This is a genomic window from Brachybacterium timonense (assembly GCF_900258505.1).
In the GTDB taxonomy this organism is placed as follows: Bacteria; Actinomycetota; Actinomycetes; order Actinomycetales; family Dermabacteraceae; genus Brachybacterium; species Brachybacterium timonense.
On sequence record NZ_LT984895.1, the window covers coordinates 2,353,648 to 2,411,318 of the forward strand.

The window sequence follows — 57,671 nt, forward strand, 5'->3', positions numbered from 1 at the left end:
GGCGAGCTCGGGATGCTGGGCGTCGGCTTTCGCGGTGAGATGCAGTTCGAGGGTGTCGCCTGAGCGCTCGGTGAGCAGGGAGCGGACCGCCTGCGGGCCTTCCACGCGGATGCGCCCCTGCTTGCGACGTGCCGAACGCCCGGCCAGTGCCGCGATCCGACGCACCCGCTCGGAGCGGGGCGAGGTGATCGGGGACTGGTCCGGGCGTTCGGGGAGCGTGTTCATCGCGTCAGCGGCGCGATGATCAGGCTGCGGGCGCGTTGACGTCCTTGGGCAGGGCGTTCTTCGCGACCTCGACGAGCGCGGCAAAAGCCGGGGCGTCGTTGACGGCGAGTTCGGCGAGCATGCGACGGTCGACCTCGACACCCGCCAGGCCGAGGCCCTGAATGAAGCGGTTGTAGGTCATGCCGTTGGCGCGGGCCGCGGCGTTGATGCGCTGGATCCAGAGACGACGGAAGTCGCTCTTGCGGACCTTGCGGTCGCGGTAGTTGTAGGTGGCCGAGTGGAGCACCTGCTCCTTGGCTTTGCGGTACAGGCGCGAGCGCTGGCCGCGGTAGCCGCTGGCCTGCTCGAGGATCTCCCGACGCTTCTTCTGGGCGTTGACCGCCCGCTTCACGCGTGCCACGTGATTCTCCTTCGCTGGTTCGAGTTCAGAGGTGCGGGAACTCCGATCCCGCGGGAGGGGCTCAGCGGCCCAGGAGTCGCTTCATCCGCTTGACGTCGGCCTTCGCAACGTCCGTGTCGCTGCCCAGGCGGCGCTTGCGGGTGGAGGACTTGTGCTCCAGGAGGTGGCGAGCGTTCGCCTTCTCCCGCATGAGCTTGCCCGAACCGGTCACGCGGACGCGCTTCTTCGTGCCCGAGTGGGTCTTGTTCTTCGGCATTGCCTGTTCTCCTTCGTGCAGTATCAGGACGCGTCGTCGCTGTTCGCGGCGGCGTCCTTGCCGCGCTGGGCGGCTTTCTCGGCATCGGACTTGCGCTTGCGCGCTTCGGCCTTGGCCTGGGCCTTCTTCTTGTGAGGACCGAGCACCATCACCATGGTGCGCCCGTCCTGACGGGGGTGGGACTCCACGAAACCGAGCTCGGCGACGTCCTCCGCCATGCGGCCCAGCAGTCGGGTGCCCAGCTCGGGGCGGGACTGCTCGCGACCGCGGAAACGCACCATGACCTTGACCTTGTCGCCGCCGGCAAGGAACTTCTCCACGTTGCGGCGCTTGGTCTCGTAGTCGTGCTTGTCGATCTTCAGGCCCATCCGGATCTCCTTCTGAACCGTATTGGCCTGGTTCTTCCGGGACTCGCGGGCCTTGAGGTTGGCCTCGTACTTGTACTTGCCGTAGTCCATGAGACGCGCGACGGGAGGGTTCGCACCGGGGGCGACCTCGACCAGGTCGAGATCCGCTTCCTGGGCGAGCCGAAGGGCGTCCTCGACACGGACCACGCCGACCTGTTCGCCGGCGGGCCCGACCAGAAGGACCTTCGGCACCCTGATCTGTCCGTTGATGCGCTGTTCGCTGATGGTGGCTCCTCACCTCGTTCGTGGTGAACATGACGAAGGCCTCCGCTCATGCGGAGGCCCTTGATACACGCGCGGGGCGCGAATGCGCCCGGGGCGAGACGCTGCTCGCCCGTCGGCGGTACTGACCCGGCAACTCATCGGCGCTCTCTGTGCTGGGAATCTCCGCAGAGATTCTGCAGGGCGAAGGCCGCGTCACAAGGTGGGAGAGGGGCTCCACTTCACGAAGGAACGACATGTTCCGGTCGATTATCCTACCAGGAGCAAGCAGGCCCAGCGCGTGATGTGTGTCGCTCATCGACAGTGCGCGCGGGCGGTGCAAACACGGCAGTGCGAACTGATGGCGCGTACGGACAGTTGGAACCAGCTATACGACGGACATGCCGACCGTGATCCGGTGGAGTCGAGGAGCAGACGGTCATGAACCAAGTCGATCCCCGCGCGAACATGGGCACACGCGCCGCCGAGCAGGGCCCCAGCGTGGACGGGCACGCCGACGACACCGGTGAACGCGCTGAGCGGAGCACCATCGCATCTGCGTCCTCGCAGCAGGATGATATGGAGACCAGCACGCACAATGCGAAGACCGGTTCACACGAGGCCGAAACGAGCCTCAAGCCCACTGGGCTCCACACGGCGATGCGTGGCGGGACCGCGCCCCGTGCGGTGCTGCGCCCGCTGCCGCCCGGTTACCCGCAGCCGCCCCGACCGACGAAGCCGAACCGCGCCCCGGCACGGCCGGATGCGTCACCTCCCGCGCCGAGGCCTCGGATTCGCGGGAGTGTGTTGCTCGTGCTCGTGCTCGCCGGTGCCCTCGTGGTGGCGGCGACAATCGTCGGCGGCGTGTACGGCATCCAGGCGTTGCGTGGCCCGAGTGGCGGTCCCGCCCCATCGGGCTCGCCCTCAAGCGCGGCGCCATCCGATCCGACCCCGTCGGGAGCTGCAGCCCGTGGCGTCGAGATCGGCAAGGTCCATGTCGCCGAGGTCTCCGTGGAGACCGGTATCGATAATCTCGCAGGCCACTCCCCCACAGGCCAGTTTGTCGTGGTGACGATGGAGATCACGAACAGCTCGCTGGGGGCGATCATCGTCAACGACCCATTCACGCTGGTCACAAGCGACGGGGAACGCATAAGCCCCGACGCACAGGCGACCAAGGCAAAGACCAGCGGGAAGCTGCCCCCGTCCCTCATGGAGAAGGGGCAATCAGCACAACACGTCCTGGTGTTCGACATTCCAGCCAATGCCTCCGCAGTGGCCATGAACGTGGATCTCAGCCAGAACGGCTCTGACTGGACCGGCACGGTGAGTCTGTCCTGAGCGTGCGACATGCCATCGGCGGTAGCCTGCCGTGGCCGGTTCCACCGCACGACCGCCGTGACTGACAGATCCGGTGCACGACCACCGGCAGTGCATGACGACACAGACTGCATGACCAACCGCGCAAGGAGCATCGTGACCCCCGACCTCTCCCCTCACCCGTCGTCCCCTGATGGCGAGTTCTCCGCGTCCGACAGCGAATCCCCCGCGGCTCAGAGCACGTCCCCCGCGCCTGAGGGGGACGCCTTCGCAGCAGATGCCTCCCGCGATATCGCCGACGTCTCCGCCGTCGAGATCATCACCACCGCCACGGTGCACCTCATGAGCGCTGCCGCGGTGAAGATCGGGCTGGCCGAAGACGAGGACACCGGCCACTATCAGGATCTGGCTGAGGCGCGGAAGCTCATTACCGCGCTCGCGGGCCTGGTCACGGCGGCGTCGCCCGAGATCGGCGGCGACCACGCGCGGTCTCTGCGGGACGGGCTGCGCACCCTGCAGCTCGCTTTCGCGGAAGCGCTGCCGTTCCCCGACGAGCCCGGTGAGGGCCCCGGGGAGAAATGGACCGGGCGGGTCAGCTGATCGGCAGCTCAGGCGAAGCGCAGCCGCAGCTCGCGCAGTCGGCGCTGACGACGGATCTGCCGCGCTATCAGGCCGATGAGCGCCACGACGATCGCCGCGATGGCCGCAAGCGCCACACCCCACGTGGCGCCACGCGCGTCGATCACCGCCCCGAACAGCGGCGACCCGATTGCGGCTCCCACCGTCATCGCGCTGCCGTGCCACCCCATGGCTTCCCCGCGCACCTCCTCAGGCACGCGCTGCGAGATCGCCTCGCCGGTGGATGTGATCAGTGGCGCGAGCCCGAGCCCTGCAAGAAACACCGCCACGAGCAGCAGCGGCAGGGTGGAGGCGAAGGCCACCGGCATGGTGAGCACACCGAGCCCAAGAAGCACCCACAGCGGGCCTATCGTGCGGCTCGCGGCGCCATAGGCGAACCCTCCCACCAGCGACCCGAAGCACCACACGCTCATCGCGACGGCGATCGCGGCGCCCGTGCCAGCACTCTCGAGGATCGCCACGATCGACATGTCGGTGGCCATGATGGTGCCGTTGCCCACTGCTGTGGCAAGCAGCAGGGTCAGTCCGCCAGCGGTGAGCAGTGCGCCTCGGGCAGACGGAGCGCGGCCGGTGAGCATCTCCTCGGTCACCACCGGGATCTGGCCGGTGGTGAGGTCTTCAGCGACCTTCGCCTCAAGAATCACTTTCTTCTGTGCGAGCGCAGCGTTCTCACTGGCCTCGAGAGGCGCAGGCAGGCGCGTGGGCAGCATGACCTGGGAGGAGCGTGTCGGCGGGTTAGCGATCATGAGGCCGACGCCCGCGGCCACGACAAGCGCCGCGACAATCAGCAGCGTCTCCTGGGTACCGATTCGCATCGCCACGATCGTCGCGGCTGCGGGGCCAGCCATGAACACGACCTCGGTGAACACCGCGTCGAGGCTGAAGGCACTGCGGCGCAGGGTGGCCGGGACGATCACCGACAGGCTCGTGCGCACGATCGTCCACACCGGGATGGAGAACAATCCGCCCAGGAACGCTAAAGCCACCAGCAGTTCGTAGCCAGCGAAGGCGGCGCCGACCAGGGCGAGCGGTTCGATGATGAGAGACGGCACCAGCGCGCGTCGCAGACCGTGCCGGTCCACGAGGCGTCCACGCCACGGGGAGGAGATCGCGGTGCCGAGCGTGGAGGCAGTGACGATGAGCCCGGCTTCGAGGTAGCTCCGGCCCAGACCGAACACACAGTGCAGAGTCAGCAACAGGCCGAGTGTCGAGAACGGGATGCGAGCCAGGAGACCCAGGATGAGCACTCCGAGCGCTCCGGGGGCTGCGAGCACCTGACGGTAGACCTTCACCGCTGACCTGCGACCTTCTTCTCACACTCCTGACCTGGCATGACCGGTGCGAAGCGGGGACGTCAGCTACCGAGCACCAGCCTCAGCGAGGATACCCGCTCGGCGACGATCTGCTCGGCGGCGAGGCGGGCGGAGACGTCGCGGATCACGCGTTGCAGCTGTTCATGGGTGAGGCCAGCCGGAAGTGTGAGATGCAGGTCAACTTCGGTGCGCTCTCCTGCGGCGGCACGCAAGCCGAGCACCGGCTCGACAGCGTCGGCGATCGCATCGAGCGTTCGCGCAAGCTCAGGATCCTCATGGGGAGGAATCCAGTCGCGCCCCTGTGCGAGCGCCCACAGTACAGAGCGCGGCAGCAGCATCCCGGAATCCGGTCCGGGGTTCAGCAGCAGGGCGGTGCAGCCCTCCTGCACGGCAGCCTGCGCAGCTTGTGGGGCGATGACGGGAACGGGGCGTGCTTCAGCGCGCCAGGCTGTCAGAGCCGTGATGCTGCTGAACACCGGTAGGGTGCGCGACCCGTCGGGGGTGGTCAGGGAGACCATCGCCATGTCGGCACCGTTGTCGCCAGTCAGGCCGTGGGCAGTGGTACCAGTCTCGGTGGCGACTGCCATGATCGGCACCAGCACGCGGGATGCAGACAGTGCGGCGACGACGCCTTGCCGGTGCGGATCGTGGCCATCGTGGTACGCCTGCAGAGCGGCGGCGAGCCGCGGTGGCGTCTCACCGTGGTCCTCCGGGAAGGGGCTTGGGGCGTAGTCGCGTCCCGCCCATGGCACGCCGGCGGTGTCGGTCAGCGGTGACTTCTCGCGGAAGTGGGCGGGCAGGGTGCGACGGGCACGGTCCGCGCCGTCGGGCTGCTGCGCCATCACGGGCGGCCGGCGATGTCGAGCGCTTCGGCGAGCGTGAAGTTGCCGGCGTACAGCGCCTTGCCGACGATCGCGCCTTCCACACCGTCGGCCACCAGGCCGCGCAACGCCTCAAGGTCGGCGAGCGAGGAGACGCCGCCGGAAGCGATCACGGGGGCGTCGGTGCGGGCGCAGACCTCACGCAGAAGGTCGAGGTTCGGCCCGCGCAGGGTGCCGTCCTTGGTGACGTCGGTGACGACGTACCGGCTGCAGCCGGCGGCGTCCAGGCGCTCGAGGGTCTCCCACAGGTCGCCGCCCTCGCGGGTCCAGCCGCGCGCGGCAAGAGTGTGGCCGCGAACGTCGAGGCCAACAGCAATGCGGTCGCCGTGCTCGGCGATCACCTCGGCGGTCCATTCAGGGTTCTCGAGCGCCGCGGTGCCCAGGTTCACGCGGCGGCAGCCGGTGGCAAGTGCCGCGGCAAGCGACTCATCATCGCGGATACCACCGGAAAGCTCGACCTGCATGTCCACGGCGGCAACCACCTCGGCGAGCAGATCGGCGTTGGAGCCGCGGCCGAAGGCGGCGTCGAGGTCCACCAGGTGCAGCCAGCGCGCGCCGCCACGCTGGAAGGTGAGCGCGGCCTCGAGAGGCGCGCCATAGGTAGTCTCGGAACCAGCCTCTCCCTGGACGAGGCGCACGGCCTGACCGTCCTGGACGTCGACGGCGGGCAGCAATTCGAGGGTGGGCGCAGAATCGGTCATGGGATCGCTCCAGAGGGGTGAGTGCGAACGGGGAGTGCGTGGATGGTGGGGCCGACGCCGGTGGAGTGACTATCGGTGGCGGGCGCCGTCACCCTCCGTACTGGATCCGCCAGACGGAAACGACCAGGCAGAGCAGGCCTGCGAGCAGCAACGCGATACGGGACCACCACGGCTTATGGCTGCGGTGGAAGGACCAGGCGCCACCGATCAGCATGCCACCGGCGAACAGCATGATGAATGCGAGGATCATGCGGCGAGCTCCGGGAGGGTATCGAGCCAGTTGCGCAGCAGGCGAAGGCCGGCCTGACCGGACTTCTCGGGGTGGAACTGGGTAGCGGTGAGCGCGCCGTTCTCCACGGCTGCGATGAAGCGGTCACCGCCGTGCTTGGACCAGGTGATCAGCGGTTCGGCCAGGGGCGCGAGGGGCTGGAGGTCCCAGCTGCGGGCAGCGTAGGAGTGGACGAAGTAGAAGCGTTCGGCCCCGATCCCGGTGAACAGGCGAGATCCCTCGGGCACATCGACGGTGTTCCACCCCATATGCGGTACCACCTCGGCGTCAAGACGCGTGATCTCCCCGGGCCACTGGCCCAGGCCCTTCACGCGTTGGCCGTGCTCGGTACCGTACTCGAACAGCACCTGGAGGCCGACGCAGATGCCCAGCACAGGGCGGCCGCCCGCGAGGCGTTGCTCGATCAGCCGGTCACCGCCGACGGCGCGGATCTGGTGCATGGTGGCGGCGAAGGCGCCGACGCCGGGAACCACGAGCCCATCGGCGGCGAGTGCAGCGGAATGATCAGCGGTGAGCTCCACCTGGGCGCCGGCAGCCTCGAGGGCGCGCACGGCGGAGCGGACATTCCCGGAGCCGTGGTCGAGGACGACGACGCGGCTCACCACCGTCGTTTCCGTCCCTGTGCGATCCACTGCAGGGCCTGGGTGCGGGTAATGGATGAGGGGTCGATTCCCTCCCCCAGCTCGTCAAGCGAGAGGCCGCCCAGCAGAAGCTGCTCGACAGTGTCCGCGAGCCCACCGAGCACGAGCGCAGGCGAGATCTCCTCGCCACGCTCACCGTTGCGGTAGCGGGTCGCCGTCATCCGGTCGCCGCGGCGCCAGAACAGCACCACGCCATTGCGCTGCAGTGCTGTCGAGACGATGGCGGCGAGGTCATGGGCTTGCGGTTCGCGCAGGTCGCCGACGGCGAGCGCACCCGATTCGGCGTCGACCACGCGGGCTCCGACGGGTATGTCGATGCCGTCGGTGCGGGCTTCGCGACCCAGTCGGATAGCGCCGGCGAGAGCGCGCGACACCGCCACCGAGGTCGCGACCACGGCGATGCACGGTTCGTCGTCCTCCTGGGCGTCAGCCAGGACGTCGTCGACCGTCAGCGGGGTGTCATCGAAGGACAGGCCTTCGGTGAGGCGGGCGAACTCGGCGTCGATCGCGTCGGCATTGCCGGAGCCGGTGGCGTCGGGGCCGCCGCCATGGGGCCGGTCAGCGCCATGGGGGCCGTCCGGGCGCATGGGGTCGGGTTCGTCGCGGGGGTCGATGGTGCTCACAGTGCTCCCTTCGTGGAGGGGACGTCCACAACGCGGTCATCGCGTGCGCAGGCGGCGCGCAGTGCCCGGGCGAGGGCCTTGAATTGGGCCTCGACGATGTGGTGGGGGTCGCGGCCAGCGAGCACACGAATGTGCAGGCAGATCGCGGCATGGTGCGCCAGGGATTCCATCACGTGGCGGGTGAGGGAACCTGTGAAGTGGCCGCCGATCAGGTGGAGAGCCTGGGCGTCGCTCTCTCCGGTGTGCACGCAGTAGGGGCGGCCAGACAGGTCCACGACTGCCTGGGCAAGTGCCTCGTCGAGCGGGACCAGGGCGTCGCCGAAGCGGGCGATGCCACGCTTATCGCCCAGCGCCTCACGCAGGCATTGGCCGAGCACGATCGCGGTGTCCTCCACGGTGTGGTGGACGTCCACGTGCGTGTCGCCCTCGGCGCGGATGGTCAGGTCGAAGCGAGCGTGAGTGCCCAGTGCCGTGAGCATGTGGTCATAGAACGGCACGCCGGTCGAGATGTCGCAGATGCCGGTGCCATCGAGGTTCAGCGCAACCTCGACCCTGGATTCCTTGGTGGCGCGGCTGATCACGGCAGTGCGCGCAGGAGGGGCGACGGGTGTATCGGGGGTGGTCATCGGGGGTCGGCCTCCTCAAGGGCGGTGCGGAATGCGGAGTTGTCCTCGGGTGTGCCGACGCTGACGCGTAGCCAGCCGGCTGGGCCGACTGCACGGATCAGCACGTCGCGGGCCAGGAGAGCCTCGAAGACGTCTTCGCGGTCGGCGAAGGAGCGGAAGAGGACGAAGTTGGCGTCCGAGGGGGCGACCTGGTGGCCGCGCTCGCTGAGATGGGTGGCCAGGGCGTCGCGTTCGCGGCGCAACAGGGCGACGGTGCCCAGCAGTTCCTCGCGGTGGGCAAGAGCGGTGCTGGCCACAGCCTGGGTAATAGCGGAGAGATGGTAGGGCAGGCGGACCACGCGCACGGCGTCGACGATCGCGGGGTGGGCGATGAGGTAGCCGAGCCGGGCTCCGGCCAGGGCGAAGGCTTTGGACATGGTGCGGGTGACCACGACGTTCGGGTGGTCATCGAGCAGCGTGAGGGCGCTGGGCACGCCGTCGCGGCGGAACTCTCCATAGGCCTCATCGACCACGAGCAGCCCGCGGCGGACAGCGAGCGCGGCAGCGGCTGCTCGCACGACAGTGAGATCGAGCGCGGTTCCGGTGGGATTGTTCGGCGATGTGAGGACGACGATCGTGGGCTCGTGCTCCTGGATCGCAGCGGTGACCATCTCTGCTGTGAGAGCGAAGTCGGGAGCCGGCCCCCGCTCGGCGGTCACCCAGGCGGTATACGTGTCGCGCGCGTACTCGGGGTACATCGAATAGTGGGGGCTGAAACCGAGTGCCGTGCGGCCGGGCCCTCCGTAGGCGAGTAGCAGCTGATGCATGACCTCATTGGATCCGTTGGCGGCCCAGACGGCTTCGGCCGGCGGGGCGGGGATCTGAGATTCAACGGCGAGGTACTCCCCCAGTCCGCGGCGCAGCTCCAGCGCCTCACGATCGGGGTAGCGGTTCAGCCCGACCGCTGCGGTCGCGACGGCCTGCCCGATCGCGGCAGCGAGCGCGGATGAGGGCCCGTACGGGTTCTCATTGACGTTCAGCGCATGGGCGACGGGCAGCTGCGGCGCGCCGTAGGGGTGCGTGCCGCGCAGGTCCTCGCGCACCTCCGGGAGGGTCGCGGACAGAGTGTCGGATGCGGCCTCGAGCATGGACCCATCGTAGGAGCACAGCCCGAGGGCCCGCGCGATCGTCCGGCCGGGGTCACACCACCTTCGTGCCAGGGGCGATCTCCCCCGCCGGTGCCAACAGGATCGAGGTGGACTCGTCATCGGTCTCGGCGCACAGCAGCATGCATTCACTACGCTGGCCGCGCATGCGCGCTGGCGCAAGGTTGACCAAGACGACAACGGGTCGGTCCTGAAGCTCTTCTGCGCTGTAGTGCGGCACCAAGGAGGTGACTGTCTGGCGTCGGCCCAGTTCGGGCCCCAGATCGACCTGGACGACGTAGAGGCGGTCAGCATCAGGGTGGACAGTGACCTCAGCGATCCGCCCGACTCGGATGTCGAGAGCAGCGAAATCCTGGTAGCTGATCGTGCCGGTGGATGTCATGGAGTTCTCCTGCAGGTCATGTCTCGGTGGCGGATCGTGGCGTGCGGGCCGTCACCTGGAGGGAGCACGACGGTGTTCAGTCTGCGGTGCTACGAGTCTCGAGGGCAGGCCTCAGCTCCTGCTCAGCGGCCTCCGGGTCACGTGCCCGCAAGTGGCGGATATAGCGGTTGTACCACCCGATCGCGAGCCCCATGAAGATGACGACACCACCGATGTTGTACACCAGCGTCATCCAGATCTCCTGGCCGAACGGCAGCGTTCCTGTGACGAAGACGAAGGCAAAGACCACGAGCATGAATGCGCTCATGATGAGGCCGAAGGTCCTGGAGCCGACCCGGAAGTCTCGCTGGACATGGTCGTACTTCCGACGCAGGACGAAGTAGGCCAGGTAAATGAACAGTGGTGGGAGCAGGGCGGTTGCCGCCGTCATGTTGATGACGATCTGCAGCAGGGAGTTGATATCGCCGGAGCCGAGGGCCGGGATGACGAGAATCGGGACCACGATCGCGTACTGCACCCATGCGGCACGCCACGGAATGCCGTTCGTGTTGAGCTCCACGAGCTTTCCACCGATGATCTCCTTCGGGATCTCGGAAAAGAAGACCTTCACGGGCGCCGCGGTCCACATAAGCAAAGAGCCGAGCGTGGCAGCCAGCATGACAACACCGACGAGCCTGTTCACGATGGCTTCAGCTAGACCGAAGTGGGCTCCGAGCCCGCCCATGGTCTGGAAGACGCCCGAGGAGTAGGTGAGCTCACCTTGCGGAATGAAGACGGTCATGAGGATCGACGAGGCCGAGTAAAGAAGCCCGATTCCGATCCCGGCGACCACGATGGTCCGGACGAAGGACTTCACGCCGCCCTTGAGGTCGTTGATGTAGACGCCGACAGACTCTGCACCGCCGACGCCCTGAATGATCCAGGCGAGCGTTCCGAAGAAGGCCCATGCCGTGGTAAAGGTGGCGAAGTTCGGGGTCATCGCGTCCATGGTGATGGCTGTAGCCGGCTCGAGTCCCCCGATCAGGGCGCCTGTCGTCAGCAGGATGAAGGCGACCGCCATGGCGAGCATGAGCGTGGACCCGATCGAGGTGATCGATCCGATCCAGCCTGCGCCTTGCGTAGACACCCATGTGGCCAGGGCGAAGATGATCAGCGACAGCACGGTGATCGTGGTCTGGGACAGCGTGTACTCGTACCCGAAGAAGGCGTACGAGGCGTAGACCAGGACCAGCGGCAGCAGCGAGGCGAAGTAGAACAGGTTCACGAACCAGTAGCAGAACGCGCCGAGGAAGGCCCACCGTCCACCCATGGATGCCTTGATCCACTGGTAGACGCCAGACTCGGAGTTCTTCGCAACGCCGACGAACTCCGCGATGATCAGCGTGAACGGCACGAAGTACAGCAGGGTGGCGAAGAAGAATGAGGGGACCGAGGCGAGACCGATCGCCACGTTGTTGTTGACGACGTTGCGGAAGTTGAATACCGCGGCGATCGTCATCGCAAGGAGCGCGTAGGTTCCGATCTTCGCGCGGTTGATTCCGGGCGAGGCCGTCGACGCTTCGCCGGAGAGGTCCTGTGTGGACATGGTTGTCTCCTGATGACGGGAAGAGTCTGAACGACTCACTTGTTGTGGAATGTTGCGGCTTCGACGGTCAGCCGTACCAGGCCCAGGACGGGTAGCGTGGACGCGCCGCGAATGGCTTCGTCGATGTCGAGAACGAGCACGTTGCCCGGCTCGAGCCGGATTGGGGTGCCGTCTCCACGAAACGTCTCGCGGTCGGTGAGGTCCGAGTAGTCGTCTCGAGGCTCGAGATCACGCTTCTGGGCGACCTCGAGGATGACGGTCTCCTCCAGAGCGAGGATCACGGAGCGATAGCGGCGATGCCCGGTGAAGTGGCTCGGCGAGGGGAACGGGGTGGCCGTGCGGACGTAGGTGAGGCTGTCCCCCAGAGAGCGACAGACATCCAGCGGGATCCGGGGCAGGCAGCGCAGTGCCTGCTCGCAGCGCTTCCAGCTGGTGCCTCTGGGCCGACGGGAGGCGAAGTCCTCGATATCGGTGTGGTGGTGCATGGGGTCTCCTGACAGCTCGGGCGATTCACGAATCAGCTACGGCGTGCGGGGATGCGGGCTCTCCGGCCTGCAGCGGAACTAGGCGGACGGCGTACTGGTACGGCTCGAACCGGACTCGGTGCGTGTCCAGCACTTCACTCCCCCAGGAGTTGGATCCCAGTCCGAGCACCCGATGATCGATGTTGACCGTGATGGCGTCCCGCTCGCGCGGCAGTTCATCGCGATGCGTGGCGTCGTCGATCTGGCGGGCGGTGTAGGGCCAGGCGCTCATGGTGAGCGGCTGATCGATCGCTTCGATGCGCACCCCGAATCCGTCCGGATCCTGCAGGGCGAACCACCGCACGTTCTCGCGCTTGCCGTAGTCCTGCGGAACCGCGTATGGCGTCTCCATGCCCAAGACCGAGTCTGTGAACTCGGCGAGGATCGTGGCTGCTCGGGAATCGTGGTAGTTCTCGCCCGGCCCGAGCCCCAGGTAGGTGACGTGCTCCAGTGTCGGGTCGAGGGTCATCTCCATCCCCTGCACGGGGATGATGTCTCGATACGGTCCTTCGGGCGTTCCAGTGGTGTCGATGGTGAGCGATCCATCGGAGTGGAACGTCCAGGTCTCCTCGAGAACCAAGCCCATCTCGAGGGTCGGGGGCGCAAGCCGTCTGTGAAGGCGCGCGATCACTGCGTCAGGAGTCTGTTCGATGCTCACCGATCGTTCAGCGAGCTGTGTGAGATGCAACAGGTGCGGGTTCCACAGGGCATCGAACTCCTGCTGATGGTTGTCGATCAGCGGGTGCCAGAGGTGCGGAACCGGGCCGCCGCGCAGAAGCTCGCGTCCTGCGACGCTCCAGCTCGTGAGCGCTCCGGTGACCGCGTCGAGGTGGAAGACAGAGTCGCCAGCGCTGATGGTCACGCAATCGCGTGACCTCTCGATCTGAGGTGCAGCGCCCGATACGGGCGTGGAGACCGGTGGCAGATCCGTGATGAGCCAGGGATCCACGACCGTGCCGGGAGCGAAAAGCTGGAAGAGACCGACGTGATGTCCAGCGCTGCTGAACGGGGTCTCGTCCCGGCGCAGAACACGGATCACGAGGCTGGTCTCAGGTGTCGGGGCGTTCGCGATCGCCGTGCGGATCGTCTCGGGAAATGCCAGGTCCGTACTCTCCTGCGGTGCGAGCACGGGGGCTGCGATCACCTCGCGCGTCTGGGTGCGGCCGTTCGTGAGCACCGCGAACTCAAGGTCGAAGCAGGAGGTGTCCGCGAACCAGAGTGCGGATCGGATCGTGGCGGCCGAGAGGTCGCCCTGGATGCGAACCGGGCTGATCACGTGGGCGTACTGGATGAGTCCGGAGCTCGGCTCCTGCCAGGGGAAGACCAGCCCGTCCATGCAGAAGTTCCCATTGTTGGGCTCGTCGCCGAAATCGCCTCCGTAGGCCCAGCGCTCGCGTCCGTCTGCCCCAGTCTGCTTGATGCCGTGGTCGCACCATTCCCACACGAAGTGGCCCTGGATGTGCTCGTGGGCTTCGAACACCTGCTGATATTCAGCCAGTCCGCCTGGTCCGTTGCCCATCGCATGGCCGTACTCGCAGTTGATGCGCGGTTTGTTGACGGGATGTTCCCCGAAATCGTTCATCTGGGAGACGCGCGAGTACATCGTCGAGATGATGTCGACGACCTCGGCATCACGGTCCTCTTCGTAGTGCACTGGCCGCGTGGGGTCGAGTTCCTTGGCGCGGCGGTACATGGCCGGGATGTTGCAGCCATACCCGGATTCATTGCCCAGCGACCACATGATGATGCTCGCGTGGTTACGTTGGGCCCGGACATGGCGGTCGATGCGATCGACGTACGCCGTCTCCCACTGGGGATCATCGGTCAGGGCTCCGATGCCCTTCTGCGTGGTGAAGAATCCGTGTGACTCCAGGTCGGTCTCCGCGACGACGAAGAGACCCAGCTCGTCGGTCATCTCGTAAAATCGCGGATCGTTCGGGTAGTGCGCGGTGCGCACAGCGTTGATGTTGTGCGCCTTCATCATCTCCAGGTCGCGCCGCACACGATCCATGCGGACGGCTCGGCCATGCACGTCGTCGTGATCGTGCCGGTTCACGCCGTGCATCATGAAGTACCGGCCGTTCAAGCGCAGCGTGCCGTCTTCGACGGTGATCTCGCGCAGTCCGATCCGCGGAGCCCTCACTTCGATGATGTTCCCCTGAGCGTCTCGGGCAGTCATGACCAGCGTGTGCAGCACAGGACTCTCCGGCGTCCAGGCGACGGGGTTCATGACCTCCAGTTCGCCGGCGGCATAGCCACGGGTCGTCTGCAGGGCGGCTGCGGCGATCTCCTGGCCGGCGGGATCCCGAAGTGACAAGTCGATGCAGGCAGCGTCGGATTCGATATCAACGTGGACGCGCGCCAGCTCGTCCGTCCAGCGGATCTGGTGGAACCAGTCCCTGATGCCCGCCTCGGGGCGATGGAACAGGTAGAGGTCACGGAAGATTCCGGAGGCCCACCACATGTCCTGGTCCTCGATGTACGTGGCGTCGCTGTACTGCGTCACCATGATCGAGATCAGATTGGTCCCCACCTGCACGACGTCCGTGACGTCATACTCGGCACGGAGCCGGGATCCTTTGCTCCATCCGACGAGCGAACCGTTGATGTGGACCTGCGCGAAGGATTCGGCTCCATCAAGCGCAAGCACCATACGGTACCCGGCCGGGATCTTGTCGAGGTCGACTGTACGCTGGTAGATCGCCGTGGGATTCAGCGTTGGTGCATGAGGTGGATCGATCGGGAACGGATACCCCTCATCCGTGTACGCCAGCGGGCCGTAGCCGTCGAGCTGCCAGAGGTGCGGCAGGTTCACCGTTGGCGATGTCTCATCATGGTGCTGGTGATCCTCCGGCAGGACGCGTCGCGGGTCATCCACGAGCCGCATGGTCCAGGGGCCGCTGAGCAAGTGGAATCCGAGCGACCTCTCGCGGTCGCCCGCGAGAGCCGCGCTCTCGTCGGCGAATCCAAAACCGTAGGCACGTCCTTGGAGACGGCCTTCACCAGTGCAGGTGTGGTCCTCCCAGGGATGGATGGGAGCAGTCATGTGAGGACTCCTTCGTTACTCGGCGGATGAACGCCGGTTCTCGTCTCGTGTGCCCCCAGACCCGGTGAGACGGACCCGGGCGATCGATGTGGCGGCTCGGACAGAAACTCAGCAGAACGGATGCAACACCCCCGATTGGAACCGGTTTCAGTTAGATCCTACACGCCGGTTACGATCGTGCGCGACCAAGGTCCCGGGTCATCTGCTAGCAGTGACCGCTCAGGCAGGGATGCCGAGCTAATTCACAAACACCATGTACGTTGACGAGTCAGTTGCCCACGCGTTCAGGAGGCCCAGACAGTGACGTCCCCATCGCACTCTTCCGCTCTGGGTGATCGTCGGACCATCGCCGACGTCGCCCGGGCCGCAGGCGTGTCGAAAGCGACGGTCTCGCGGGTGCTCAATGGATCGGACCTCGTCTCTGCGTCGACCCGAGAGCGCGTCGAACGAACAATCCGCGATCTGGGATTCGCGACGTCCTGGCAGGCACGCTCCCTTGCCCGCGGACGTTCGGAGTGCATCGGTGTCATCGTCTCGGAGCCGTTCGAAGACCTGTGGAGTGATCCGACGTTCACCGCGATCCTCCAGGGGATCTGGAAAGAGCTCGACGCCACGCCCTATGTCCCCCTGCTCATCCAGGTCAACGGACCCGCTCAACAGGCGAAAGTCCGGCATCTCATCGACCGCAGCTTCCTGGACGCAGCGATCCATGTCACGCCCTACGTGGACTTCGGGCTGCTCGAGGCGCTCCTGAACTCCGGCGTGCCGGCTGTTCTGTGCGGCCAGCCAGGGAAAACGCCGTGGCCAGCAGAGTTTGCGACCGTGTATGCCGATGACGTCATCGGAGCACGCCTGGCCGCTCAGCTCCTGCGTGATGCCGGGAGGAAGCACCCGGTTGCGATCCTCGGTCCTGAGGACAACCCTGCCTCGCGCGACCGCCTGAGCGGATACGCCGAGGTGTTCCCAGAGCTGACAGACACTCCGCGTCACCGTTTCACCGGATGGGATTTCTTCGCCGGAGCAACTGCAGCCGACGACCTGCTGGACCAGGTCAGCGATGTCGACTGCATCCTGTGCGCATCGGACCGTCAGGCCGTGGGCGCGCTCCAAGCGCTCGCACGGCGCGGACTCCAGGTCCCTGCAGACGTCTCGCTGGTCGGTTTCGATGACCATCCGTTCGCCGCTGAGGCCGCCGTTCCTCTCACCACGGTCGCCCAGCCGATGCAGCTGGAAGGCCGCACCGCAGTGGAGCTCGCCCTGGCGCTGATCAGTGGTAATGCACCGGAGCACCGGGTCTTGGACATGACCCTGATCCAGCGGCAGAGCGTGTGAGTCCGGAGTCCTTCGCGGTCACGTCTCGTCGGCGGCCTCGGCCACAGCGAGGTCGATGAACAAGGCCGCCGACCACCCGAAACAGGTGGTCGCGCGGGGCGGACGCGCCGCGTCGACGCAGGAGAAGTACTCATGCGGCCCGCCGCCAGAGATCACCATGTCTAGGGTGCGTCGGCGCAGCGCCTTGGCTCGGCTCACCTCGCCTTGTATCAGCAGTCCCTGGATCAAGAGCCAGTTGGTGTTCACCCACACCGGGCCGCGCCACATGCGCAGTTCCTCGAAATCAGGGTCGGCGAGCGCGACGGTCGGTACGGGGACGGCGGCAGCGAATCTGTCCGGGTCCTCGAGTGAAGCGATGAGCCCCTGCGTAATCTCGGGATCGACCCCATCGCACAGCAGCGGCATAAGCCCCAGCACCGTATCCTCCCTGATCAGGCCATGTTCTCCGACGGCGTGGAAGCGCCCCTCCTGCGCATGCCACGTCTCCAGCAGGCGCCCCAGCATCTGCTGGCTTCGGCTGCGGTGGTGCTCGGCCTCGTCCCGACGGCCCTGTCGGCGTGCCCAGGTCTCGAGGATCCGATCCTGAAGGATCAGGTACGCCCACAGGTCTGGGGAGCCAACGATCGCGGAACGGTCGAAGACCGGGGAGTCGTCGAGCCCTGAGGAGTAGGGGTGAAGGTAGGCCGGGCCGTCCACCAGATCGGACCAGGACCGCTCGAACCACCATGACTGTGAGGCGGCGATGACATCGGTGAGCTCCTCGGCGAGCGCGGTGTTCCCTGCTGCCCGATCAACCAGGTCGACCGCGAGGGCGGTCAATGGAGGCTTCGTCAGGGGGATGCGCTGATGCGCGAGCGTGGGCGAGCTCATGGCCCGCAGGTTCTCCAGATCAGTCTCGGGCAGGTCGTCGCTCGAGGCGAGGATGCCCTGTTCGTGAAGGACATCGGGCAGTTGCCCATACTCGCTCGGCCGCGACAGCGCCAGCTGGAGCTGCCCTCGTGCGAGGTCGAGATCGCCGTGTCTGAGCCCGATCGCGATGAAGTAGGCGTCCCACTGCCACAGACCCACGTAGCCGCGCTTGCTCGGGACGACGGCGAGGTCGTCCAGCGCACCTCCGAGCGCGAGGGTGTTCACCCCGAGGACCCACCAGCAAAGACGTGCCATCCGCTCACGCTGTGGAAGGACCGCAGGGCACCGCGCCATCCATCGTGATGCCTCAGCTGAGGTCGCGGAGAGGACCTCGTCGATCCGCCGATGCGGTGCCGGTCCAGCGCAGCGGATCATCAGTTCCGCTGCTTCGCTCCGCGCGACCAGCCGGATGACGCCCTGGGCCTCGTCGCTGACTGTCATCTTGTGGGTCCAGAGCCGACGCTGCCCAGTCGGCAGCCCGAGCTCGTGTTCGGCGTCAGGCTCCTGCAGCAGGAATCTCACGCTCCACCCCGCGGGCAGCGGACCGATGTGGACCGTGTCCTGAGCGGTCACGGCCACGGCCACCGGGCCGCACCAGATGGCAACGGGATCCGCGGAGCCCACCTGGACCCGGTCCCCGCGCTCATCGAGGACCTCCAGCTGATCCACCAGGATGCTCTCGTCAAGATCCCGCTCGTAGGTGGCGCGCAGTACCTGCAGCAGGCCAGATTCCTGTGGGCTCCTGCGCACGAGCAGCCGTGAACGCCTCACCGTGTACGGGACCTCATCGAGGTCGATGAGCCCCGCGGGAAGAAGCGATGCTCCGTTCATCAGCGGCCTCCCAGTCCGGAGGTCGCCAGCGAGTTCATGATCTGCTTCTGTCCTACAACAAATGCGGCGAGCATCGGGATCGTCGACAGTGCGGTAGCCGCCATGACGATGCCGTAGTTCATGCCGCCGTACTGCCCTTGGAACTGCGAGAGCAACAGGGGAACCGTGAACAGTTCGGTCGAGTTCAGCAGCACGAGCTGCATGAGGAAGTTGTTCCACGAATCCAGTACGGCGATGATCGCCAGCGCGCCGAGGCCCGGGCGGATCGCCGGCAGAATGATCTGCCAGTAGATGCGCAGACGTGATGCGCCGTCCACAATGGCGGCTTCCTCCAGTTCGAGAGGCACGGACATGATGAACTGCCGAGCCAGGAAGACTCCGAACGGATTCACCATCATGGCCGGGATGATCAGCGCGAGGTGCGAGTCGACCCATCCGATCTTGGCCATGAGGAAGTAGAACGGCACCAAGGTGACTTGTTTCGGCACCATCTGCATCGCGAGGAACAGCCAGAACAGCACTTTCGCGCCCCGGAACTGGATCCGAGCGAAGGCATAGCCGGCCATGGATGAGGTGATGAGGGTGCCGCCGACGCTGAGAACTGCGATGTAGATGCTGTTAGCGTAGGCCCTTCCGAACGGCAGTGCAGACCAGGCATCCGGCCAGTTTTCCCACGCCCAGGGGGTGGGCCACAGGCTCAGCGGCTCCTGGAGCAGCTGTGGCAGGGACTTGAAGCTGGTGAGAACCATCCAGAGAAACGGAGCGGTCATCGTCAGTCCGCCCAGCAGGAGCACGACATGCAGGAGGACGCGCCGGGCTCTGGATCGTGAACGGCCGCGCAACGCAGCACTGTTGATCGTGATGGGTGAACTCTGTGTCGTCATCGGGATCACACCTCGTAGTGCACGAAGCGCTTCTGGAGCGCGAACTGGGCGGCCGTGATCACCAAGGTGATGGCCAGCAGGATCACGGACGCCGCGGATGAGACGCCGAATTCTGCCTTCGCGAATCCGAGGTCATAGATGTGATAAACGATTGTTCTGGTCGCATTGTCCGGACCTGCGTTCTTCACGAGCACAAAGACCAGGTCGAAGGTCTGCAGCGAGCTGATGAAGGCGATCACGGACTGGAAGAAGATGATCGGAGAGAGCATCGGCAGGATGATCGACAGCATCCGTCTGATCGGTCCGGCCCCGTCGATCTGCGCCGCCTCCAGGACAGCGGCAGGGATGTTCTGCAGCCCCGCTAGGAAGATCACCACATTGAGTCCCAGGGACGCCCAGATCGTCACCATGCACACAGCAGCCAGTGCCAGGCGCGGATCTCCCAGCCAATCGGGCGGGTTCGTGCCGAAGACTGCGGCGATCGCGGTGGAGATCCACCCGTCGCGGCGAAGCAGCTGCTGCCAGAGCATCGCCACGGCGACCATGCTGGTCACCACGGGAGCAAAGAACATCACCAGGTAGATTGCGCGGCCACGGATCCCATTGAGCAAGACAGACACAATGATCGCCAGCGCAAGACCGATGGGAACCGTGATCGCCGCGATGAGGAGGGTATTGATGATCGCCCTGCCCAGCAGCGGGTCCGTGAACTGATCGATGAAGTTCGTAAGACCCGCCCATCGCGGCATCCCGAAGCCGTTCCACTCGGTGAAGCCGAGCACGAAGGAACCGATGAAGGGGATGAGCGTGAAGAGCAGAAGACCGATGCCCTGCGGTGCGATGAAAAACCATCCCCACCGCTTGTCACGCTCCTTCCATCCTTTCCGGCGCGGCGGAGCCATCGAGGTCATTTCTCTGCCTTCTCCGCCACGAGCTCAGCGACCTGGGAGAGCGTCGTTCGAGCATCCGACTTGCCCTGGTACAGCGGGAGCATGTGGTCCACGGCGATCGAGTTCGACAGATCAGGAACCGCGGCTTCCGTTGGGAAATTCGAGTACCCAGCATCGCGCATGTCCAGCATCGTCTGTGCATGCTTGGGGTATCCGCCGTCGGTGACGAGGCTGTCTGCTCCCTGGATCGATGGCACGGCATTGCCACTGTCTTCGAGACGCAGCTTCTGCCCGTCGACCGACAGGAACTCGGTGAAGAAGGTGAACGCCGCCTCGGGGTCTGCGACCTTCTTGTTGATGACGAGGTAGGAGGCAGCGACTCCGGTCGAGGCAGCCGAGCCATCGGGCGTCGGCCACGGAACGATGTCGTACAGGTCCTCATCCACCCCTCCGCCCCGGATCGCGCCGATGGTGTAGCGCCCGGCCGCGAAGAACCCGAGCTTGTGCGTGACCAGCATCGTGTCAGCACCGGATCCCTCGGGGAGCAGATCCGCAATGAGGAACTCCTCGTTCTGGAACCTCGTTGCGAACTCCTCCATGGCACGGATCGATGTCTCATCCTCATGGGCGACGTAGGCCCCGTCCTCGTCATAGACGGTTCCGCCCTGGGAGGTCATCCAGCTGTCATGCGTGGCCCAGTAGTTGTAGAAGACAGCCCCGGTGAGGCCGGCCGCCTTCAGCTTGCTCGTCATCTCGAAGAAGGTCTCTGTCGTCCACTGCCCGGCAGCAGCAAGGTCGGCGGGGTCCTCCGTGATGCCAGCGGCTTGCAGTGCTTCCTTGTCGTACCACAGCGTGTCCGGGTTCACGTCATTGGGAATCCCGTAGAGGGCGTCGTCCAGGGTCGCGACGGAAAGCAGGTCGGCGGCGAAGTCTTCCTTCGAGACGGCGCCGTTCTGCCCCAGCCGGTCGTCCAGAGGGAGTAGCACGCCGTTGGGGATGACCGAGGCGATGCGGTCATCCCCGAGGTAGAAGACATCCGGGGCAGTGCCGGATGACAGCTGGGTGAGCAGCTTGGAGTGGTACTCGTCGTAGGAAGGAGTCGGCTGGAAGTTGAGCTCGATATCCGGATGCTTCGTCTTGAACGCTTCCTGGAACTTGTCGAAGCTCTTCAGATCCTCCGGGCTGCCCCAGGTCGACCACGTGACCGACCCTTTCTTTCCGCCTCCCGAGGAGCCGCTGCACGCGGCGAGTCCGAGCACGGCGGCGCTCACCACTGCGAGCGATCCGAATCCACGACGCGAGATGGAAGTGGTCATGATGTTCTCCTGTGAATCTTCGTTGATAGGGAGCTGGCCCGAGGGCCGCAGGACGAGAACAGGCTGTACTCGGTCCCGGAGAGGTCACGAACCGGTCGACCGGTCCAATGAGGGGTGGCCCGCAGGACCAGAGGCTGTGATGGTCCTCGGTGCGGTTATCTTCAGGGGAGGTTCGTGCAGCTCTGGCTCGGCGCTGTAGTGGGGCTTCGCGCTGGCGTCGCGGCTGAGTGCCGGAGCCGTCTGCGGCTGTTCGGACATGGGGGCGGCGCTGTCGCGGTCGGAAAGGATACCGAGCGCCATCGCGCCGAGGATCAGCGAGCCACCCAGCATCAGACGCCAGGTCAGGGATTCGCCTCCCAGTGCGATGGCAAAAGCCGAGGCGAACACGGGCTCGAGAGTCATCAGCAGAGCGACGCGGGTCGGCGAGATCCGTGCCTGCGCCCATGTCTGCAGCGCCATGGTGATCACACCAGCCATGACCGCGGTGTACAGCACGGCGAACCAGACACCGTCTCCGGACGGAGCAGTGATTCCGTCCGGCAGTGCCATCACGGTGCACACGGCAGCGATGCCGACCATCTGCACTGCGGTCAGAGCCAGGGCATCGATCTGCTTCGACGGCTTCTCCAGCAGCACGATATGGACCGCATAGACGGCTGCACCGAGGAAGGTGATGAGTTCGCCGAATCCACCGGAGACGCCGGTGAGCCCCAGAACAGCCAGTCCGCCCAGAGCAAGGACGACCGCGCCCCACACTCCGACGCCCAAGGTCCGGCGCAGGACGAGCCAGAGCAGCAGCGGGGTAATGATCACGTATGTGCCCGTAATGAATCCGGAGACGGAGGCGTCGGTCATGGTCAGTCCCCAGGTCTGCAGCACCTGTGCAATGCCGTAGACCGCGCCGAGTCCAAGCCCAATGAGCCACTCTCGCCGCCCCAGCCGACGCAGCCGCCGATGGAAGACGAGCGCAACGATCACGGCAGCAATGAGGAAGCGCACGGAGAGGAAGTCGAGGGGGTCGTGGCTGGCGACCGCTCCCTTGATCAGAAAGAACGTCGAGCCCCAGATCGCAGTGACGAGGACAAGTCCCGCTGTCGCGGCACGGCGATCGGTTCGGTCCACCACCACTGCCACCTCCTCGTCGTCCACACCCCATGTTGGTACCGGTTTCACACGCAATGTAACCGGTCTCAGTGCGGCTCGCAAGAGCTCTCGCAGGTGCACTCATGATGGTGGCGCGAGCGCAAGCTCATGCCGTGCCGATGAGAACAGTCGTACGCTGGATGGATGTTCCGACCCGTGGCCGCCCTGCTGGGCGACATCGCCTGCGTCCTGATCTTTGTTGCCATCGGCCTCGCCTCGCACGGCGAGCCGCTGAGCGGGGTGAACCTCGCCTGGGTGGCATGGCCGTTCCTGACCGGTCTGCTGCTGGGCCACCTAGCGATCCGTGCCTGGCGGCATCCCTTCGGGATCTGGCCGCAGGGCGTGTTCGTGTGGGCGATCACTGTCAGCGGCGGCATGACGCTGCGCACGCTCGTCGGCGATGGGACCGCGACCGCTTTCATTCTGGTGACGACCGGGGTGACCGCGGTGCTGCTTCTGGGCTGGCGGGCCGTGGCGTCGTACCTGACGCGGCAGGAGCACAGCCCAGCGCCCGCGCTCTCCCCGCGTGCCGAACCGGAGCCTGCCGAGCCGGAGAACACTGAGGCGGCCTCCCGCGACTGATCGCTGACGGTGCCCGCCGCGGTCTACATCAGGTTGTGAAGCGTGTGTCGATCGCACCGCCGTGGGCGGCGAGGTCTTCGGCGCGGGCGAGCGTGGTCGCTGCCTCTCGTGATGCAGCTAGCGCCTCGCGGTCGTAGTGGATCACTTCGATGGCGCGCAGGAAGGTCTGCACGCCGAGTCCGCTGGTGAAGCGGGAGGTTCCGCCGGTGGGCAGCACGTGGTTGGAGCCAGCGGCGTAGTCGCCGAGGCTCACGGGGCTGTAGGGGCCGACGAAGATCGCCCCGGCGTTGGTGACGCGGGCGGCGACGTCAGCGGCGTCAGCGGTGTGGATCTCCAGGTGTTCGGCGCCATAGGCGTTCACGGCCTCCAGGCCCTGGTCGAGATCATCCACGAGCACGGCGCCGCTTTGGGGTCCGCGCAGCGCTTCTTCAATGCGTTCGCGGTGGAGAGCGTGCGGCACCTGGGCGGCGAGCTCGGCCTCGACCGCGTCAATGAGCGTGGCCGAGGGAGTAACCAGGACACTCGCAGCCAGAAGGTCGTGCTCGGCCTGGGAGATGAGGTCGGCGGCGACGAAAGCCGGGTTGGCGGTGTCGTCGGCGAGGATCGCGATCTCGGTGGGGCCGGCTTCGGCGTCGATGCCGACCTGCCCGCGCACGAGACGTTTCGCGGCGGCCACATACACATTGCCCGGACCCGTGACGAGGTCCACGGGGTCAAAGCCGGCGCCATCCCCCAGATCGGAGGCACCGTGAGCAAGCAGGGCGATCGCCTGAGCGCCGCCGGCGGCGAGCACCTCGGTCACGCCGAGCAGAGCGCAGGCGGCCAGGATCGTCGGATGCGGCAGGCCGCCGAACTCCTTCTGCGGCGGGGAGGCGACCACGATCTGCTCGACCCCGGCAACCTGGGCGGGTACCACGTTCATCACCACAGAGCTGGGCAGCACCGCGCGTCCGCCGGGCACGTACAGGCCCACCCGGCGCACGGGCACCCAGCGCTGGCTGACAGTGCCGCCCGGGATCACCTCGACCGTGCTCTCCTCCCGCATGTGCGCTGCATCGACGCGCCGCACTCGGGCAGCGGACTCCTCCAGCGCGGCACGGATCGTCGGATCCGAGGCCTCCAGCGCATCCTCCAACGCGCTGGAGGGCACCCGCAGATGCGCCGGCCGGACCCCGTCGAAATGTTCAGAGGCATCCAACACGGCGGCAGCTCCCCGCACAGCGACATCCTCGACCACGGGACGCACGGCCTCGGCCGCGGAGGCGACGTCGAGCTCGGCACGGGGCAGGGCGGCGGCCAGCTCCGTGACGGTCATCCTGCACGCGCGAAGGTCGGTAACTGCCAGGTACGGGGCGGGAGCAGACATGTCGCCAGTCTAGGAGCGCGGCCGGATCCCCGGGACTGCTTGCTCACCTGATGGCACGGGGTATCCCGGAGATAAGGACGCTGCGTCGCAGACAAGCTGATCGCCTGGGCGTGCTGCGCCTCAGGGTCCCCAGGGGGAGTAGTCGACTTCGCCGGTGATGATCTGCTCGTTCAACGCGCTCAGACGGGCGACGAGCTCGTCCCCGTCCTGCGCGATGGTCACGGGCCAGCCGTACGCCGTTGCCACGGCCTCATCGAGTTCCCGATGACGGTCATGCAGATCCTCGAAGGCACCGTCGTCGTACAGGTTGTACAGGGCCGTCAGGCCGATGCCACGCTCACGGCTGAGAGCAGAGCGACGCTCATGGAGTTCACGCGAGGCTTCCGCGACCCGGTCACGGGCCCGGCTGCTCGGCGCCGTGGGGAACGGGAATGTCTGGAACGTGGACGTAGGCGTGTAGCGCAGATCGCTCTTCATCGTCGAGGACCACCACCATGCCCAGGCGTCGTGCGCCCTGGATGAGAGCACTCCCATCGTGAAGTCGTCATCGGCCGCGATCACGCCGACCGCGTTCGAGGGGCACGTCAGTCCAGTCTGCCACGCGGTGAAGAATCGCTTGCCGGTGAGAGTGCAGACGATATAGCGGTCTAAGTCCGCAATTGCGGTACGCATGGCCGGGCGAGGACGCCATAGCTGCCACCACAGTCTGGCGAGGTCGCCGCCAGCCTGTTCACGTTCGGGGCGCACCCGGAGCCGGACGATGTCCAGCAGCGCCGGCGACGACGCCGCATCCTCCAGCGGCATCGTGCCGAAGTCGATGATCCATCGGGTCGGCGCGCTGTCCACCGAGTTCGCGAGGTCGCGGCTGGTCAGATACGGACGCACCCGTCCGGCGTTGCGTGGGTCCTCCAGCAGCTTCTGCGCCTCGTCGGCTCCCAGGAGGAAACCGTCGCCCGTGGGCTGGCATCCGATGAAGGAGCGTCCCTTGTTCGCGGCAAGACGCTTCGGCTGCCAGCCCGCTCGGCCCTCTCGCAGCTGAGTGGTGATGCCACTGACCGGTTCACCGTCGAGCGTGAACTCGGTCGGCGGGTCCTCCGGGGACATCACCCAGTTGGTGATCGACACGTGCACCTGTGCATCACCGGGCCATTTCTGGCTGGACACGGCGTCCGTGATGACGCCACCCCGCTGCACCACATAGTCCAGCGAGCCTTGTCGATGCTTGTTCTCACGCAGAGTGTTCGTCGAGACCAGGCCGGCGCGTTGGCCGGGCTCCATCTGCTCTGCCGCGCGCCGGAACCAGTAGCCGGAGAGATCGATGACCCCTACTCGGAAAGTCTTCTTGAGCCATTCGACGTAGTCATCGCCCAGCTTGCGGCGGATCGTCCTGTCCCCGATGAACGGAGGATTGCCGATGATCACATCCGTCGCCGGCCACGCGCTGCGCAGCGCATCGGCACGGCGGAGATTCGAGAGCTCCGCGAGCGGCAGCGGATCCTCGGCGGGGCCGTGCGTCTCGATCATCTGACGATGCCCCATCCACAGGGTGATCCGCGCGATCAGCACAGCGACCGGAAGGATGTCCATGCCGTGCAGTCCCGACAGCGGGTAGTACGGCAGCGGGCCGGGTGGGACCGGGAGGCCCTTCTCCTCCGCGAGCGTGACCATGCGCCGCTTGAGCTCGGATTCCAGGTTACGCATCTCCCGGTAGGCGACGTAGAGGAAATTCCCGCATCCGCACGCGGGGTCGCACAACCGGTCACGATGGATACAAGACCCCAGTGCGGAGTGGCGCTATCGGATAGCGTCATTACCGGCTATGAACTGGGAATTCCGGCTGCCGCGGACGTTTGGAGATTAGCCTGCTGTACCGCTGAGTATCTGGCACGTCACTACCCGGCTGGCGTCCGTAGAGGGGGTGAACCAGTCGGGATCTCGCGCGCAAGAATAGACGCGGGGTCTCGACAAATGATGCGGGTAACACCTCTACCTGTAGACGATACCGCTTGCTATTCGTTCTTGCAGGTGGGCCGACGACCATCTGCACTCCTAGTCAACTACAAAGCTTTTAGCAAGTTGGGGGTCAAGTCCCTTGTAGTGGTGTAACGGCGTTTTCCTCTCGTTTGGGGTTTTAGCCTGCGAGTGCGGGCATGTCGGCATCGGTCGTGGTTGTGGGTGTGGTGATCAGGTTGAGGCGGCTCTTGGCGAGGACTTCCAGGCCGAGGTAGCGGCGGCCTTCTGCCCATTCATCGGTTTGCTCGGCCAGGACGGCGCCGACGAGCCGGACAATCGCTTCCCGGTTTGGGAAGATCCCAACCGCATCGGTGCGGCGCCGGATCTCGCGGTTCAGCCGTTCGGTGGGGTTGTTCGACCAGATCTGCTGCCAGACCTCGGTCGGGTAGCTGGTGAACGCGAGAATGTCAGCGCGGGCGGCATCGAGGTGGTCTGCGACGTCGGGGAGTTTCTCGGCGGTGTAGTCCAGTAGCCGGTCGGACTGGGCGTGAACAGCATCGGCGTCAGGCTGGTCATAGACGGAGTGGAGCATGGCCTTGACCGCCGGCCACAAGCTCTTGGGAGTGATGCTCATCAGGTTCGCGGCGTAGTGAGTGCGGCAACGCTGCCAGACGGCACCGGGCAGGTTCGCCGCGATCGCTTCCACGATGCCTTGGTGGGCGTCGGAGGTGACCAGCCGGACCCCGGACAGTCCTCGGGCGACCGGATCGGCGAAAAACTCGTTCCAGGCCGGGCCGGTCTCGCTCGTGGCGACCCGCATCCCTAAGACTTCGCGATGCCCGTCGGCGTTGACCCCGGTCGCGAGCATGACGACCGCGTTGACCACACGACCTCCCTCGCGAACTTTCATCGTCAACGCGTCGGCGGTCACGAACGTGAACGGCCCAGCATCGCCTAGTGGGCGGTGTCGAAACTCGGCGACGTGCTCGTCCAACTCGGCGGCCATGCGAGAGACCTGGGACTTCGACAGCCGGTCGATTCCCAACGTCTTGACCAACTTGTCCATCCGACGAGTACTGACTCCAGCGAGATAGCAGTCGGCAACAACAGTGATCAATGCGGACTCGGCGCGCTTGCGACGCTCCAGCAGCCACTCAGGGAAATAGGTGCCCTGGCGTAGTTTCGGGACCGCGATGTCCAAGGTCTCAACACGGGTATCGAGAGGCCGGTGGCGGTAGCCGTTGCGCTGGGCCCGTCGGTCAGGATCTGGGCGGCCGTACTCGGCACCTGCAACCGCATCAGCATCCGCAGACAGCAACTCGTTGATCACAGTCTGCAACAGGTGACGCCTCGGCAAGCAGTTCGCCAAGCAGCCCGGCAGGGTCGACAATATGGGTAGCGGTCATCGTGTGGCCTTTCGCGAGTGAGTTGTAGCGGACGAAACTCGAGGATCACGCGGTGACCGCCCTGCTGTCCAGCACGACCACCCCGCTACACCACTATGAGGGACTCAACTCCCTTGGTGATTAGCAGCGCCCTCGCTCATCAGCGAGATGCTGTTCGCACATGATCCCACTAGCGCCATGTTCGCGACAGCACCACGTGTGCCAAACGTGTCGAGGTACTCCGATTCGAGCTGTGGGTTTAGGGCTTGGCGCCTGGCACCGGGACCGCGTCCGCTAACCTGAGGTGTGTCTCAGCTGCCAACGAGACGACGCATCGGCGGCAGCCACGAAATCGTGGAACCGTCCGGGCCGACTAGACAATTCCTTAGGCGTGCCGGTTTCGGCGACGATAGCACCGTCCGCTAAGGGTTCGAGGAAGACCACCTGATCGGCGCTATCTATGGTGGATAGTCTGTGCGCTACCACGATCACAGTGCGGCCCTCAGATAGTTGACTGATGACGTCGCTAATCGCCGATTCATTCTCGCCGTCCAGCGCCGAGGTAATCTCGTCGAGCAGCAGTATCGGAGCATCCTTGATGAATGCCCGAGCGATTGCCACTCGTTGGCGCTCACCTCCAGACAGGCTCTGCCCGGCAGGCCCCACTTCGGTATCCCAACCGTGAGGCAGCGCCTCAATCACCCGATCAAGTCTCGCCTTGCGAGCTGCCTCTTCCAACTCGGCGTCCGTCGCATTGGGGCGGGCAATCCGCAGATTCTCCCGGATCGTGGTGTCAAACAGGTAGGTGTCCTGGAACACCATCGAGGTCAGCTCCATGATCCGCGTGGTTGGAATCTCGCGCACGTCCACCCCGCCGATGGTCACGCTACCGGCGTCGACATCCCAAAACCTTGCGGTGAGACGCAAGATCGTCGACTTCCCGGCCCCTGACGGCCCCACTAGTGCGGTGACTGCTCCCTGCGGGGCGGTGAGCGAGACATCGTCTAGGACAGGCCGGCCTGACTCGTAGGAAAACGACACTCCTCGGAATTCAATCGACGTCCCACGCGGTTCCCGTGCCTGCTCGGAATCAGGTTCGGCAAGTGGCGCGGCATCAAGGATTATTCCCATCTGGCGCAACGCCACTGCGGCGTTATCGACCTCAGATGCGTAGAGCGCGGCTTTTGTGAGCGGCAGCAGCATGCGCGCACTGACCGCCGCGATCACCAGATACGCAATCGGGTCCAGACGCGCTCCGGTCACGAACGACAGCCCCAAGGCGAGCACCACCGCGAAAGTCACGTTAGCGATGAGGTTGAATCCTTGGGCAGGTCGGCCCTTGATCCGAAGCCCGGCCAACGTCGCCTCAGAGTCGGCTTGCAGAGTCTCTTGTACGGGGTCCCACGACGTCGCGGCACCCGTGGCTCGAAGCACCGGTTGTAGCCTGGCGAACTCAATCAACCGGCCGGCTGCGGCGGCCGAGGTACGGTCTTCCATGTCATTGGCTCTGGTTGTTGCCGCCGACATTTTCCGCCACGTGAGAATAAACGGCAAGATCGACACTGCCATGACCACAGCTAACGGCCACTCAATGAATGCGGTGGCAACGAGTATCACCAACGGCACGATGAAGGCGTTGCACAGGTTCGGGATCACCATTGATGCCAGATGCGACAGGGTGTTGATCTCCTTGGAGGTCGCATTAGCCACGTCCGCTTCGCGTTTGGCATTAAACCACCCAAGCGGCAGCTGCAAGACATGATCTGCTACGCGATCAATTAAGGTATCGCATACTTCATAGACGCTGATCCGATAGGAGCGGTACATCGCGAAGGTGTCGACCGTCACCGTGATCGCGCCGAGGATGGCAACGACGACGAGCCAGGTGCCAAGGGTTTCAGAGCGGGAGAATAATGCCCGAAGGAAGGGGATCATCAACGCCAGTGTGATGCCTTGTAGGACAGCGGAGAAGGCGAACCAGCCCACCAACGTACGCAACTCGGCCCTGTTGACGACCCTGATCATTAGTTTCCACATGAGCGTGTCTCTCCTTAGGCCATGTAATGGAGTTCTTGGGCCCGCCACATCTCGCTATAGGTCCCCGCTTGGTCGACCAAGTCCTCGTGCCTACCACGCTGAGTGATGTGGCCGTCCTCAATCACGAGGATCTGGTCGGCGTCTCGGATGGTGGCGAGTCGATGCGCGATGATGATCACCGTGCGCCCGGATGCCAAGGTGCTGAGCGCTTCGTGGATCGCACGCTCCGACTGGGGGTCTGCTTGCGCGGTGGCCTCGTCGAGAATCAAGATCGGCGCATCCTGCAAGTATGCTCGCGCCAGGGTGATGCGTTGCCGCTCACCGCCCGAGAGGAAGCCACCAACCTCGCCAAGCACGGTGTCATACCCCTCGGGCAGACGCATAATGCGATCGTGGATGCATGCCGCACGGGCTGCTGCCTCGACCTCGGCGCGCGTTGCCGACGGTTTCGACAGCGCGATATTGGTATGGACCGAATCGTTCGACAACGTTACGTCCTGTAGGACGATCGCGACGCGGGAAAGTAGCCACGAAAAACTCGCCTCGCGCACATCCACACCGCTGATGCGTACCACGCCATCATTGACGTCGTAAAAGCGCGCAATCAGCCGGGCCAGTGTGGACTTCCCTCCGCCCGACGGGCCCACCAGAGCCGTGACCGTTCCGGGCTCAGCCGTAAAGGAGACACCGTGCACAACGGGCACGTCAGGCTCGTAGGAGAAGGAAACCTCACAGACCTCAACTTGGCCGGGGTTTGGGCCCTCTTCTTGGGTGCGGCTGCCTTCGGGCATGGGTTTCTCGGAAAGCAGCTCTGCCGTGGTGCGAGCCGCCAGCTGCGACTCATAGATATGCTGCATCAGACCGACTAGCACCGTGAACCCCTCCGGGATGCCGGGAGCGATCAGGAAGAATGGCAGCGTCGCCGACAGCGTGCTCCAATCCTGCGCGACGAATAGCGCCGCCAGTAACGCGACCGTGACGAAGACCGTGGCTGGACGCAGTAGCGAACCGAGCAGACTAATCGCTCTGCCGGAGCGACGAACCCAGTCGAAGGAGATGGCAGAAAATTGCTGGCGGGCGGCGTTAAAGCGCGTTCGGGTCGCATCGGTGGCCTGGAAATTCTTGATCTCCTTAATGCCCTCAAGCATTTCGACGGTGGCTGCGGCCAGTGCGGTCTGGGCATGTCCGAATCGCTCGGTGATATCGCTATAGCCGCGCATGGTCGTGCTGACGATGATCATGATCGCTACGGCCCACGTTCCAAAGAGCGCGAGCGCCAGTCGCCAATCGACCCACACGAGATACCCGAGGCCTACGACCATCGAGACCACGGCGTTGGTGACATCACCGGGAACATGCGCAACGAGAGTATGGATGGCTGCGGTATCGTCACACACCATCTTGCGGATGGCCCCGTGCGGCACCTGCGAGACCCTACCCAAGGGCAAACTGCCCAGCGCTTGGACCACATTGCCGCGCAACCGATGTCGGAGCTTGGCTTCTGCCTCGTGGGTGACACCCAATCCAAACAGGTAGAGCAATTGGCCCACGAACAGCGAAAGCACCGCTATCACGGCCCAAACCCACGGCTTTCCGGTCCAGCCGGTGCGCACCTGCCCGTCAAGCCAGATCGCGGCCATGTTGTGTAAGGCGACGAACGGCACCAGCGTGACGATAGCGCCTAAGGCTGTGAGGACTGCGGAAAGGACCATCGCGCCCTTGGCCGGGCGGATTAGTGCGGCGACGGAAATACTCACATCGGGCTCCTGTCGAGTCGAGTCTTTCGAAACGTTCATTGGCGCCACCACCACAGCAACGCAGTAACGGCCCAAAGGAGGCCCACCAGGCACCAATCTCGCACCTGCCACGGTGTGTGTTGGAGTTCCGTGCGCCGCGGATAGGCGCTAAAGCCACGTGAATCCATCGACAGGGCAACCCGTTCGCCGTGCTGGACGGCGAGGATCGCCAGCGGCACGAGGGAACCCACCCATCGAATTGCGGGCGCTAACGGCCCCCATGATGCCCCAATACCCCGCAATGCCCGCGCTGTGCGCAACAGCTGGAAATCTTGCCGGAAACGAGTGACGAAGGCGACAGCCGCAGCTCCCGCCGCAGTGACCCGATGGGGAAGCTTGAACGTCGTCGTCAACGTGCGAAGCAGCGCTTCCGGATGAGTGCTGATGCCTGAAAGCAGCATGAGGGACAACAGTGCCCCGATACCGCTCGCTGCCGCAAGCTCGCCACCGTAATTGTAGATTGGGCTGACCTCTTCAATGGTGTAGTTGTAGCGGAACACCGGCAGTAGCACAGCTGCGATGACCCAGGGTGCTAGCAGTGACATGACCGTTCGAGCGCGACTCGCTCTCGCGGCTACCATGGCCAGGCTCGCTGCGATGAGCACTCCAACATTGACGGCCGGGTCCTTGCATACGAACACCATGACCATCGCCGGGATTAGCGCCAATAGCAACGTCACAGGATTGAACGATGAGAAGAGTCCACGGGGCACGGACGGCGAAGGCGGGTTCGCTGGTGCTGCGGATGCGGCGTTTTCACGAGTTTCGCTAACGGCAGCAGGTAGCGCGATGATGTGGCTGCAGCGTGATAGGGCAAGTTCTAGGTCGTGGGTGGCCATGATGACGGTTCTGCCCTCAGCGCGCAGTTCGTCGATGAAGGCCATGAGTTCGCAGGTATTCGCCCAGTCCTGGCCGTACGTGGGCTCGTCAAGGACAATCACATCGCGGCTCTCGGCGACCATCGTAGCCACCGATAGTCTACGAATCTGGCCGCCTGAGAGAGTCAACGGGTGTTGGTCTCGATACTGGGAGAGATCGAATTGCTCCACAATAGCCTCGGCTTTAGACGCGGAAACATCCCCCGTGGAGATTTCGCCAGCCACGGTGGAACAAACCATCTGATGTTCCGGGTTTTGAAACACGTAGCCGACCTGGTGCCGCCCTCGCCGCACAACCTCTCCGCAGACCGTAGCGCGTTGTGCCTTTGATGGTATGAGACCCGCCAGCGCCGCGAGCAGGGATGTTTTGCCTGCGCCATTCGGCCCTATAAGCGCGATAAACTCGCCACCCCGTAGCCGCATAGAGATAGCTGGGGAACGTCCGGGAACACAGAAATCTGCCAGCTCTACCGTGGCGCTGCCTCCACCGTCGAGCGTGTCAATCGCATCGATGGTTTCCCATCCTGCTTCGGTGCGCCGCTGATATTGCACCGAATCACCACAGATATCCGTGATGCGGGGAACTCGAATGCCCGCCTGCTCGCAGGTCAAGGCGTGGTGCGGGGATTCGTCGCGTAACGCACGGGGCAGCCACACTCCGCACGCCTCAAGTTCCGCGGTATGGCTGAGAAAAACCTCATGTGGAGTTCCCTGCGCGATCACCGCGCCCTGCGCGTTGAGCGCTATGACGTGATCGCACAGGGGTAGGACCGGGTCGAGGTCATGGTCGATCACCACGATGCCCACGCCATCGCTAACCAGCTGTTGGATGACGCTGTAAAACTCGTCCGTGCCTTGCGTGTCAATAGTCGATGTTGGCTCATCGAGGACTAGTAAGCGGGGCTGCATAGCCAGTGCTACCGCGATCGCTAGGCGCTGGCGTTGGCCGCCCGATAATCTCCATGGGCTCTCCCACAGCTTGGTCTCCAGACCAACCGCAGCCAATGCCTCGCGTACCCGTCGATCAATCTCAGGAACAGGCAGGCAGAGGTTCTGCAGCGCAAACGCGACATCGTCATACACCGTACGGGTAATGACTGCGGCATCCGGATTTTGTCCCACGTAGGCGACATTGGTAGCGATCAACTGGACCGTGGCGTCGGCGATTTCGGCGCCGGCAATTTGAACGCTGCCGGAGTATTCGGACGGCAGACAGTGGGGCACAAGGCCGCACACGGCTCGGACGAAGGTAGTTTTACCGCATCCAGAGGGCCCAATGACGGCCGTTACCTGACCGCTCAGGTGGACCAGGCTTGGACGTTGCAGCACCCACCGGTCCTGACCCAAGTAGTGAACGGAAAGATCCTCAACCGCCAGGAGCGCCCGCGCGGACTCGCTCACAGACCGTTGCTCGCTGCTCAAAGTGGAGGCCAGCGTTTCACTCACGATGGTCTACGCCTACGCCTGCATTGTTGAGCAAACGGGTTAGTCCGACAACGGCCAAACCGCCAATGACGGACGACGTGACTCCCACCAGCACGATCAGTCCCGATACCGAGATTCCCACCGCGTGCTTGAGCAGCGTGAGGTACAACAGGCTGTTAAATGCCCCGAAGAATGCGGCGGAGATCAGATACGCCCACCACGTCCACTTCCGGTACAGCATCAACGCCATGGGAAACTCAACCAGGAGCCCGCCAATGACGTTACCGACAATCGCGGCAGGCCCAGTGGGAGTAGTAAATACGCTCACAACTCCGATGATCAGCGCGGCCAGCAGCGAAGCGCCCGGCCTTCGCACAACGGCCAGAGGAAGGAGGTAGGGAATGACCCAAAGTCCGAGAAGGGACACCCCGAGCCAGACTGCGCTCTGCGAAGCCGCACCCGCCGGCGCGATGTAGTTCAGTGGGATGAGGATGATGAGGCCGACCACCGACAGGGAGGCCACCATCATGAGATTTCGGGTACCTAGAATTGAGTCGGTTAATCCTCCGCGAGCTGAGCGTCGAACTGTACCGGATCGGTCTGTCACAGCAAACCCCCTTTCGCTTAGGTTAGCCTAACCTAACTCTCGACTGGGGTCAATTCCCTTGAGCTAGACGTTGAGCCTACGCAGAGACGCAGCTCGAGGGGTTTCTCGGCTCTTCACGAACGAGGGTGTAGGTGGGGTCTGAAGCCTCCGGCTTCGAGCAGGCTGCGCGCGACGTAGTTCGTGAGGTTCCTGAAGCCGAGCGCGGAGCCGCGGAGGTGTTCGAGTCGGCCGTTGATCGCCTCTGTTGGCCCGTTCGATGTGCCGGGGCGATCGAAGAACGCGAGGATGTCGGTGGCGCGCTGGCCCATGGTGCGGCCGAGCCGGCGGATCTCTACGAGCGCGGCGGGGACGCCGGTGGTGATCGCATCGATCGCGGCGTGCATCATCTGTTTGGCCTTCTTCTTGTCGGGTTCCCGGTAGGCGGCGACGATGCGCTGGTAGATACCCCAGGTCGCTTCGACTTCGACGTGCTCTTCGATCGCGAACACAGCCTCCAGGCGGGCGGTCTGTTTCTCGGTGAGCAGGTCCGCGCCGGTGTGCAGGGTGCGGCGCGCTTTGTAGAGCGGGTCACCGGCGCGGCCGCGATGCCCGACCGTGTCCTGCTGCACTCGGCGTCGGCACTGGTCCAACGTGTCGCCGGCGAGGCGGACAACGTGGAAGGGGTCCATGGCCGGGACGGGGTCGGGGAGTTCTTGGGCGGCGGCCGTCTTGAAGCATGCGACCCCGTCCATCGCGACGACTTCGATGCGCTTGCTCCACTCGGGTGGGCGCGCCGCGAGCCATTGCTTGAACACCGCCTTCGAACGACCCTCGACCATGTCCAGCAGCCGCGCGGGGCCGGTCTTGTCGCGGGCCGGGGTGAGGTCGATGATCACGGTGACGTACGTGTCACCGAGGCGGGTGTGCCGCCAGACGTGCTCGTCGACGCCGATCGTGGTGACCCCGTCGAACCGACCAGGATCGTCGATGAGTCGACGCTTGCCCTCCGCGAGCACCGCAGTGTTCGCGGCGCTCCAGGAAACCCCGAGACCCGCGGCGACACGGGTCACGGTGAGGTGGTCGATGACGATGCCCCGCAGCGCCCACTCCACGCCAAGGCGGGAGATCTTCGCTCGCGGCGCGGCGGCGCGAGTCATGTCCTGCCGCCACGTCCGTCGGCAATGCGCGCACCGGTAGCGGCGGACCCGGACCAGAAGCGTTGTCGGCCTATGCCCGAACGGCTCATGCGCGAGTCGACGCGTCACCGTGTCCCGCGACACGCCCTCCGCCCCGCACTTCCGACACCAGGGGTCCACCTCGACCGGCCGACACTCGATCATCGCCCGGTCCCGCTCGATCAGCTGGCCGACCGCTTCGAGTCCGAGTTCATCCAGGCGGCAGACCGTGGTCAGGTCAGGGGTCGCGAAAGTAGAGTGGAGCACGTCGAGGTCTTTCGGGATGGCGAGCGTGAAGAACTTCCATCATCCGGGAGACCTCGACCCCTACCCGGCCACCCACGCGCTCACCCGACTACACCCTCGTTCGCGAAGAGCCGNGGTCGCGAAAGTAGAGTGGAGCACGTCGAGGTCTTTCGGGATGGCGAGCGTGAAGAACTTCCATCATCCGGGAGACCTCGACCCCTACCCGGCCACCCACGCGCTCACCCGACTACACCCTCGTTCGCGAAGAGCCGATCTGGTTCTTTGAAATCCGTCATGACCTTCGCCGACAGCACTATGGGGCTGAGTTTGCAAGGCATCTGATCAGCCACTACGCAGGTTACCCCTTGATCGCTTTCTCCGAAGGCGCTGACGAGTTTTGGGTAGGAATTGGCTGGCACTATTACCCGCGTAAAGACGGGGATCCCCATTACCGCAAGCTCTTCGTTTCCCGGAAGATCGGCCCATGACCCTCGCTCGCTGGAAGTGAACCAGTCAAGCGGCTAAATCGTAGTTGGCGCGTGTTTGTATCCGTTGTGGCATGAAAGTTTCGAGGACGGTGAACGCGCACAGCTCGTCCAGAAGTTCCCTAGCCTCCTGGGGCGTGGTCGTCGCCGCGATGCGCTCCCGCCAGGGGCGCACGATCGTGGGGGTGACGATCTTGAGGATGTCTGCCTCGTGCGTGTAGTGCGCACCGAACTCGGCGCGTCGCTCCTCTCCCAGCACTCCCTCCATGAGGGAGCCGAAGATCGTCGGGTCGACCGCTCTCCAGTCGAAGGCGCATGCCTCGTGCAGGTGCTGCAGCTCCTCGCGGTTGAGGTCGATCTCCGCCGGCTCCGCGAACAGCGACCCGTTGACGTACCGCGTCCCCGCGAGCAGCCCCTTGCGGTTGCGGGCGCTCTTCTGGTTCAGCACACGGAACAGGAATCCGAGGTCGCGTGCCGGTTGCGGATCCGGCGACCGCAGCAGTGCCTCGACCGTGAGCTGGAACGGGTACCCCTCGAGCATGCCGAGGTCCTCGGCGAAAAGGCACCACACGGCCTGCATCGTGAAGTTCTGGATCTCCTCCAGGGGTGCCGCATCGCGATCGATCAGCGACGTGTACAGCGACGCCATGTGCTTCGCGGCGTCGGTCGTGAGCGCACGACGGTGCTCTGCGAAGACCGGTTCGAGGGTCGGTGCCTGAAGGAACAGCAGCGCGTCGTACCGCTCGGGCAGTTCGTCGATCGAGAAGACTGCGCGCGGCGCCTTCGGGAAAGCGCCCGGCTCCCAGATCTCGAACTGGGCGAAGTTGCAGGTGATGACATATCGCGCCGCCCGGATTCCCTGTTCGGCGTTCGACGACTCCTTCCAGTACCGCTCGCGCTGAGCCTCGGCCTTCGTCAGGGGGACCCCGGGCGCTTTCATCTCGACGATGAGGATCTCCGGCCAGAACAGGTCCATGAACCCGGCGGAGGACGCGAACGCCTCGAAGCGCGCCCCTGCCGCCGTACGGTTCGTGCCGTAGCAGGCGAACAGCTCGTTGAGGAAAGTCTGCGCTTCCGCGCGTTCCGATCCTTCGTAGCCGCGCCACCGCTGCACGAAGGACTCCAGAGCGCCTTTGATCTCGAGACCGCTACGCACGCCGAGAACCCCCGTCCGGAAGCCGACGTCGCCCCGTGCGGACGTCGGGATTGATGGGTCAGATCAGGCGGGTGTCGGGGCCCGCGTAGTAGGTGTCCTGGACGAGGCGCTTCCGTGCGGCCTCGACATCCTTCATGAAGTCCGCGAGGGCGAGGTCGACGTTCCTCTCCGGCCCGCTGCTGGCCTCGGACGCTGCGAGCGCCTTGCGCCCCTTCTTCGCGACGTTGACGGCGTGGTCCAGGTTGAGCAGCACGCTGTCGACATACCCGAGGGCCTTCTCGTGCGAGGCATCCTCCGGCGAGCGCTCCATGGCCGCGCGCTCCGACATGCTCGTCATCGCCGCTCCTTACCGTTCGAGGGGTCCTGCGTCTGCTGACCGCCTCTCGGATCACGTGTCAGTGGCTCCAGGGTACCGGTGCCGACCGACGATCCCCGGACAAGCAATGCCGAGTGTGGACGAAGGCAGGACGGATCGATCCGGGCGGGAGCCAGTCGGTACAGTGCGCAGATGCTTGTCGCTTTTCTGCTCACCCTGCTCGCCGGCGGCGCCACCACCATCGGTGCGGCACTAGGCGTGCTCGGGCGTGGCACCGGCCCGCGCACACTCGCGGTGGGCCTCGGCCTGTCGGCCGGCGTCATGCTCTACGTGTCCTTCATGGAGCTGCTGCCTGCGGGCGCCGAGATACTGTCGGCCGCCGAGAGCTCCGACGGGCGCGGCACAGCACTGGCCGTCGGCGCATTCTTCGCCGGCATCGCGCTGATCGCCGTTCTTGACCGCCTTGTGCCGGAACCCGTGAACCCCCACGAGTTCGAGGGCCGCACCGGCCCGGAGGACATCGCTCACCCCAGCGCCGAGCAGAACCACCGTGCACGGCTTCTACGCACCGGCATGGTCACCGCCGCTGTTCTTGCCTTGCACAACCTGCCGGAAGGCTTCGCGACCTTCGCCTCCGCGCTCCATTCCCCCGAACTCGCCATCCCCGTGGTCGCTGCGATCGCGCTGCACAACATTCCCGAGGGGATCGCTGTGGCGGTGCCGGTTCGGCGCGCCACCGGGTCACGCTCCAAGGCGTTCTGGCTGGCCACCTTCTCCGGTCTCGCCGAACCGTTCGGTGCCGTGCTCGGCTTCCTGCTGCTGATGCCGTTCCTGGATGGCCCCCTGATGGGTGCCATGCTTGCCGGCACCGCGGGCGTGATGGTGTTCGTGTCGCTGGATGAGCTGCTCCCGGCTGCAGAGGAGACCGGTGAGCATCATGCGGTGATCTACTCGCTGATCGGCGGTATGGCCGTCATGGCGGGCACGCTTCTCGTGCTGTGAACCGCCCTCGGGGCGACGAATGTCGACCCCGGCTTGTAGTCTCGATTTCAAGACATTTCGTTCGATCCCGGCCGAGCGATCACGGCCGCATGATCGAGGCACCAACCCCAGGGAGTCCCACGCCATGGCGCGCATCATCTACACCCATACCGACGAAGCCCCGGCGCTCGCCACCGCCTCGTTCCTGCCGATCCTGGAGGCCTTCGCGACCACCGCGGGCATCGATGTGGAAACGCGGGACATCTCGCTGGCCGGCCGTATCGTCGCGGCATTCTCGGATCTGCTGCCAGAGGATCAGCGAGAGGCCGACGCTCTGGCCGAGCTCGGCGCCCTCGCGAAAACGCCCGAGGCGAACATCATCAAGCTGCCAAATATCTCCGCCTCCGTGCCGCAGCTGAAGGCTGCGATTGCGGAACTGCAGGGCCTGGGTATCGACCTGCCGGACTATCCCGAGTCGCCCGCCACCGACGCAGAGCGCGATGCGCGCGCCCGCTACGACTCGGTGAAGGGCTCGGCCGTGAACCCGGTGCTGCGCGAGGGCAACTCGGATCGTCGCGCCCCGGAGGCAGTGAAGAACTTCGCCACGGCACATCCGCACCGCATGGGCGCCTGGTCGGCCGATTCGAAGACCTCTGTGGCCACTATGGGCGAGCATGACTTCCGCTCCAATGAGCAGTCCGTGGTGATCCAGGAGCCCGGTGAGCTCTCGATCGTGCATGTGGATGCCGATGGTGCCGAGACGGTGCTGAAGGAGTCCGTGCCGGTTCTGGCCGGCGAGGTGGTCGACTCGACCGTCATGGATGTGCAGGCGCTGCAGTCCTTCCTTGCCCAGCAGGTGGCCACCGCCAAGGAGCAGGGCGTTCTGTTCTCCCTGCATCTGAAGGCCACCATGATGAAGGTGTCGGACCCGATCCTGTTCGGCCACGCGGTGCGGGCTTTCTTCCCCACCGTCTTCACCGAGCACGGCGAGGTGCTCGCTGCGGCGGGCCTGTCCCCGAACAACGGACTCGGCGGCATTCTCGCTGGTCTTGACGCTCTCGAGGCGGAGCAGGCGCAGGCGATCCGCTCGGCGATCGACGCCGACCTCGCTGACGGCCCCGAGCTGGCGATGGTGAACTCCGACAAGGGCATCACGAACCTGCATGTGCCCAGCGATGTGATCGTCGATGCGTCGATGCCGGCGATGATCCGCACCTCCGGTCATATGTGGGGGCCCGACGGCGAGGAGCATGACACCCTCGCTGTGATCCCCGATTCGTCCTACGCCGGCGTGTACCAGGCCGTGGTCGATGACTGCAAGGCTCACGGCGCCTTCGACCCGACCACCATGGGCACGGTGTCGAACGTCGGCCTGATGGCGCAGAAGGCGGAGGAGTACGGCAGCCACGACAAGACCTTCGAGGTGGCCGCCGATGGCCGTGTGGAGGTACGCGACGCTTCCGGCGCTGTCCTCATGAGCCACGATGTGCACGCCGGTGACATCTTCCGTGCCTGCCAGGCAAAGGATGCGCCGATCCGGGACTGGGCCCAGCTGGCGGTGCGCCGTTCGCGCCTGTCCGGTATGCCTGCCGTGTTCTGGCTCGACGAGTCCCGGGCCCATGACCGCAACCTCATCGAGAAGGTCAACACCTACCTGGCCGAGGAAGACACCGACGGGCTGGACATCCGGATCCTCTCGCCCGTGGACGCCACGGTGCACACCCTTCAGCGCGTGCGCGCCGGGCAGGACACCATCTCCGTGACCGGCAACGTGCTGCGCGACTACCTCACGGACCTGTTCCCGATCATGGAACTGGGCACGAGCGCGAAGATGCTGTCGGTGGTGCCACTGATGGCCGGTGGCGGCCTGTTCGAGACCGGTGCGGGCGGTTCGGCACCCAAGCATGTGCAGCAGCTTGTGGAAGAGAACTACCTGCGGTGGGATTCCCTCGGCGAGTTCCTGGCGCTTGCGGAGTCCCTGCGTCACCTCTCGCGCACTGCGGACAACGCCCGCGCCGCGGTGCTGGCCGCTGCGCTGGACCGTGCCACCGAGACCCTGCTCAACGAGGGCAAGTCCCCGCAGCGGAAGCTGGGCTCGACCGACAACCGCGGCAGCCACTTCTACCTGGCCCTGTACTGGGCGCAGGAGCTGGCGAAGCAGACCGAGGACGCCGAGCTCGCTCAGGCCTTCGCGCCGATCGCCCAGAAGCTCACCGACGGCGAGGAGACTATCGCCGCCGAGCTGCTGGCCGTTCAGGGCTCCCCCGCCGACATCGGCGGCTACTACCGCCCGGATGCGGAGAAGACCGCCGCCGTGATGCGTCCGTCGGCGACCTTCAACGCGGTGCTCGCGGAGATCTCCGCGGCGCTCTGATCCGTGCCGCTCACCGCCTCGCCCGTCGACGGCACCTCGTTGCGCTTCGACGTCGCCGGGGAGGGGCCCGTGCTCGTGTTGCTGCACGGCTCGGTGCTCTCCCGGGCGATCTGGCGCGGCCTGGGATATCTGGAACTGCTCACCGCGCAGCGCACCGTGGTGCGGATGGACATTCGCGGCCACGGCTCCTCCGGGAAGCCCCATGCCGCCTCGGCCTACAAGCAGGACGTGCTGGTTGCGGACCTGCTGGCTGTGCTCGACGCGGTCGGCGCCGATCAGGCTGACCTGATGGGCTATTCGCTGGGGGCGCGCGTCGCCGTGACAGCCGCGGTGCGTCACCCGCAGCGGGTGCGGCACGTGGTGAGCCTGGGCGGCTCGCCTGCGGATCAGCGCGGCGCCATCGAGACTGTGTTCTTCCCGGGTGTCCTGGACGTGCTGCGCAGCGAGGGTATGGAGGGCTTCTGCGCGCGCCAGGGGCTCGGCCCGAAGGTCGAGGACCGGCAGGCGCAGGCGACCCGGCATGCCTTCCTCGCCGCGGACCCGCTGGCCATGGCCGCCCTGTTCGAGGCCACCGAGGCGACACCGGCGATCTCCGAGGACCAGCTCGCCGCCTGCACGGTGCCGACCCTGTGGATCGCCGGCTCGAAGGACCAGCCGCGGGCCGATCAGTCCCGTCGGGCGGCGGAGCTCATGCCGCACGGACGGTACATCGAACTGCCGGGCCGCACCCACGGCACGACCCTGGCGCCCGCCGGGCCCGTGCTGCGTACCGCATTGCCGTTCGTGCTGTCGGGGCGGGTGCGGTGAGCGCAGTTACTCCTTCGACGGCATCCACGCGTCGACACGACGACGCTGGAGATGGGCACTAGCGACCGTGACTGCGCTGGCCGCGATCACGGGCAGGACAACGGTTGCCCACCAATACCCTGCCGGCAACGTACCGTTGATCGGCGGGAGCGTCAGCGGGTACGTGGTCCAGAAGGCGGCACCAGCTGCGACCGTTATCGCGATCATCGACGGCGCCAGGACGGTGCCGAAAGCCACGGCATAGCTCAGTGATGCCGGTGGGGCCCACATTCGCACGACTCCTGATCGATCAGCCTGATCGCCGTTGTCACCGAGCAGTGCGCCGAGTACCGCCACTGTGAGCAGCAATAGTCCTACGGCCGCCAACAAAGGCATCCATGCAAAAAGATCTATGCGGTTCTGTGTGCCGATTCGCCATTCGGAGGCCACGTCGGCTACCGGTGGAGGCGGCAGGATCGCATGCGCGATGTCGACGTTCATCTCGACCACGGGCAGCGGATCACCGTTCCGGCTCATGGCGTACAGCGCGTACTCGGCCGAGGTATCCTCCGGCTCATCCATGGCGAACGGATCGTCGACCACCACGGTGAGGGTCGTGATGTAGCTGAGTGACCGAAGGTAGGTCATCCCCCGTGCCGGAGGCAGATCACTGACCGACATTTCACGCCCTTCACACCGAATGCCGAGCACGGTGAGCGCGCTGCAGTCTCCGACAAGCCGCACATCGCCGGGACGGTTCTTGGGGTCCGGGGTAATGAGACCGACGAATAGGGCGCGGTCACCGATCGCTGCGCTGAGAGCCGTGCGCTGAACGGCGTTCATAGGCCAGGCCACGGACACGATCTTCCCGTCAGCGAGCTTGTCGATCTCATTCGCCGCCTGCTCATCAGGACTGTTCAGTGTGCCGTGTACGAGCACGTGGCCCGTCAACAGGATCGTGATGGCGATTCCGAGTGTGAGGCGTCGTGTTCCCCGGGGTTGTGCCAGCAGTTGTCGTCCCGCCAGCAGGAGACCCACTCGTCCTCGCGCTATTCCTGCGCGGACCATGCCGCGAGCGGCCGCAGCACTCAGTCCTCCGATGAAGGACGGCATGGCCAGCGCCATGGCGCAGATCCCGATATAGATGAGGATCGTCCGAGCGAATGTGTCGGTGTACGCGATGCTCCAGGTGAATGCGGTGACGAAAAACCAGCACACGAGAGGCAGGATGAGAAGGCCCTTCACACCGTCTGGCGGATCCTTCGGGCGCGGTCTCGTCGACGACAGGACAGGCCGCGTTCTGTTGCGTCTCACGATGATGAGCGCGGCCATGCCAGCTGCGAGGATTCCCGGTGTGATGACGATCCCTGCGCCCCGGCGTAGATCCGCAGACTGGATCGTGTACGACACGAGTGGCAGCGGAAGGTCCACGAGCAGAACGCAGATCACCGCCGCCCCTGCGATCACAACGCCCCGCAACAGCGGCCGTCCCATGCTTCCCCACAGGTACGCACGGCGCTGGGCCGCCGATGCACCGAACAGTGCCAGAAGCTGCAGCTGCCGGTCCCGTCGTGCAGAACCAGCGCGTGCCGCAACGTGCATGAGCACCAGCGACGGCAGCACGAGCAGAACCAGGACACCGCCGATAGCGACTGCGTAGGGCATCTGGCGCAGCGCTCCGGCCCACTGCCCGTCACTCCATGGCGCAACCTCGTCCGGGAAGCCGTAGTTCGTCACTGCGAACCCCCGCCCAGGCTCGACGACGCCGGGACGCGCACGGATGTAAGCAATTCGCTCGGTCGATGAGACCAGCCCCTCGGACGTGATCTCGGTGGGCGCCTTGGTGCCATATTTCTGAACGATCTGATCGCCTGCAGCGGTCCCGGATAATGCAGGGGAGAGCACCACTTCACCGGGTGCGGGCCAGGCAGGGAGACCGGGGGGAAGTGCCGTGTTCGGCCCCGGATCGATGACGAATACGTCGACCCAGCGTCCGTCTGCACTGTCGGAGATCGGGATGAATCGACCGGCACCCGGGGTGTCGTCTGCGATGGGCAGCGGCGAGCGAGCAGCGTCGCGGTGCAGTCGAGCGTCGTAGACGGCGGTCAGGATCCCGAGTGCCGTGCACGCCAGGATGAGAGCGGTTGTGGCGATCGTGATGAGCGCGCCGATTGTGCGCCGCTCAGGCCGTTGCACATCCACGGTGCGTCCGAGCTCACGCCAGGGCGATCGCGTTCCAGTGCCAGGCCATTCAGATGCCGGCTCGTCCACCTGGCTCATGCCGTCACCAGCTGTGCTGGACCGTCCTGGTCAGCGAGGAGCCTGTAGCAGGTGCCCACCCGCGCTGCGAGAGCTTCATCGTGGGTCACCATCAGCAGCGCGCTCCCCCAGCGCCGCGGCACGTCGAGGATGTGTTCCGCGACGATGTCTCTGAACTCCGCATCGAGCGATCCCGTCGGCTCATCGGCGATCACGAGTCGAGGTGATGTCACGAGCGCGCGAGCGATCGCCACACGCTGACGCTCCCCTCCGGACATATCGCGCACCAGTGTCCCGGACGGCTCCAGCCCGAGGTCACGCAGGAGTGTTGTGGATCGTTCGTACGCGTCATCGCGGTCCATTTCAGCCAGGAGGGCCGCGACCATGACGTTCTCCCTCGCCTCGAGGTCATCGAACAGCTCCCCGTGCTGGAACACCACACCGATCTCATGTCGCAGATACTGTTCACGCTGAGAGCGTGACATGCGCGCAACATCGTGGCCGTCGAATCGGATCGTCCCTGCTGCCGGTTTCACCAGGCCGATCACTGCCGAGAGGATCGAGGACTTCCCCGAGCCCGATCGCCCGAGGATCGCTGCGCCGTCCCCCAACCCCACGGCGAAGCTCACCCCGTCGACGACGCGGCGGCGCCGATACCTCACAGCGAGGTCGCAGACCTCCAGGATCGGCGCCGCCTCAGACGTCACGGTCGTCACGCGGGGTACTTCCACGCCTTGCAGCTGTCGAGACCAACAGGCACATCTCGACACACGTTGAAGCGATAGATCTTCGCTCCCGTGGAACTCACGGCTTGGCCAACTCCAGTTGTGATGAGCTGATACCTCTTACCACTGCCCTGCCGGTAGTAGTCCGAGTAGATCCGGACACCGTCAGCGGACGTATCCTTCGTCGTCAGCTGCGTAGCGGCCGTATTGGTAAAGGCCGTCCCACCTTTGATGGAGATCTGGTTGGCTGCGGCAGCCATTCCCATGGAGGAAGCAACCAAGCCCACAGCGATCATGACTCCGGCTGAATACCTGCGGAAAACGGACATTCTCCACTCCCCTTCTCTGCTCTGACAACAGTGTCAGAAGCGGTCGGGCAACACCCGATCGGCGTTGCTGCTCATACTTTGAGGGGGGTGAGCGCCTGTCCAGAATCCTCACCGATCTTCACCGATCCGTAATGTTACCGGCACGTCACGCGATCTGGCGCACCAGCGCGACGACGGCGACCGCCACGATCGCGCCGCGCAGCACCGCATCCGGGAGTTTCTTGGCGATCTGCGCGCCGAAGAATCCGCCCAGCAGGGCGCCGACGGCGATCGCGGCTGAGGCGATCCAGAGGATCGGCGCTCCCCACAGGACGTGTGCGAGGAGGTAGACGCTCACCGCGGCGGCGTTCACGAGCAGGCTCAGCCAGTTCTTCAACGGGTTGACCTGCCCCAGCGGGCGGCCCGACAGCGACCCGAGGATCGCCATATAGATGATGCCCTGCGCCGCGGTGAAGTAGCCGCCGTACACCGAGGCGGCGCCCATCGCAGCCACCAGCGGGCCGGATCGGTACGGGTGGGGGCGGCGTGAGGCGATCACGGACGTCGAGTCGTGAGACGTGCCGCCGGAGTGTCCATGGGCGGCGCCGAGCGCGTCGGCTCGCACCGCGTCTCGGTGCGCCTGCCGTGTGCGAAGAGCTCGGGTGATGCGTTTCTGGAAGACCACAAGGAACAGCGCCACCACGATCAGGATCGGCACCACCACGTCCAGTGCGCGACTCGGTGAGACCAGCAGCAGACACGAGCCGAGCAGAGCGCCGAGCACGGCAACGATGCTCACGGGGCCGATATGCGCGCGATCAGCAGCGATCTCCTTCCGGAAGCCCGTGACCGAGCCGATGGTGGAGAACAGGATGCCCAGGGTGTTCGTGCGCACCGCCGTACCCGGCGAAACGCCCAGGGCGAGCAGAGCCGGCAACGTGAGCAGTGAGCCGGAGCCGACTGCAGAGTTGATCACGCCAGCGCCGATGCCGAGCACCAGCAGTATCAGCAGGGACGCCGCGTCCACTCGTGCTCCTTCCGCAGGCCGGGAGTCAGCCTACGCCTGCGGCAACCAGCATCTGTGCCCCGGGCTACGTCAACGGCCCAGCAGGTGCTCGCGCAGCACGATGCCGTGATTGTGCTCGGCATCCTTCGCGGCGATCAGCAGGAGCACCTCGTCGACGTCCTCGGAGCGGGCACGGTCCAGGAGTTGCTCGCCGGCGCCGGAGGCGTCGAGCTCAGCGGTGTAGCGGACGCGGAACTCCTCGAAGGAGAGGTGGTCACTGTGGAACTCCTTGCGCAGTGCGGTGCTCGGGGCGACGTCCTTGTCCCAGTCGCTGAGTTCCAGGCGATCCTTGCGAATGCCGCGGGGCCAGAGTCGATCCACGAGCACGCGCCACTGGTCTTCTGGCACCTGTTCGTCGAGGTGGTCGTGGACGCGGGCGAGGCTGATGGTGAGACCGCCCCCGACTCCGCGGCGGGAGTCGGGGGCGGCGTTGTCGTGCGACCTCATCGGCTCAGTCAGGCCGTCAGGGCCTTCTGGGCTGCCTCGTAGTCGGGCTCCTGGCCGATCTCCGGAACCTGCTCGGTGTAGGTGACGGTGCCGTTCTCATCCAGCACCACGACAGCGCGGGAGAGCAGACCCTGCAGGGGGCCGGACGTCATGGTCACGCCGTAGTCCTCACCGAAGGAGGAGCGGAAGGCAGATCCCACGGTCACGTTCTCGATACCTTCGGCGCCGCAGAAGCGCGCCTGGGCAAAGGGCAGGTCGCGGGAAACGCACACCACGACGGTGTTCTCCAGGCCCGCGGCGAGCTCATTGAAGCGGCGCACGCTCAGGGCGCACACGCCCGTGTCGATGGACGGGAAGATGTTCAGCACCACGCGCTTGCCGGCGAGGTCGGCGCTGGTGACGGGCTGCAGCTGCGCGCCGACGAGATCGAAGGCGGGCGCCTTCTGACCGACGGCGGGCAGCTGGCCGATGGTCTCGACGGGATCGTTCTGGAAGCTAATGGAAGCCATGGCTCCATCCTGGGGCCCGTCGGACCGCTGACACAAGACGGTCGGGCAGGCACTCTCAGTCGGGCAGACTGTCGCGGCCAACGGCGGCATCCCGATTCTCGTCTCGCGGGCCGTTCTCAGGCCTCCGACGCGCTCTGCATCGTCGCCGTCAGCCGTGCCTTCTGCTCAGCCACGTCGAAATCGGCAGCGGGCCACTGCGGGTCGATCGCCCGCAACGTGTCCAGCAGCAGCTGCTGAACGGCGATGCGGGAATACCACTTGCGGTCGGCAGGGATCACGTACCACGGGGCGTGCTCAGTGGCGGTCGCACGCAGTGCCGTGTCGTAAGCGTCCATGTACGCGGGCCAATGCTCGCGTTCATCGATATCGCCCGGATTGAATTTCCAGTGCTTGTCCGGGCGGTCCAGACGCTCCATCAGACGCTCGCCCTGCTCCTCATGGGAGATGTGCAGCATCACTTTGAGCACGGAGGTACCGGACTCCACCAGCCGCTTCTCGAACGCGTTGATGGCGGCGTACCGCCGCTGCAGCTCGTCTTCGTCGGCCCAGCCGTGGACGCGGTGGATCAGCACGTCTTCGTAGTGGGAGCGGTCGAACACGCCGATGATGCCCGGGGCGGGGACGCGCTTTTCGATCCGCCACAGGAAGTCGTGCTGCTTCTCCTCGTCGGTGGGGGCCTTGAAGGCGGTGATGTCCACGCCCTGTGGGTCCACGGCGCCGACGACATGACGCATGATGCCGCCCTTGCCGGACGTGTCCATGCCTTGGACGACGAGCAGGACACTGCGGCCAGTGCCGTCGAGCCGGGATGCGGCGTACAAGCGTTCCTGCAGCTCGTCGAGCGGCTCATCCAGATCGCCCAGACGGTCCTTGCCGTCCTGTTTGTCGCCGTCGAAGCCTGGCGTCGAACGCGGGTCGATATCGGTGACGCTGCCAGTCCAGCCCGGCAGGATCGGGACGCCGCGCGGGGCGTCGTCACGGGTGGAGATCATCGTCGACTCGGTGTGTGTCATGAATGGAGCGTAACGGGGCGGCAGCAGACCCCGGGCACACGGCCATCAGGAGCGGGGAATGCACGGCCGTGCGTCGTAGGTCAACCACTTGTCCCTGGTGGCGACTAGGGTCGGGGCATGACCACAACAGCGATCGTGAACGCCCATGTCCATCCTGTCTCCTCCCCCGCTTTCGATGGCACCGTCGTCATTGAGGAGGGCCGCATCACCGCGCTCGGCGCCGACGTGCAGGCCCCCGAGGGTGCCGAGGTGATCGATGCTGGCGGCGCCTGGCTGCTGCCCGGTTTCGTCGATGCTCACGTACATCTGGGCGTGCACGAAGAGGGCGAAGGCTGGGCCGGCAACGACACCAACGAAATGACCGACCCGGTGATGGCCGCCGCACGCGCTCTCGATGCGATCAACCCGATGGAGATCGGCTTTGACGACGCAATTAGCGGCGGCGTGACCGCCGTGAACGTCAACCCCGGCTCCGGCAACCCGATCGGCGGCCTCACGGTGGCACTGCGCACGCATGGCCGTGTGGTCGATGACATGGTGCTGCGCGAGCCCTCCGGGCTGAAGGCCGCACTCGGTGAGAACCCCAAGCGGGTCTACGGCGAGCAGAAGAAGACGCCGTCCACGCGGCTGGGCACCGCGTATACGATCCGCAAGGCGTTCGCGACCGCCCGCGCATGGATGCAGAAGGATCCCTCCAACCGCGACCCTGATCTGGTATCGGAGGCGCTCTCACGCGTCCTTTCCCGCGAGATTCCGTGGCGCCAGCATTCGCATCGGGCCGATGACATCGCCACCGCGCTGCGCATCGCCCAGGAATTCGACTTCGAGCTCGTGCTCGACCATGGCACCGAGTCCTACCTGATCGCAGATCGCGTGGCCGCCGCCGGAGTGCCGGTGCTGTACGGGCCGCTGATCGTCTCGCGTTCCAAGGTTGAGGTGCGCCACCGCACCCCGGCGGCGCCCGGGATCCTCGCCCGCGCCGGGGTGAAGGTCTCGATCATCACCGATCACCCCGTCGTCCCGATCGACTTCCTGGCCACGCAGGCATCCCTCGCCGTGCGCGAAGGCATGGATCATCACGAGGCGCTGCGCGCCATCACGCTGAACCCTGCCGAGGTGATGGGGGTGGCCGACAGGATCGGCTCGATCGAGCAGGGTAAAGACGCGGATCTCGTACTGTGGGAAGGCGATCCGCTGGACGTGCGCAACCGGACGCTGCGCGTGTGGCAGGCCGGCCGCGAGGTCATGCACCGCGACGAGCAGGGCAGTCCGGTGATCGCCAGGCGCTAAGCGCGTCCCCAGGCACCGGGACCACCGCGGGTGACATCCGTGGTGAGGGTCACTAGCGTGAAGGGCGGGTGGATTCACCGTCGGCACAGCGCCCGGTGCGCCCCGCCCTCGGACCGCGTCCGCGAGCGGCCCGGCGACCCGCACTCCGTGTCCGTGCCGCCGCCGCGTGCGGCGAACGATTCGCACACCGAGGAGAGAGATGACTGAGAAGCCGCCCCATCGTGTCGTTGAGCTACCTGATCAGCTCACATGTGAGGCGGCAGGGCCACAACGGTTTCTCCTACCAGGATCCGGACTTCATCAATCACGTGGTGAACAAGAATTCCGAGATCATCCGGGGGTACCTGGTGCGACAGAAGTGTCGCGAAAGTGCCTAGACCGCCACTATTGAGAACCGTATACGACCGTCCAGTAGCTGCCCTGCTGGCGTGCCCCAGTTTGGAACCTACCGCGCGATACCCGGCGGGACACCTCTCTGTGCATCAGCCTCTCGACTGCCCGGACTCAGCTGCTATGAAATCGCGCATCAGCTCTGTCTTGAGCAGCCGAGCAAAGACCGCGCTAAACGCTCTCAGTTCCCCGAGGGTGTCATGATGGACGGGTGACATTGGTACCGGCGCTCGTGATCCTTCGCGGCAATTCCGCATCTGGCAAGTCCACGGTTGCCCGGCGCGTGCAGCGCGGGTTGCCGCGCGGCCGCGTTGCGGTGATCGGCCAGGACCATGTGCGTCGGGAACTGCTATGGGAGCACGACTCAGGACCGGGCGACACCATCAGCCTTGTCGAGGTGATGGTGCGCCACTGTCTGGCGCGTGGTCGCATCACCGTTCTCGAGGGCATCTTTAGATCGGCCCGCTATCAGCAGATGTGCGAGCGGCTCATCGTCGGCCATGACGGGCCGTCGCTCGTGTACTACCTCGATGTCAGCCTCCCGGAAACGCTCCGGCGCCACTCGCTGAAGCCCATCGCCGACCATGTCAGCGATGAACAGGTCGCCTCCTGGTACATCCCAAACGACGAGCTCGCACTGCCCAGCGAGATCATCCTCGATGAGCGGCATAGCGAGGATGAGCTGGTCGCGCGGATATTGAGTGACCTCGAGGGCCTTGTGCCTTAGCCTCCAGGGATGAGCAGCTGGCAAGCAGATTCCTTGGCCGCCATGAGAGATGCGCTTCCGGGCGCCGACATCGAACCCTATGGATCGGTGACCGACCCGGCGTTGCTCGATGGCTGGAGTGACCTCGACGTCGTCATTACCTCCCGCGCAGCGTTCGACGTCCAGGAGGCGCTGCAGGGACGGCTCTGGGCTTTTCAGTCGACGAGTGACGGCGATGCACAGGTGGTGCGCGCGGTCCTCGCCGATGGCCGGCGAGTCGACGCAAAGATCCATGGCGCACCCGGGCTGCTGCCCGCACCCCCGACCGACAACGCCGTCCGCTTCGACGCCGCCCTCGCAGCGGCGCGCTTCGGCCGCGGATGCCACCTGATCGGGCTCCACCTCACTCTGGGCGTCATCCGAGAAGCACTCGTTCATCGCATGGTCGCCGCCGACCGAGCTGTAGGGACGACTCACCATCGCTCCGAGACCCGATATGACGCAGACACCCCTTTAGCACTGGAAGCACTCGCAGAGCCTCTCGGGCCACAGACGGCACTGGACGCCTACGAGCTCTACGGCGCCTGGAGATCTGCGACAGAAGCCGGATACACAGCCGACCCGGTCGGCCTGCAGGCCGTGATCGACCGCGGCCGATGCGGCAGCCATCCTGCCTAACGACCTCCATAGTCAGAACTGGACTGCGGGCGACTGTGTCCTAGTGGGGTGTACCCAAACGCAACGTTGGTTCCGGCGACACCTCCGTCAGCGACCGGCTCGAGAAGCGGCACCACTCCGCGAACTACGTGCCCGGCTGGGGGGTTCGAGGACGTCAACTACATCAAGGTCGACTAGTGATCACTGCATGATGGATACGCGCGGTGTTCGTTACCCCTGTTCACCGACGAGGTTCTCTCCCAGTTCGGTACGGCGGTAATGGACCTCGCGTCCCGTGCGAGCGCGATGCACGAGCCCAGCGCCCTCCAGTACGGCAAGGTGCCCGCCGACGGTGCCAAGCGCATACCCGAGTTCGGCGTGCAGTTGGGAGGGCGTCCCCGGAAGGTCTAGCGCCAGCAGCACTGCAGCTCGCCCGGTACCGAGCAGCTTTCCGAGCGCCTTCCCCGTGCGTGGAGAGACGGCGGCCCGCGAGCCCCGTGCCCCATAGACGAGCGCGACGCCGACAGGGCCATCACAGGTCCACCTACCCCTGATCTGCGTAGTCGGTACGAAACAGAGGTGTGAGGAGACGGTGAGGCTGCGGTCCGTGCGGCGGGAGATGAGTAGCGCGTCGGGGTCCTCCCAGGTGACATCACGGGCGATGCCGTCCACCGCTCCTGCCCAGCCCGTAGTACCGACTAGTGCAGTGCGGAACGCGATCTCACGGCGCAGGATCCGCTGCCGGCGTGGCCAGTCCGCTGCGATCAATTGATCCCACGCCGAGTCGAGCGCGGCGGCGATCCGGCCTGGGAGGTCCGGTGCAGCGAGCCATGCCGTCTGCTGCGGGGTCCACGCGGCGTTGATCGAGTCTTCGATGGTGCTCACGGCGGCTTGTTGATCCCACGCGGCGATCTGGGCAAGCTCGTCGATGAGGCGCACGTCCCCAGTTGCAGGGGGAGTGAGACCAACCAGGTCAGGGAACCACTTGGTGTGCGCGATGAGGTCGGTGAAAGCGGAGTTCAGCGGGTCCGCGGTGCGCCAGCGATGGAAGGCGACGGGGTCGACCCCCTCGGTTCGAGAGGGTGCGGATGTCGACTGCGGCCGGGCGCGTCGCGGTTCCTCGAGAGCGGCTACTCCGCTGGCGAGTGCCCCGACCAGCTCTGCGAGCGGAGAGACAACGAACCGCGTGCGCGCGAGAGCACCCGGCGAAAGAACGAAACGCATGACCAGGCCCTTTCGTTTGAGGACGAAAGCCTATGGGTAAGTATGCGGGTCGCCCACGATGATGTGATGCCGCCCCCTTCAGCTGATCCCCCATCTGTGCCCGCCTCTCCCTGGACCCCCGCCTTCACTCGCTTCTTCCTTGCCCAATGCCTCTCCTGGTTGGGCAGCTCGATGACACCGGTCGCGCTGAGCTTCGGCGTGCTTCGTGCGACAGGCTCCACCACCGATCTTGGCCTGGTCCTCGCAGCCAACACGATCCCGATGGTCGCGCTGCTGCTGGTGGGGGGCGTCGTGGCAGACAGAGTGCCTCGCCGGGCGTTGCTGACCTTTGCCCACCTGGTCGCGGGTCTCGCCCAGGCGAGCAGCGCAATGTGGTTCCTGCTGGGTGTCCAGGCACTTCCGTTGTTGCTGGTAGCGGCGGCACTGAATGGCTTCGCTTCGGCGTTCACGGCACCGGCACTCCGCGGCATCATTGCCGATCTGGTGCCGCATGACGCGATCGGCCGCGCAAACGCCGTACGTACCACCTCGCGGAACCTCACTCGAATGCTCGGTCCCGCCGCCGCGGGCCTACTGGTCGCCGTAGCGAATGCAGGCTGGGCTCTTGCGATCGACGCAGGCTTCCTCCTTCTCGCCTCCGCCATTCTTGCCACCATCCCGAACGCGGACACTGCCCGTCCGTCGACTCATGCGTCTGCCCGCCGTGGCGGACTTCCTGTCGGCGCCACCCTCCGCACCTTCATGACGGATCTAAAAGGCGGCTGGCACGAGTTCACCCGTCACCGCTGGCTTTGGCTCGTGACCTTCGCGTTCACGGGGATGAACGTCCTGATCGGAGGGATCTGGCTGGTGCTCGGCCCGGCCAGTGCAGAGGACACCATCGGTGCCGCCGGCTGGGGGCTTCTGCTCGCGGCGCGGGCGGCCGGCCAGGTGGGCGGCGGAGCACTCGCCTACCACTTCTCACCGCGTCGTCCGATGGTCGCGGTGCTGCTGATGCCCATGCCGTACGCAGCGTTGTTCGCAGCGCTTGCTGCTGGTAGCGACCTGCCGCTCCTGCTGGTGCTCGCGACACTGGCCGGAATCGGTTCCGCGGTCGAAAGCGTTCTGTGGGAGACAGCCCTCCAGCAGCGGGTCGCTCGCGAGGCGCTCTCCCGCGTAGCGTCGATCGACATGCTCCTCAGCTTCGTCTCGGTGCCGGCGGGGCAACTCCTCGCCCCCATGGCAGCAGCTCTGCTGGGTGTGCCAATCACCCTCGCGATCGGTGCAGGCCTGTGCGTCACGGCTCTGCTTACGCCGCTCATTTCTGCCGAAGTTCGCGGCCTGCGCCGACCTCCAACTGTTGTCTGAGGACCACACGAGATCGCATCGTCACGAAAGACGATGGGGACTGATGCGCGATCAGGTGTCACAGGACCTGCGGCGCCGTAGAACAGCCCCGCGTCCGCAGCCCCTTCACGCAGAGGGGCGCCAGAGATCCGAAGCACCTCAACGCGACAGATCCGTCGCGTTGAGGCACACCCTGTGCGACGGTTACGCGACCGTAGTCTTACCTGTGCCACGAGGTCCAAAACGGCCGTTCTGCGACAGATCTGCCTCGTGGGGTATACCCCACAATGACACTACTAGAGCCGTTGGGGGCTGATGGCTGTCGTGACCTAGTGGAAACGTCTCCGGTATGCTTTGCCGATGCCTCCGTCGACATCCCCCGCCGCAGTAGTTCTAATCTTGGGTCCGCAAGCATCCGGAAAGAGCACCGTTGCGCGCGCACTCGTCGAGACACTCCGCGGCCGGAAGGAGCGCGTCGCCCTCGTGGAGCTTGATGAGATCGCAAGCATGGCCCTACCAACGCTTCCAAGCTGGGACGTGGCAGGCCGAATTTTCGCCACGGTCATTGGCGAGTGGGCCCGGACCGACTTAACCTGTGTCGTTGCTGAGGGTATTGCGAGCCAGAGCGAACTGGAAGTGGTATCTGCCCGAGTACCCGAGTCGGCTGCGATCATTACGATCGTGATGACGACCGCACTTGAAGCCGCCGCACCTCGGGCACTTGCTGATCCCACTCGAGGCATCTCGCGCGACGAAAGATGGCTGGCGGACCGCTACGACGAGTGGCTACTCGAACGTGCCCGTATAGACGAGGACCTTGTTCTCGACATGGGAAGCCTCTCCGTGCAGCAGGGCGTCGCGCTTGCCGTGGCGGCCATCGAGGTTGCGCGCTCTGGACTGCTGCACGAGTAGCGACACCTCAACCAGACACATCTGCCACATTGAGCACCACCCTGCGTGACAGCTACGGCACCGTAGACTCCCCCGTCCCACAGGGTCCAAAACAGCAGTTCCGGGACAGATCTGCGCCGTGGGGTGTACCCCTTTGAAAAAGCAAGAAGATAGCTGGTCGCGGGATGCGGAGGTGGGCTGCACGCTGGGGTCTGGCGTGACAATGGTGAGTTTGGAAGCGCCGGATACTCACTCGAGCACGGCGTGCCATTGCGAACCGGTTAAGCGGCGGCATACAGTTCGGTCGCGCGCCAGGGTGGCGAGTCCACGCGAGCCAGAGAGGCCCTCGATGCTGACTAGACGTGAGCGAGAACGCGCCGAAGCAAACCGGGCCGCCTTGGAGCTCGTACGGCAGGGCGTGTCTCCACATCTCCGTGCGGCTGGGTTCCGCAAGGCGAGCATCAACACGTGGCGGCTCGATCGCCCTGACGTTGCCGTACGTTTTCAGCTCGAGTTGGGATCAAGCTCCCTGGGCCCCTGCACGGCCGTCAACGGCGACCTACAAGCTGTAGTGGCCGCTTCTCCGACTCCCGCGAAACCGTTCCGCGAGAGCGTCTTCGATAGCCAGCTCGAACTCGCACACCGCCCGGCGCTCTATCAAGTTGCGTCGGAGGCGGACAGAGCCGAATTCCTCGACGACTTCCTTGAGTTCTCGTTGCCATGGCTACTGAAGTACGACACATTCGACGCGATATGGCGCGCCCTGCTTCACGCTGAACTGCCAGGGGCGATGACCCCTGTTCGTCCTGCTCGCCCGAAGGTGTACGCCTGGCAGGCCCTAAGGGTGGCCTTCTATGATCGGCTCGGCCCCGCACTCACCGAAGAGGCCATCGCATACTGCTGGGACCGAGGCTTCATCTTCGACGCGACTACGTTCGACGCCGACATGTCAGAGATCGTGAACCGCCTACCCCTCAGCAGGAGTCAGCACGACTGACCCCAGCCGGCATCGCATCATCCGTCAGCCGACGGTGGGCCGGCACCGAGACGCCGGGCGAGGACATTCCGGAGGTGGCCGAGTGGACCTGGTCCGACGATGATCGCGGTAATTTCGCGGAGGCTGCCGTGGACACCGGTGGTGACAACGTCTGAGGCCGACGGCCAGCTGCGTATGACGATCGGGCGGCTCACCCCTGCGTGGGGTGGGCCGCCGTCGCCTGCCCAACGTCCAACGCGACTGCCGCACCGGGTCGGTATGGGGACTCCTCCCCGTTTCCCGTCGGCCGTTCCCGCACTACCGTCACGGATGTACTGAGCATCCGTGCGAGATCCCGAGGAGCGAGTGATGACACTGATTCGTCGACGTACCGCGCTCGCCGCCAGCGGCCTGCTGGTGACCAGTGCGACGCTGTCCGGCTGCGGACTGCCGCGCCTCATCCCACGCCTTGTCGGCGGCTCCGACGATCCGGAGGATTCCGAGGACTCCGGGGATTCCAGGCCGGACGATGAGTCAGACGATTCGAGCGGGGACGATGGCTCCTCCGATGAGGACTCACAGGACGGTGCCGACAACGCAGGCTCCGACGACGACTCTGGCCAGGACGCGCCACTGACCGAGCTCCCGCTCACCGCCCAGACCCTTCAGCAGCGTGTCAGTGCGCTCGCGGAGTTCGCCGGCACCTCAGCCGTCGGCTATGTGGAGATCTACCAGAACGACGTGCGCATCATCCACAACGGGATCCAGTACGCCGATGGCACCGGTGAGCCGGCCGAAGCGATGGAACGGGAGCTGCAGGTGAACCGGTCTATGGGCCCGGTACACCCTGCCGAGCTGCCCTACGACGAGCTGATCTCGGCGATCGGGGCGCCGCCCGATGCCAGCCCCACCGGGACCGGGTTCGCGGCGCTGCTGTCCACCGGGACGCGGCTTGTCGGCGGGTCGAAGGCCTCCTTCATCAACGGCCGGGAGATGGCGACGACGCCGACGTTCCTGACGACAGCGGAGATCGCACGCACATGGGACCTCGCCTGCGCCGCGAGCAACAGTGTGCTGAAGGGGTTCCAGGCCTGGCCCACATTCGTGTCGATCGACGGCGGGGACAGCGGACCCGTCTTCGGACTGACCTCTACGGTGACCGGTTACGGTCTGATCGACCCGGAACGCGGTGAAGACGTCGGCGCCCCGAAGACGCATCAGATCCCGGCAGCCGCCACCGGGGCGCAGGTGGCGGATCTGCTTGATGCGCAGCTGAGCAGGATGGGCTGGGCGTGGTCGAGCCTGGGTTCGGTGCGGCTGGTGAACATGAACTGGCCCGAGCAGGGCATCGTCGACGTGCCGGGGCTCCAGTTCGGTGGTGACGGGCTGACGCTCTCTCGCGAAGGGGAGAACCTCGTCGCAGTCGATCCGGCCATCGAGAAGGTGAAAGTCGACGCCTTCTACGGCTGACATCGACACCTGCATGTCTCGGCGTGCATCCGGCAGGCCCAGGCCGACGGGGCGGCACGCTGGATCCTCACTCCGACGCCGTATCCTGAGCCGGGTCGCACCGGGCGGCCGCTGCACGGAAGGACCTGATCACGATGGCCGGTGGACTCGCTGCCCTGCTCGATGACATCGCGGCGCTCGCCAAGCTTGCCGCCGCCTCCGCGGACGACGTCGCGGCCGGCTCCGCGAAGGCAAGCGCGAAAGCTGCCGGTGTCGTGATCGATGACGCCGCCGTCGCGCCGCAGTACGTGCAGGGCATCTCCCCCAAGCGTGAGTTGCCGATCATCTGGCGGATCACCAAGGGCTCGCTGATCAACAAGTTGCTGATCATCCTGCCGA

General features: G+C 65.5%; 53 protein-coding genes and 2 pseudogenes (2 of these 55 only partly in view). 16 read left to right on the forward strand and 39 right to left on the reverse strand.

All coding sequences use genetic code 11. The features are described 5' to 3' along the window. The 4 genes from C8271_RS10390 to infC all read right to left on the reverse strand — a co-directional run. Positions 1 to 225, reverse strand: the 5' end (the start) of a protein-coding gene (locus tag C8271_RS10390; protein WP_106507221.1) for a TrmH family RNA methyltransferase. Its footprint begins 723 nt before the window's first position; only the first 225 of its 948 coding nucleotides appear in the window; it begins with the start codon at positions 223 to 225; the stop codon falls past the left edge of the window. Positions 226 to 244: 19 nt separating this feature from the next. Then, positions 245 to 625, reverse strand: coding sequence for a 50S ribosomal protein L20 (gene rplT, locus C8271_RS10395; RefSeq protein WP_106507222.1), 381 nt, complete (start codon positions 623 to 625; stop codon positions 245 to 247). Between the two features lie 61 nt (positions 626 to 686). Further along, a complete protein-coding gene (rpmI, locus tag C8271_RS10400) occupies positions 687 to 881 on the reverse strand; it encodes a 50S ribosomal protein L35 (protein ID WP_106507223.1) in 195 nt (64 codons plus the stop codon). Between the two features lie 23 nt (positions 882 to 904). Continuing rightward, entirely contained in the window at positions 905 to 1,513 is a 609-nt protein-coding gene (gene infC / locus C8271_RS10405) for a translation initiation factor IF-3 (protein WP_106507224.1), read from the reverse strand. A 417-nt stretch (positions 1,514 to 1,930) separates the two neighbouring features. Between infC and C8271_RS10410 the strand changes: the two genes are divergently transcribed. Together C8271_RS10410 and C8271_RS10415 are read left to right on the forward strand one after the other, a co-directional pair. Beyond that, complete coding sequence (locus C8271_RS10410; RefSeq protein ID WP_106507225.1) at positions 1,931 to 2,830, forward strand: DUF4352 domain-containing protein; 900 nt, start codon at positions 1,931 to 1,933, stop codon at positions 2,828 to 2,830. Between the two features lie 132 nt (positions 2,831 to 2,962). Beyond that, positions 2,963 to 3,409: a DUF1844 domain-containing protein gene (locus C8271_RS10415; protein WP_425428211.1), complete on the forward strand. Its 447-nt coding sequence runs from the start codon at positions 2,963 to 2,965 to the stop codon at positions 3,407 to 3,409. 8 nt (positions 3,410 to 3,417) lie between these two features. Here C8271_RS10415 and C8271_RS10420 read toward each other — a convergent pair whose 3' ends face one another. From C8271_RS10420 to C8271_RS10475, 12 genes are all read right to left on the reverse strand, one after another. Further along, on the reverse strand, positions 3,418 to 4,740 hold the full coding sequence (locus C8271_RS10420; protein WP_106507226.1) for an MFS transporter: 1,323 nt from the start codon (positions 4,738 to 4,740) through the stop codon (positions 3,418 to 3,420). 62 nt (positions 4,741 to 4,802) lie between these two features. Continuing rightward, positions 4,803 to 5,603, reverse strand: coding sequence for an SseB family protein (locus C8271_RS10425; protein WP_106507227.1), 801 nt, complete (start codon positions 5,601 to 5,603; stop codon positions 4,803 to 4,805). Continuing rightward, entirely contained in the window at positions 5,603 to 6,343 is a 741-nt protein-coding gene (priA, locus tag C8271_RS10430) for a bifunctional 1-(5-phosphoribosyl)-5-((5-phosphoribosylamino)methylideneamino)imidazole-4-carboxamide isomerase/phosphoribosylanthranilate isomerase PriA (protein WP_106507228.1), read from the reverse strand. The genes C8271_RS10425 and priA overlap by 1 nt, the downstream gene beginning before the upstream one ends. 88 nt (positions 6,344 to 6,431) lie before the next feature. Then, positions 6,432 to 6,593: a hypothetical protein gene (locus C8271_RS10435; RefSeq protein ID WP_106507229.1), complete on the reverse strand. Its 162-nt coding sequence runs from the start codon at positions 6,591 to 6,593 to the stop codon at positions 6,432 to 6,434. Further along, positions 6,590 to 7,234: an imidazole glycerol phosphate synthase subunit HisH gene (hisH, locus tag C8271_RS10440; protein WP_106508026.1), complete on the reverse strand. Its 645-nt coding sequence runs from the start codon at positions 7,232 to 7,234 to the stop codon at positions 6,590 to 6,592. The genes C8271_RS10435 and hisH overlap by 4 nt, the downstream gene beginning before the upstream one ends. Further along, positions 7,231 to 7,896, reverse strand: coding sequence for a hypothetical protein (locus C8271_RS10445; RefSeq protein ID WP_245921099.1), 666 nt, complete (start codon positions 7,894 to 7,896; stop codon positions 7,231 to 7,233). The genes hisH and C8271_RS10445 overlap by 4 nt, the downstream gene beginning before the upstream one ends. Continuing rightward, complete coding sequence (hisB, locus tag C8271_RS10450; RefSeq protein WP_106507230.1) at positions 7,893 to 8,522, reverse strand: imidazoleglycerol-phosphate dehydratase HisB; 630 nt, start codon at positions 8,520 to 8,522, stop codon at positions 7,893 to 7,895. The genes C8271_RS10445 and hisB overlap by 4 nt, the downstream gene beginning before the upstream one ends. After that, on the reverse strand, positions 8,519 to 9,649 hold the full coding sequence (locus C8271_RS10455) for a histidinol-phosphate transaminase (RefSeq protein ID WP_106507231.1): 1,131 nt from the start codon (positions 9,647 to 9,649) through the stop codon (positions 8,519 to 8,521). The genes hisB and C8271_RS10455 overlap by 4 nt, the downstream gene beginning before the upstream one ends. Positions 9,650 to 9,701: 52 nt before the next feature. Then, positions 9,702 to 10,049 (reverse strand): tRNA-binding protein, encoded by a 348-nt coding sequence (locus C8271_RS10460; protein ID WP_106507232.1) that lies wholly within the window; start codon positions 10,047 to 10,049, stop codon positions 9,702 to 9,704. Between the two features lie 76 nt (positions 10,050 to 10,125). Next, a complete protein-coding gene (locus tag C8271_RS10465; protein WP_106507233.1) occupies positions 10,126 to 11,634 on the reverse strand; it encodes an amino acid permease in 1,509 nt (502 codons plus the stop codon). A gap of 35 nt (positions 11,635 to 11,669) precedes the next feature. After that, positions 11,670 to 12,119: a NanQ anomerase/TabA/YiaL family protein gene (locus C8271_RS10470; RefSeq protein WP_106507234.1), complete on the reverse strand. Its 450-nt coding sequence runs from the start codon at positions 12,117 to 12,119 to the stop codon at positions 11,670 to 11,672. A 25-nt stretch (positions 12,120 to 12,144) separates the two neighbouring features. After that, positions 12,145 to 15,204, reverse strand: coding sequence for a glycoside hydrolase family 2 TIM barrel-domain containing protein (locus C8271_RS10475; RefSeq protein WP_106507235.1), 3,060 nt, complete (start codon positions 15,202 to 15,204; stop codon positions 12,145 to 12,147). Between the two features lie 300 nt (positions 15,205 to 15,504). On the opposite strand from C8271_RS10475, the gene C8271_RS10480 reads away from it, so the two are divergent. Beyond that, a complete protein-coding gene (locus C8271_RS10480; RefSeq protein ID WP_106507236.1) occupies positions 15,505 to 16,536 on the forward strand; it encodes a LacI family DNA-binding transcriptional regulator in 1,032 nt (343 codons plus the stop codon). Positions 16,537 to 16,554: 18 nt separating this feature from the next. Here C8271_RS10480 and C8271_RS10485 read toward each other — a convergent pair whose 3' ends face one another. From C8271_RS10485 to C8271_RS10505, 5 genes are all read right to left on the reverse strand, one after another. Next, the gene (locus C8271_RS10485; RefSeq protein ID WP_106507237.1) at positions 16,555 to 18,276 is read right to left on the reverse strand and encodes an MGH1-like glycoside hydrolase domain-containing protein; all 1,722 of its coding nucleotides are present in this window, start codon (positions 18,274 to 18,276) and stop codon (positions 16,555 to 16,557) included. After that, complete coding sequence (locus tag C8271_RS10490) at positions 18,276 to 19,160, reverse strand: carbohydrate ABC transporter permease (RefSeq protein WP_106507238.1); 885 nt, start codon at positions 19,158 to 19,160, stop codon at positions 18,276 to 18,278. Before C8271_RS10490 ends, C8271_RS10485 begins: the two co-directional genes overlap by 1 nt. Before the next feature lie 5 nt (positions 19,161 to 19,165). Then, positions 19,166 to 20,071: a carbohydrate ABC transporter permease gene (locus C8271_RS10495; protein WP_106507239.1), complete on the reverse strand. Its 906-nt coding sequence runs from the start codon at positions 20,069 to 20,071 to the stop codon at positions 19,166 to 19,168. Continuing rightward, a complete protein-coding gene (locus C8271_RS10500; protein ID WP_106507240.1) occupies positions 20,068 to 21,366 on the reverse strand; it encodes an ABC transporter substrate-binding protein in 1,299 nt (432 codons plus the stop codon). Before C8271_RS10500 ends, C8271_RS10495 begins: the two co-directional genes overlap by 4 nt. A gap of 84 nt (positions 21,367 to 21,450) precedes the next feature. Then, complete coding sequence (locus tag C8271_RS10505) at positions 21,451 to 22,488, reverse strand: DMT family transporter (RefSeq protein WP_245921100.1); 1,038 nt, start codon at positions 22,486 to 22,488, stop codon at positions 21,451 to 21,453. 165 nt (positions 22,489 to 22,653) lie between these two features. Between C8271_RS10505 and C8271_RS10510 the strand changes: the two genes are divergently transcribed. After that, the gene (locus tag C8271_RS10510; RefSeq protein ID WP_106507241.1) at positions 22,654 to 23,091 is read left to right on the forward strand and encodes a DUF3054 domain-containing protein; all 438 of its coding nucleotides are present in this window, start codon (positions 22,654 to 22,656) and stop codon (positions 23,089 to 23,091) included. A 28-nt stretch (positions 23,092 to 23,119) separates the two neighbouring features. On the opposite strand, the gene hisD is transcribed toward C8271_RS10510, so the two are convergent. The 10 genes and pseudogenes from hisD to C8271_RS10565 form a co-directional block, all read right to left on the reverse strand. Then, entirely contained in the window at positions 23,120 to 24,457 is a 1,338-nt protein-coding gene (hisD, locus tag C8271_RS10515) for a histidinol dehydrogenase (protein ID WP_106507242.1), read from the reverse strand. Between the two features lie 120 nt (positions 24,458 to 24,577). Continuing rightward, positions 24,578 to 26,239 carry a DNA methyltransferase gene (locus C8271_RS10520; RefSeq protein ID WP_342751960.1) on the reverse strand — a complete coding sequence of 554 codons (1,662 nt, stop codon included), beginning with the start codon at positions 26,237 to 26,239 and terminating at the stop codon, positions 24,578 to 24,580. Between the two features lie 349 nt (positions 26,240 to 26,588). Next, positions 26,589 to 27,816: pseudogene (locus C8271_RS10525) on the reverse strand (IS256 family transposase). A 273-nt stretch (positions 27,817 to 28,089) separates the two neighbouring features. Beyond that, the gene (locus tag C8271_RS10530; protein ID WP_106507245.1) at positions 28,090 to 29,832 is read right to left on the reverse strand and encodes an ABC transporter ATP-binding protein; all 1,743 of its coding nucleotides are present in this window, start codon (positions 29,830 to 29,832) and stop codon (positions 28,090 to 28,092) included. A gap of 14 nt (positions 29,833 to 29,846) precedes the next feature. Continuing rightward, entirely contained in the window at positions 29,847 to 31,589 is a 1,743-nt protein-coding gene (locus C8271_RS10535; protein ID WP_013170751.1) for an ABC transporter ATP-binding protein, read from the reverse strand. Positions 31,590 to 31,624: 35 nt separating this feature from the next. Continuing rightward, a complete protein-coding gene (locus C8271_RS10540; RefSeq protein WP_342751946.1) occupies positions 31,625 to 33,952 on the reverse strand; it encodes an ATP-binding cassette domain-containing protein in 2,328 nt (775 codons plus the stop codon). Further along, on the reverse strand, positions 33,945 to 34,460 hold the full coding sequence (locus C8271_RS10545; RefSeq protein ID WP_230972829.1) for an ECF transporter S component: 516 nt from the start codon (positions 34,458 to 34,460) through the stop codon (positions 33,945 to 33,947). Before C8271_RS10545 ends, C8271_RS10540 begins: the two co-directional genes overlap by 8 nt. Before the next feature lie 191 nt (positions 34,461 to 34,651). Further along, positions 34,652 to 35,959, reverse strand: a complete 1,308-nt coding sequence (locus C8271_RS10550; RefSeq protein ID WP_106507247.1) for an ISL3 family transposase — start codon at positions 35,957 to 35,959, stop codon at positions 34,652 to 34,654. Between the two features lie 492 nt (positions 35,960 to 36,451). After that, positions 36,452 to 37,579, reverse strand: coding sequence for a type IIL restriction-modification enzyme MmeI (locus C8271_RS10560; protein WP_106507248.1), 1,128 nt, complete (start codon positions 37,577 to 37,579; stop codon positions 36,452 to 36,454). A 58-nt stretch (positions 37,580 to 37,637) separates the two neighbouring features. Further along, positions 37,638 to 37,916, reverse strand: a complete 279-nt coding sequence (locus C8271_RS10565; RefSeq protein ID WP_106507249.1) for a hypothetical protein — start codon at positions 37,914 to 37,916, stop codon at positions 37,638 to 37,640. A 171-nt stretch (positions 37,917 to 38,087) separates the two neighbouring features. Between C8271_RS10565 and zupT the strand changes: the two genes are divergently transcribed. From zupT to C8271_RS10580, 3 genes are all read left to right on the forward strand, one after another. Then, a complete protein-coding gene (gene zupT, locus C8271_RS10570) occupies positions 38,088 to 38,897 on the forward strand; it encodes a zinc transporter ZupT (RefSeq protein ID WP_106507250.1) in 810 nt (269 codons plus the stop codon). 124 nt (positions 38,898 to 39,021) lie between these two features. Beyond that, entirely contained in the window at positions 39,022 to 41,250 is a 2,229-nt protein-coding gene (locus C8271_RS10575; RefSeq protein ID WP_106507251.1) for an NADP-dependent isocitrate dehydrogenase, read from the forward strand. Positions 41,251 to 41,253: 3 nt separating this feature from the next. After that, entirely contained in the window at positions 41,254 to 42,057 is an 804-nt protein-coding gene (locus C8271_RS10580; protein WP_106507252.1) for an alpha/beta fold hydrolase, read from the forward strand. 6 nt (positions 42,058 to 42,063) lie between these two features. Here the strand turns inward: C8271_RS10580 and C8271_RS10585 are convergent, their stop codons facing one another. The 7 genes from C8271_RS10585 to C8271_RS10610 all read right to left on the reverse strand — a co-directional run bounded on the left by C8271_RS10585 (position 42,064) and on the right by C8271_RS10610 (position 48,363). Further along, a complete protein-coding gene (locus tag C8271_RS10585) occupies positions 42,064 to 44,316 on the reverse strand; it encodes a hypothetical protein (RefSeq protein ID WP_106507253.1) in 2,253 nt (750 codons plus the stop codon). Beyond that, positions 44,313 to 45,011: an ABC transporter ATP-binding protein gene (locus C8271_RS10590; RefSeq protein ID WP_170957861.1), complete on the reverse strand. Its 699-nt coding sequence runs from the start codon at positions 45,009 to 45,011 to the stop codon at positions 44,313 to 44,315. The genes C8271_RS10585 and C8271_RS10590 overlap by 4 nt, the downstream gene beginning before the upstream one ends. Further along, entirely contained in the window at positions 45,008 to 45,316 is a 309-nt protein-coding gene (locus C8271_RS13870; RefSeq protein WP_170957862.1) for a hypothetical protein, read from the reverse strand. Before C8271_RS13870 ends, C8271_RS10590 begins: the two co-directional genes overlap by 4 nt. Before the next feature lie 178 nt (positions 45,317 to 45,494). Continuing rightward, entirely contained in the window at positions 45,495 to 46,355 is an 861-nt protein-coding gene (locus tag C8271_RS10595; RefSeq protein ID WP_106507255.1) for a sulfite exporter TauE/SafE family protein, read from the reverse strand. Between the two features lie 69 nt (positions 46,356 to 46,424). Beyond that, entirely contained in the window at positions 46,425 to 46,841 is a 417-nt protein-coding gene (locus tag C8271_RS10600; RefSeq protein WP_106507256.1) for a DUF488 domain-containing protein, read from the reverse strand. Between the two features lie 8 nt (positions 46,842 to 46,849). Then, on the reverse strand, positions 46,850 to 47,350 hold the full coding sequence (gene tpx / locus C8271_RS10605; RefSeq protein WP_106507257.1) for a thiol peroxidase: 501 nt from the start codon (positions 47,348 to 47,350) through the stop codon (positions 46,850 to 46,852). Positions 47,351 to 47,466: 116 nt separating this feature from the next. Beyond that, the gene (locus tag C8271_RS10610; RefSeq protein ID WP_245921101.1) at positions 47,467 to 48,363 is read right to left on the reverse strand and encodes a polyphosphate kinase 2 family protein; all 897 of its coding nucleotides are present in this window, start codon (positions 48,361 to 48,363) and stop codon (positions 47,467 to 47,469) included. A gap of 117 nt (positions 48,364 to 48,480) precedes the next feature. Here C8271_RS10610 and C8271_RS10615 point away from each other — a divergent pair, with 117 nt between their 5' ends. The 4 genes and pseudogenes from C8271_RS10615 (at position 48,481) to C8271_RS10630 (ending at position 51,427) form a co-directional block, all read left to right on the forward strand. Next, entirely contained in the window at positions 48,481 to 49,653 is a 1,173-nt protein-coding gene (locus C8271_RS10615) for an amidohydrolase (RefSeq protein ID WP_106507259.1), read from the forward strand. Between the two features lie 212 nt (positions 49,654 to 49,865). Next, positions 49,866 to 50,000 (forward strand): annotated as a pseudogene (locus C8271_RS10620) (hypothetical protein); the annotation flags it as partial. Positions 50,001 to 50,254: 254 nt separating this feature from the next. Further along, a complete protein-coding gene (locus C8271_RS10625) occupies positions 50,255 to 50,770 on the forward strand; it encodes an AAA family ATPase (protein WP_245921102.1) in 516 nt (171 codons plus the stop codon). A 9-nt stretch (positions 50,771 to 50,779) separates the two neighbouring features. Then, complete coding sequence (locus C8271_RS10630) at positions 50,780 to 51,427, forward strand: hypothetical protein (protein WP_138774555.1); 648 nt, start codon at positions 50,780 to 50,782, stop codon at positions 51,425 to 51,427. Between the two features lie 210 nt (positions 51,428 to 51,637). On the opposite strand, the gene C8271_RS10635 is transcribed toward C8271_RS10630, so the two are convergent. After that, entirely contained in the window at positions 51,638 to 52,630 is a 993-nt protein-coding gene (locus C8271_RS10635; protein WP_170957863.1) for an ArsR/SmtB family transcription factor, read from the reverse strand. 66 nt (positions 52,631 to 52,696) lie between these two features. On the opposite strand from C8271_RS10635, the gene C8271_RS10640 reads away from it, so the two are divergent. The 5 genes from C8271_RS10640 to C8271_RS10660 all read left to right on the forward strand — a co-directional run. Continuing rightward, the gene (locus C8271_RS10640) at positions 52,697 to 53,977 is read left to right on the forward strand and encodes an MFS transporter (RefSeq protein WP_170957864.1); all 1,281 of its coding nucleotides are present in this window, start codon (positions 52,697 to 52,699) and stop codon (positions 53,975 to 53,977) included. A gap of 339 nt (positions 53,978 to 54,316) precedes the next feature. Continuing rightward, positions 54,317 to 54,868 (forward strand): hypothetical protein, encoded by a 552-nt coding sequence (locus C8271_RS10645; RefSeq protein WP_138774556.1) that lies wholly within the window; start codon positions 54,317 to 54,319, stop codon positions 54,866 to 54,868. A gap of 550 nt (positions 54,869 to 55,418) precedes the next feature. Next, positions 55,419 to 55,844 carry a hypothetical protein gene (locus C8271_RS10650; protein WP_106507265.1) on the forward strand — a complete coding sequence of 142 codons (426 nt, stop codon included), beginning with the start codon at positions 55,419 to 55,421 and terminating at the stop codon, positions 55,842 to 55,844. A 348-nt stretch (positions 55,845 to 56,192) separates the two neighbouring features. Beyond that, a complete protein-coding gene (locus C8271_RS10655) occupies positions 56,193 to 57,293 on the forward strand; it encodes a hypothetical protein (protein WP_106507266.1) in 1,101 nt (366 codons plus the stop codon). Positions 57,294 to 57,427: 134 nt separating this feature from the next. Then, positions 57,428 to 57,671, forward strand: the start of a protein-coding gene (locus C8271_RS10660) for a DUF808 domain-containing protein (RefSeq protein WP_106507267.1). Its footprint extends 779 nt past the window's final position; the window shows 244 of its 1,023 coding nt (coding positions 1-244); it begins with the start codon at positions 57,428 to 57,430; its stop codon lies off the right edge, out of view.

Coding starts and splice junctions, on each gene's coding strand:
- rpmI (WP_106507223.1), bottom strand. CDS start 881: ATGCCGAAGAACAAGACCCACTCGGGCACGAAGAAGCGCGTCCGCGTG.
- C8271_RS10410 (WP_106507225.1), top strand. CDS start 1,931: ATGAACCAAGTCGATCCCCGCGCGAACATGGGCACACGCGCCGCCGAG.
- C8271_RS10425 (WP_106507227.1), bottom strand. CDS start 5,603: ATGGCGCAGCAGCCCGACGGCGCGGACCGTGCCCGTCGCACCCTGCCC.
- priA (WP_106507228.1), bottom strand. CDS start 6,343: ATGACCGATTCTGCGCCCACCCTCGAATTGCTGCCCGCCGTCGACGTC.
- C8271_RS10435 (WP_106507229.1), bottom strand. CDS start 6,593: ATGATCCTCGCATTCATCATGCTGTTCGCCGGTGGCATGCTGATCGGT.
- hisB (WP_106507230.1), bottom strand. CDS start 8,522: ATGACCACCCCCGATACACCCGTCGCCCCTCCTGCGCGCACTGCCGTG.
- C8271_RS10455 (WP_106507231.1), bottom strand. CDS start 9,649: ATGCTCGAGGCCGCATCCGACACTCTGTCCGCGACCCTCCCGGAGGTG.
- C8271_RS10460 (WP_106507232.1), bottom strand. CDS start 10,049: ATGACATCCACCGGCACGATCAGCTACCAGGATTTCGCTGCTCTCGAC.
- C8271_RS10465 (WP_106507233.1), bottom strand. CDS start 11,634: ATGTCCACACAGGACCTCTCCGGCGAAGCGTCGACGGCCTCGCCCGGA.
- C8271_RS10470 (WP_106507234.1), bottom strand. CDS start 12,119: ATGCACCACCACACCGATATCGAGGACTTCGCCTCCCGTCGGCCCAGA.
- C8271_RS10475 (WP_106507235.1), bottom strand. CDS start 15,204: ATGACTGCTCCCATCCATCCCTGGGAGGACCACACCTGCACTGGTGAA.
- C8271_RS10485 (WP_106507237.1), bottom strand. CDS start 18,276: ATGAACGGAGCATCGCTTCTTCCCGCGGGGCTCATCGACCTCGATGAG.
- C8271_RS10490 (WP_106507238.1), bottom strand. CDS start 19,160: ATGACGACACAGAGTTCACCCATCACGATCAACAGTGCTGCGTTGCGC.
- C8271_RS10495 (WP_106507239.1), bottom strand. CDS start 20,071: ATGACCTCGATGGCTCCGCCGCGCCGGAAAGGATGGAAGGAGCGTGAC.
- C8271_RS10500 (WP_106507240.1), bottom strand. CDS start 21,366: ATGACCACTTCCATCTCGCGTCGTGGATTCGGATCGCTCGCAGTGGTG.
- C8271_RS10510 (WP_106507241.1), top strand. CDS start 22,654: ATGTTCCGACCCGTGGCCGCCCTGCTGGGCGACATCGCCTGCGTCCTG.
- hisD (WP_106507242.1), bottom strand. CDS start 24,457: ATGTCTGCTCCCGCCCCGTACCTGGCAGTTACCGACCTTCGCGCGTGC.
- C8271_RS10530 (WP_106507245.1), bottom strand. CDS start 29,832: ATGTGGAAACTAATGATCAGGGTCGTCAACAGGGCCGAGTTGCGTACG.
- C8271_RS10545 (WP_230972829.1), bottom strand. CDS start 34,460: ATGATGGTGGCCTCCCTGTCGGTGGTCGGCCTCATCATCCTCATCCCA.
- C8271_RS10565 (WP_106507249.1), bottom strand. CDS start 37,916: ATGACGAGCATGTCGGAGCGCGCGGCCATGGAGCGCTCGCCGGAGGAT.
- zupT (WP_106507250.1), top strand. CDS start 38,088: ATGCTTGTCGCTTTTCTGCTCACCCTGCTCGCCGGCGGCGCCACCACC.
- C8271_RS10575 (WP_106507251.1), top strand. CDS start 39,022: ATGGCGCGCATCATCTACACCCATACCGACGAAGCCCCGGCGCTCGCC.
- C8271_RS10585 (WP_106507253.1), bottom strand. CDS start 44,316: ATGAGCCAGGTGGACGAGCCGGCATCTGAATGGCCTGGCACTGGAACG.
- C8271_RS13870 (WP_170957862.1), bottom strand. CDS start 45,316: ATGATCGCTGTGGGCTTGGTTGCTTCCTCCATGGGAATGGCTGCCGCA.
- C8271_RS10600 (WP_106507256.1), bottom strand. CDS start 46,841: ATGAGGTCGCACGACAACGCCGCCCCCGACTCCCGCCGCGGAGTCGGG.
- tpx (WP_106507257.1), bottom strand. CDS start 47,350: ATGGCTTCCATTAGCTTCCAGAACGATCCCGTCGAGACCATCGGCCAG.
- C8271_RS10610 (WP_245921101.1), bottom strand. CDS start 48,363: ATGACACACACCGAGTCGACGATGATCTCCACCCGTGACGACGCCCCG.
- C8271_RS10615 (WP_106507259.1), top strand. CDS start 48,481: ATGACCACAACAGCGATCGTGAACGCCCATGTCCATCCTGTCTCCTCC.
- C8271_RS10630 (WP_138774555.1), top strand. CDS start 50,780: ATGAGCAGCTGGCAAGCAGATTCCTTGGCCGCCATGAGAGATGCGCTT.
- C8271_RS10635 (WP_170957863.1), bottom strand. CDS start 52,630: ATGCGTTTCGTTCTTTCGCCGGGTGCTCTCGCGCGCACGCGGTTCGTT.
- C8271_RS10640 (WP_170957864.1), top strand. CDS start 52,697: ATGCCGCCCCCTTCAGCTGATCCCCCATCTGTGCCCGCCTCTCCCTGG.
- C8271_RS10645 (WP_138774556.1), top strand. CDS start 54,317: ATGCCTCCGTCGACATCCCCCGCCGCAGTAGTTCTAATCTTGGGTCCG.
- C8271_RS10655 (WP_106507266.1), top strand. CDS start 56,193: ATGACACTGATTCGTCGACGTACCGCGCTCGCCGCCAGCGGCCTGCTG.